Raw genomic sequence first — 45,844 nt, 5'->3', positions numbered from 1 at the left:
TGGCGATTGCCGAGTTGATCAGCGGTGCCGCGTCGAGCGTCCCGTTGTCGGGGAACGTCTGTCCCGGGGCGAGGAAGCTCCGAAGGTCGTACTGCGCCACCACACCCGAGAAACGCGGGTCATCGAGCGGGGCATAAGTAGTCGCAGCTGCCGTTGTGGTCAGAAACAGATCCGGGTCGGGAGCGGGCGGTCCCTCGTACATGGTGCGCAGTTCACGCATCCGCCAGGTTCCGGTGTCGGGCAGGACGATCTTGAAGGAATCGCCGGCCTGGGCGAGGCCGTTCGCCGACAGACGCGGGGAGACGTCGTACTCACCGCCGGGGACCTCGGTGAGCTCGTACGCCGAGTCCTCGACTTTGATGATGTGTTCGATGCGCACCAGCGTCTTGCCGTCGCCGGCATCACGTTCGGAGGTGGCGACCAGCGAGATCACACCCTCGATCAACGCGGTCGGATCAGTGATCCGGTAGTCATCCCACAGTGTTGCGGTCATCAGGGCTCCTCGGGTGTCAGGGTCGAGTGATTCACAGCGGGCCGGGGCCCAGGGTGCCGCCAGTGCTCAGCAGGCCAAGCTCGGGATTCTCGGGGTCGGTTCCGCGTAGCGCGGCGTCCCAGCAGCTGAGGCGGAGCCATCCCTGGGGGAGGTCACCGCCGTCGTCGGGGTCGCGGGTGATGACGATGTCGATGCCTGGCAGCTCGTCGAGGTGGATTGTCTTCTGTTCCATGTGATTTCCTTACGATCCGGGCGGGCTCATCAGCGCGCCTTTGAAGAACGTCATGTCGCCGCCGGGGCTGCCCTGGATGTTGAGCGTGAAGCCGGCGAGCAGCGCGCAGCGGATTGTCTGCCCCGCCTGGGCGTACACGATGAAGCTGTCCGACAGCGTGTGATCATCGGCCGCCACTGCGGTACTGCCGCTAGTCCATCTATGTTTCAGGCCGCGTTCATACAGGGCGCCGCCGACGTAGCAACCCAGAGTGAAAGTGCGGGTGGCGTTGGCGGGTACCGCGTACGACGACACAGTGATGCCGACCTTGATCTGGTACCAACCTGATTTGGGTACGACGATCTCCCCGGTGCCCAGGGTGCCCAACGTGACACCCACACCCAGCTCCGCGGTATCGAACAAGGTTGGGAACACTGAACCTTCCGCGACCGCCACGGTCGAAGTCGCGGCCCGGTACAGCCGCCAGCCCACACCGGTCAGGCCGGCGCCCGCGGGTAGATCGGCCATCGCGAAGTTCGCGATGGCGGGCATCGGCGCCTGGCCGAATACCCCGCCTCCGATGCCGACGCGCAGTCCAGACCATCGGTAGCCGGCGCCCAGCATGGTCACGGGCCCGGTGTCGGTCCAGGAGATGATGATCGTGCCGTTAAGCAGGACCTGGAATTGCCGGACGCTCGTGAGGGTGCCTGCCCGTAGTTCGAGGGTGTCCCCGGCCTGCATTAGATACCCGTAGGTTCCGCGCGAGACCTGCACTCCGGCAACGACGGTTATTAGTCTGATCGCACTGTCGCTGCCGTACTCCACGCCCACGGCGTTGAGGGGGGAGGCTTGACCGTTGACGATTCCGGTAGTCGTGTCGGCGCGCGCGAACAGGGTTGTGTTCGCCGACCCGATTGGCCAGGTGCCCGAGATGGTGTCCGAAACCGATTGGTAGTCGGTCAGATACTCGGTGCCGAGGAACCGGTCATACTCGGTGGCGCCAGAGGTGCCGGACGATTTCCATGCCGCTTTGTTCGATGTAATCCCCAGGGTGCCAGCGCCGTTGCGGTACGGGCTCCACTCGCTGCCGAGGTCGGCGCTGTTGGCGCGGGTGAAGTTGTCTGAGTCGTACCGGCCGCCCGATGCCGCGGCCTGCTGGGCTGCCAGCAATGCGGCCAGCGCAGCCTTGGCTTCGACGGCCTGTGTCGTCGAGTTGATGATGTCGAGGATCATGCCGCTGATGTCGGTGAACACCTGGGACACCGGAAGTGCGCCACCGGATCCGCCGACGCCGAGGTTGATGTTCTCGACGATGTCCCGAATTTGGTCGCCCGCTTGTTTCGCCGCGTCGAAGAGGTCCGTCAGCGGATTGCCGCCGGGCAGCGGGTCGCCATCGAATGCCGCTTTGAGCGCCCCGATAACGTTGTCGAGGTCGCCGATGATCGGGATGCTGTCCCACCAGTCGTTGAGTGCGGCCTCGATCTCAGCGATGGTGTCGTAGTCCTCGATCGGCACACCGAGCAGCTTGTGCAGTAGCCACGCGATCGGTTTCGCCAGAACAAAATCGCCCAACTCCTCGACATCGAGTTCCATGTCCCACGACCCGATGGTCTGGGGCTGGGACCCCGCAGGGATCGGCGCGCCGTCAGGTGAGGTCACGTCATCACGTCCCGCACCTCGGCGATGTCAGCCCGGATCTTCTGTACGACATCGGGGCGCGAATCGACGAGCAGCGGCAATGCATCCTCGACGGTGCCGAGCAGACCGCCGACCGCCTTCTTGATGCCGCGCAACTCCACGCGTACCTCCGCCCGGAACTCCTGGTATTCGTCGGTGATGTTCGCTGCGAGCTGTGTGTACTTCTCATCGCGTTCAGCCACGCGCACAGCAGCATTCGCGCGTTCAGACTTCCGGCCGAACCAGCCCGCAAGGAACGCCGTACTCACCGACGCCAACACCGTCAGGCCAGTGGTGAGGAGCACGATCAGCGCTGCGCCCATGAATTCTCCTCATCTCCGTCGCCGTCCTTCTCTTTTTCTGCCTGGATCACCTTCCGGATGTCGCGCACTGCGAGCAGCGAGCAGCCGATCGCCACAGCGAACACGACTCCGGCCGCGAACAGGCCTTTGGACCATGACTCCTGAACCACAGCAACGACATACGCGAGCAGCAGGCCGGCGACTCCGATGTCGCCAGCGAACTGCATCCAGTAGCCGGTGTAGGTGTTGGCGGCATCGATCTTGATGACCCGCCCGAGGCGCGACCAGTGCACCCCGAGCAGGGTGAGCGCCGGGCAGATCATCGTCATTGACACCCAGATGGGAGTTCCAATGTCCCCGAACGCCGAGTGGGTGGATGTCGGGGCGGTGTAGGCGCTCATGTACAAACCCATCACGAAGATGGCTGTGTACTTGAGGGCCTGGTAGAGCCGCATCGACTCGCTGTCGAGGAGTGTCCAGAAGCGGCCGCTGATCGGCAGCAGCAGCTGCCGGAGCATGCTCACGCCGTTGCGTCGAACTCGTCGGGTCCGATCTGGACAGCGTCGATCGTGACCTTGGGTGTGAGGTTGGGGCGACCAGCGACGAGCCCGAGGATCACCGATGCGGCGGTGAATACGAGGGCTTGCTGCTCCGGGGTCCACTCGAGCCCGTAGTACACAGCGAGCGGCACGACTGCCTGCAGGGCGGCGAGGATCGCCGGTACAACATTCTCTCGGACCTGCGTGGCGACGATCAGCGCGAGGATCGCGCCGACCACGGCCTGAATGAGCGCCTGGGCGTCGGCCGCGATCGGGGTCAGGAAACCGCCGATCAGCGCGACAGCAATCATGATGGCCGCCGAGATCGCGGCAGGCTCGCGACCGAAGATAAGACGGGCTGGGAGGTTGGTGGTGTGCGTGGTCATGATGTGTTCTCCATTCATGTCAGTTGATGATGTCGGGGCCGTCTTGGGTGAACAGTCCGACGACGTTGTCGGGGGAGAAGGCCATGCGGCCCTTCTCGAATTGCTGCCAGATCGCACCGGATTTGGTTTTGGTCTCCATCGACACCGGGTAGCCGTAGGGGCCGTTCTCGAAGCCGGACTTGTTCCACTTCTCGCGGATCTTTCCGCCGATCAGCACGCCGGCCTGTTCGTTCTGCCCGGGGTGACCGCGGCGGTAGATCGCGCCCCCCTCGAAGCCCTGGACCTCGCCGCCGGCGAGCACCGAGTGAGACCCGGTCGGATATCCGGCGACGCCCTTCTCGGCGCCGAGCTGGTACCAGGTGTGAAAGATGTAGTTGGGGATGGCATGTGCGCCGGTGGTGTCGGTGAAGTACACGTAGCCGTTTTCGTACTTCACCCATTTCCCGCGGCCGTCGGGGGTTATGGTTTCGCCGGCAATACCTTCGGGGGCGAGTCGTTTGCCGATCCATGCTCCGGCCTTGGCGGCTTCCTTGTTGATGAGGTTCTCTGGTGGCACTGCGGGTACTCCTGTCAGGTATTCGCGGACGTATGCCTCGGCGACGTCCCATGGGAAGTTGGGTCCGAGGTCGGAATGGTCGCCGATGCCCAGGACACGGGTGACGAAGTAGTGGTCGGCGATGCACGGTCGGTTGCCGAGCGGATAGTTGCGGCCGGGGTTGACGACCTTTCCGATCGGGTATTTCTTGCTGTCCTGCACTGCGATCCACGCGAAGATCGCGATGTCGTTGCGGCGTTGTAGCCACTGTTCGCGGGTGAAGCTGGCTCGGGAACCGGCGAACACGAAGTTGATCGATCGAGGGTTGGCGTCGAGTACCGACCATGAGGCAAAGTCGGTGTCGACCATGTCGACGAGGATCCCGTCGCGGCACACGTAGTGATAGCTGAAGTTTCCTGACGAGTTGCCAGAGGCCGCCAGGCCTTGAGCAGTGGCGTTCCCTTCCTCGGTGTGCCCGAGGAAGAAGACCACTGCGGCGCCGAACCGGTTGCTGCGGTTGTTGCCCATCATGTCGATTTCGCGGAATGCTGGTGCGCCCATGGGCGTACTCCCTACTGGTGGTGTTGGTTTCGGTGTCGATGCGCCGGGATGTCCGGCACCTGTGAGCCATGCGGCGGGGTCGATCTTCTGGCCGTCGCCGTAACCGCGGGGCCATACACTGATGTGCAGATGCGGTCCGGTGGATCCGCCGTTGGACCCGACGTAGCCGATCAGTTGTCCGGCAGCGACTTTCGATCCCACTCGCAGGCCCGTCTTGAATGCGTCCCACATGTGCCCGTACTCGAGGCACCCTGCGCCCTGGTTGTCGTCGGAGTCGATCACGATCCACTGGCCGTATCCGTCGGCCGCACCGATGTACTGCACGGTGCCGGCCTGGCACGCGTAGAAGGGCGTGCCGTCGGGGGCCGCGAAGTCCAGCCCCGCATGGAACCCACCCGGACGGGACCCGAAGCCCGACGAGATCGAGTACTTGCCCGCAGCGATCGGGTACAGGCGCGTCATCGGAGCTCGTCCAGATGCTCGTTGGTTTCGTCGACCAACTGCCGGAGCTCGGCGGGGGTGAGACCGGCCAGAGCCTGTTTGGCTTCGGCGACCGGGTTGACGTCGGGGAGTGGACGCTTGATGTCCTGCCAGGTGCCGAACGAGGTGAGATCACTACCGCCCCGGGTGGGACCGACGCGGACGATCCTGGCCTTGCTCGGGTCGATCGATCCGCCGATCAGCTCGAGGTGCTCGGCGAGTCTGTTGTGGGTCTGGGGGAGCTGGATCGGACCCCGCGATGACGGCACCCACACCCGTGTCCTCCCGCGGCCGACCCACTGCCCCTCGAGGGGAATGTCCTTGAAGTACTCCGCCCACTTGTGAGCTTTGCCCGGGCTGTACGGTTCATAGCCGGGTTCGCCGGGGTATGTCATGACGACATCACTCCCTGCTGCTGGATCAGCGTCATGATGTTCTCCTTGTAACGCATCAGCTTCGCGGCAGGCTCTTCCTCGGCCTGACCGTTGCCGATGGTGATGGTGTTGGTGGGCAACGTGTTCCGGTCCCACTTGAGGTTGATGCGGGTGACGTTGTCGACGTAGAGTTCTCCGCCGATCTCGAACGCGACGCGGTCCATCAGGTCGAAGTGCTTGCCGACGACGTACGGGCTGCGGTCGCCGATCTCGGCAGTGAAGCTGGTGTAGCCGCGGGTGTCCCAGAACCCGGTGCGCATCGCCTGCAACGTGGAGAGGGTGAAGCCGACACCCGGACCCTGGACCCAGTGCTCCCAGTACGCGTCCGGTCCCATCTTCGCCTTGCGCGGAAGGTTCGGCATCCGGTGGAACGCGAGGATGGTGTCCTCGAGGAGAAAGTCGAACACACCGAGCGCGAGACCCGAATTACCAATGGCCGCACCGAGATACCCCAACGCAGCGTTCGCGGCCAATTTAGCGACGCTGTTCACCCACTGGGGGCTCTTGCCGCCTGAAACCATCGCGTAGGCCAGAGCCTTGTGGATGGTCATCGTCGACGACGACACCGTGGAGTACTTCCCCTCAGGGAACGCGATCCACGGAGCCTCGTTCTTGACGCCGAACCAGTTCAGCATCTTGTACTCGGGGACCTCAGGCCGCGAAAGCAGCGCCAGGATCTCGTTGATGTAGTCCGACGCACCGGTGGCGACGAGGTTGAGCATCCCGTCGATGAATGTTCCAGTGGGCCCGGAGTATCCCGACTTGTCGATCGCCTTGAACACGCGGACCGAATGATCCTGCAGCGTGTAGAAGTCCGGAGCAGGTTGCGGGTCGCCCGGATTCCAGCGCATCGGCTTGAGCAGGATCCGCGCGTCGTCGAGCGTTGGCTTGATCAGGTCATGGAACATCGGGAACCGCGCCGAAAGCACGGTGTGCGCCGAGGGATCGAGGAGTGGGTTGTTGGGAACCATCGTGGTCCACCAGTTGTCGGGGTTCCAACCCTCGAACCAGCTGCCCGGATCGAAGATGTCTGCCGGCGGCTCATACAAGGGTGCTTGGACGCGCCACATGTTCGTCAGCCCGTAGAGATTGATCCCCGAGATCGACGGGCCCGCGTACGGCATCGCCTTGATCGGCTGCAGCTCGGCGGGCAGCGGTGGGTTTGCGAAACACACCAGCTTCTTGGTGACGTTGTAGTCGTGCAGGAAGTGGACGCGGATCGCAACGAGCTTGCCCGCCTGCATGACTCGCTGGATCGAGTCGCACTTGCCGTTCCATTCGCGCCACCGCGTTTTGACAGTGACGTGGACGTCTTCCTCACGCAGCGATGGCCGCAGCAGCCACTCGGTGAGCATGTGCTCGGCGAGGATCGTGAACTCACCCTCGCCGGCCTCGTTGGCGAGGTCGTCGAAGTCGCCGGCCAACTCACCTCGCAGGTTGCATACCACCTGCCACTCTTTGTCCTTGACGATGATCTGCGGGCGTTCGAGGCGCTGGCGTTCCTCGATCGCGCGGCGCTGCAGGATGTGGTGGCGGACGTCGTCGAGATCGATTGTGGAGACGGCCATCAGAACGGCCTCCGATACAGCGGCCGCATGTACGCCTTGACCTCGGCGGCAGTGGTCCCGCCTTCGACCGAGACCGGGACTTCCACGGGGACCTTGGTTTTCGCAGGGATCGCGTGCTGGAACTTCATCGCCGCCATCCGCGCGATTGCCTGACTGTTGCCCATGTCCTCGAGCTGGATCTGGAACTGGTCGGTGTCGACCAGCCAGTCACCTTCCTCAGGTGAGAAGTCCGGCAGCGGTAGCGAATCCCCAGCGATGCCGTCAGGGACGGTGTAGATCTCGCCGAGTTCGAGGTTGCGGCCAGCGAACTGCGGCCAGATTTCGACGTCGCCGGGATTGGCCATCCGCAGCACACCCTCGCCGGTGCCGTCGGTGTTGGTCCACTTTGACGTCATGATCGGGCCGCGGAACCACGCGCCGTAGGCGATCGTCGGCATCGTCCAGTCGAAGACCTCCTCGGGCTCGAAGTCGAACGGCTCAGACGGGTACTTCTGCAGGCGCAGGTCGATATCGCGCATCTGCCCGCGGTGGTTGTAGACCTCGAGGGTGCCGTCCTGCTCGTCCGACCACGAGTCCCACCAGCGCTCTTCGACTTCTTCCCAGCCCTCCTCTGTTTCGGCGGAGGTGAAGATCTTCATGTCGATGACCCGGGGGTCGGTCTTCGGGATGCCGGGCCGGGCGCCGGCCATGTAGGCCGGGCGCTCGTCGAGCGGCACCCGCACGGGGTGATAGAGCCCGGCGAAGGAGGTCAGGAACACGCCCTCCTCGCCCATGCGGGGCCCGTGCAGGTGCCACACCGAGCCGTCGACACCGCGCCAGATGACCAGCCGCCCGGCGCTCATCGCTGCCTCGATCCGTAGCCGGCGGACCCGGCCCACTGCTCACGCCGGAACTCGGTCACGATGTCGCCGGCAGTGTTGCCGTGAACGGTGATGTACTGGTCCCCGCCGCGACCGCCCGCGGACTTCACGAGCTCACGCACAGCCTTGGTCTGATCTGCCACCACACCCCACTGGTTCTTCTTCAGGACGAGCTCCGGTTCATTGAGACCGTTGAAACCGAACGTGCCGGGCTGCCAGATGCCGCCGGTGTCGAACAGTGCTGCCTTGTCGACGAGGCCTTCGGCGATCGGCATCATCGGGGCGTACTTATCGGGGAACCCGCTGCGCTGCACCGACTGAGCGGCTACGCCCATGTCCATCGACTCCCAGTTCGGCAGCTTCACCAGGCCATTGAGGAACATGCCCGCAGACCGGAACGGGTCCATGCGGTCAGCGACCGTGCCCCACGCACCGTTGTCGCGCTGCTGGAACAGGCCCACGCTGTCGTGGTCGGAGCCGACCGCGTCATGCGGGAACTTCAGCGACTCGGGCACCGCGTTGTTCGCCCACATCTTCAGCGGGTTGCCGGCCTCGACGAGAGCTGTGCCGTTGGCGATGATCGCAGCCCTCTTGATCAGCCCCATTTCCTTGGCGGCCCGGGTGATCTCGTACGAGTAGAAGTCCGGTCCCTGCTTCGGGATGTCAGGCATTGCCGTTTCGAGGGGCACCTCCGTCGTGCCTATCGTCGATCCGTTGCCATAGGTGGGCGGGGTGTATCGGCCGGTGGTGCTGTCGATCGCCGAGTTGCCGGCCTGCGCTCCGGAGGTCGTCGTCGAGTCGGTTCCGGTGCCAGCGGACACCCGGACGTTCGATCCGTCGTCGCTGGAGAACGCGCCCGCCGGATCGGTCATCCAGCTCGGGACGCCGAAGAAGTCGACAACACCGTCGCGGAACAGACCCGCGGCGTCGACGAGCAGCTCCTGGCCCGTCTTCAATCGCGAACTGTCCTGCGTGGTCGTCGATGGTGCCGACGGCTTCGTGATCGCCGCGGCCTCGAGCACGCGACGTAGCAGCTCCATCTGATCCCAATTGACGACACCCTCGGGCTTGCCCGTCTCGTTCGTCACAACCGACTGGCCCATTGGGATGAGTCCGCCCTTGTCGCGCCACAATCCAGGGACGGCACCACCCTCAGCGAAACCCAACAGGTTCGCAGCAGCGCCGATCGGATTGCTGACAACACTGGCGATGGTCGACGAGATGTCCTTGGCCTTGTCGTACACCTCAGCGACCTTTTCGCCGAGACCACCGACAACGTCGAACAGTTTCTCGACCGCAGCGTCTTTCGTTCGCGTCAGGGCCTTCCCGGGAACAGCGAGCCACTCCGGCGGAGCGGTACCGATAACGCCAGCGATGCCGTCCTTGATGGGATCAAGTGCCTTATCGAGGATCTCCTTGACCTTCTTCTGCAGAATGCCCATCTTGTCGGTCGACGACAGTCCATCTGCCCCAACGAGGCCCTCGGGTGCGACGTTCGGGTCCATCGCTTTGTCCTGGTACCAGGCGTGGACGTGGTCCATGTGGTTCTGAGTGGGTGATCCGCGGTCCTCCATCGGCGACTTCCCGCCGTCCGGGGTCCACACCGTCTGGCGCCACAGGTTGTGAATCAGCGGCAGCACCTTGTTGTTTGCCAGCGCCCACCCGTTGATCGCGTCGCCGGTCTTCATGTCGTTGCCGACCATCACATCGAGTGCACGGCCCGACGGGTGCTCGGGGTAAGGGTCTTGGCGGTAGCCGCCAATGTCCTTGACCTGCGGCCAGATGTGGTGAATCAGGCGCTTCGCCAGGACTGCGATCGACTGCAGACCGCCCTCTCCGGAACTCGGTGACAACCTGGTTCCCGCGGCAACGCCGCCGCCGTCCTTGAACCTGGGCATCGTTGGATCGATGCCGTGTCCGGCCGGGGCGACACCGCTGGGCGTCCAGGTGAATGGCATGCCGGACTCGACCATGCCGCGCATCCGGTACATCGCGCCGTGACCACCGGCCTTCGCAACGTCGGCGACATCCCAGACGTGCTCATCGGGCATCATCAGCGCGTGCACAGAGTCCTTGCCGCGCTTTGCTCCCTTACCCATCGGAACCGGACCACCCTCGGCGAACGTCACCTTGTCGAGCGGAGCCATCTCCTTGAGCCCGGGTAGGAACCCGGCGACCTTGTTCCACGCCTTGAGGAGGCCCTCGTTCCAGATCGTCTCGATGACGAAGTTGATCGGCGTCGCGACATAGCCTTTGAGCTTGTCCCAGGTGGTCTTGATGCCTTCGACGATCGTGCCGAAAAAGTCGCCCACGGTCTGCAGAGCGGTCTTGACGCCTTCGAACGCCGGTTTGATGATCGTGTCTACGATGACCCGGATTCCGTCGCCGAGCAGGTTCCACCCCGACTTGATGGCGTCGAAGATGATCGACAGGCCGCTCCACATGAGGTCGGCAGCAGTCTTGATCCCATCGAACACTGGTTCAATGACGTTGTGCCACAAGAACATGGCAGCAGTCTCGATGCCCTTCCAGGCGAGTTTGAGCAGATCCCAGTAGACCTGCACGGCAGCCCACCACAGTCCGATCGCCGCCTTGATGCCATTGAACACTGGTTCAATGACGTTGTGCCACAAGAACATGGCGGCAGTCTCGATGGCCTTCCAGGCGAGTTTGAGCAGATCCCAGTAGATCTGCACGCCAGCCCACCACAGCGAGATCGCTGACTTGATGCCGTTGAACACTGGCTCGATGACGTTGTGCCAGAGCCACAGGGCGGCGATCTCGATGGCCTTCCAGATGAGCATCAGCAGGTCGAAGTAGATCTTCACTCCCGCCCACCAGAGACCGATCGCCGCCTTGATGCCGTTGAAGGCCGGTAGGATCGCCGAGTTCCACAGCCACAGCGCGGCGTCGCCGATCCATTTCAGCGCGGCCATAAAGGCGTCGAACCCCGGCTTGAGTGCGTTGTCCCAGACTGCGGTCCACGCGGCCTTGATGCCCTCCCATGCCTTCTGCACGATGTTGCGAAAGGTCTCGGAGTTCTTGTACGCGAGGATGATCGCCGCGACCAGCGCGACGACCGCAACCGCGATCAGCACGAACGGGTTCGCCATCATCACGGCGTTGAACGCGATCTGGATGCCGGTCCAGATCTTCGTCGCATTGCTCACCACGAGCATCACCGCGTTGTAGAGGGTGATCGCGATTGTCATGGCCTTGACCGCTAGGGCGAGAGCCAACAGCTGCGGCGCGAACGGGGCGAGCATCGTGACGATCGTCGCGATGTGCGGGGCGAGCACCGCCAAGATCTGTGACCAGGGCGTGAAGGCATGCACCAGGGTCGGGAGGATCGGCGCGAGGTTGGTCATCACCTTGCCGAGCGCCGGCATCAGCGTCTCGGCCATTTGAACAAGTCCGGGGGTGGCCTCCTTGATTGCTTGGCCGACTGAAACGAATCCGGGTGCGAGGCCGGCTGCTGAGGTGGCGCCGAGATCGCGGAACAGCGCGATTAGCGGGCCCACCACGTTTGAGACGTTGGTGAAGACCTGCCCGATCGTGGCCATCGACGATTCGAAGAACTCTTTGATCTTGCCCGTCTCCTGGGCCTGAACAAGCCAGTCCGACAGTCGCTTCGCCGAGTCGCCGAGACCGCGGGTGAGCGGCTCGAAGGCCTGTCCCGCGCCGGCGCCGATGGCGGCGAAGCCCGGCAGCAGGTTCGCGAGCGTCTGACCGAACCGGGCCGCTATCGCCGAGGACGTACCCAGCCACGTCGACACCAGATTGACGCCCTGCGCCGAGTTCAGCCAACCGGCGGCGCTCTTGGCGCCATCGTTGAATCCGCCGGCGACATTGCGCATCGCATCACCGAGCAACGGCATCCACGTGTTGGCCAGCGGCTGAACCTGATCCGAGAGCCCCGCGAACAGCGAGTCCTGCACCGACTTACGCATGTCGTCCCACGCTGGTTTGACCGTCTGCACCGCGCCGACGAGCGCCTGGGCATTGCCCGATAGCTTCGCCATGGCTTCGGCATACGGGTCGGACCCCGCGCTGGCGCTGGACTTCGGGTTGCGGGCCTCGTTGAGGGACTCCTGGGCCTGTTGCACCTGGTGCGTGGCGTCCTTTACCCGCTCCTGGGCGGCCACCACCTCGTCCGAGCCTTCGACACCCTTGGACCGGGCATCGGCGGCTTCCTTCGCGAGATCACCGTTGTCGCGCTGGATCTCTGCGACTCGGTGTTCGGCCTCCTGCACCCGCAACGCGGCGCGTTCGCGTTCGCGGCCAGTGTCGAAGTCGCCGGCCGCGAGCTCGTCGCGAGCGTCGGCGAGATCGAGGGCCGCTTCCTTCTCGGACAGCGCCGCACCCTGCAGCTGCAGGTCGAGGTCGCGGAGCTTCTTGCGCGCGTCGTCACGGGCCCGCCCGACGTCCTTCTGTGCGTCAGCCTCATCCTCGACCGCCTGCGCGAGCTGATACTCAGCGCTCCGAATCTGCTTGGCAGTGTCGACGGTCTCGCCGCCACCGCCGGTCGAGGCCTTACCCATCGACTTGAACGCGTCACCGACACCGAACAGGCCAACCTTCAGCGTCCCGACGGCGGCACCGACCGCCGACATTCCGGCAACCGCGGCTCCAGCGGCGACACCGCCGAGGGTCACCAGCGCAGCGCCAGCGGCGGCGATGACCGGGCCGAGGGCACTGACCGCACCGAGCAGGGCTGCGGCACCGATCGTCACCATGCTCATGGCCCGTGCCATCCGCGTCATCATCCCGATGACTCCGGCGACTGCCTGCAACACGAGGATCGCCGAGGTGATACGGGCGATCTGGGTCGCCACTCTGCCCGCGATCATCGCGATAAATCGCAGCGCCCCAGCGAGTTTCATCAACCCGACTCCGGCGACCATCTTCAAACCGGTCGCGGCCGCGAGCAGGCTCAGGCTGAACATCTTGGCCGCGCGCGCCGCCAACCCGATTACTGTCGCCGCGGTCCCGACATTGCGGATCACCGATCCTGCCGACGAGCTGATGAACCCGAATGCGGCTCGAATTGTGTTGAGCCCAGACCTCATTCCCGACGCGAAGCCATTCGAGTATCGCTGTCCATGTTGGCGTCCGACCCGCTCCGCCTGATTGGTGCTGCGCAGACCCTCGGCGAAGCTCTCGCCCGCGACCGCACCGGCGCGGCGGCTCTCACCCGCGAGACGCGAGTTGAGTTGCTTGCCGATTCCGGAGATCCCGCGCAGCGACGCGAAGACCTGGAGTGTTGCGTAACCAACGTTGGACAACGAATCACTCCTCTCGATTGAAGTTCGCAGCGGCCCGGCGGCGCGCGGCCAGGCGGCGGCGAGCGGCGGTCAGGCTGCGCTGACGCTCGGGTGAAACCTGCTTGGATTTAGCAACTTTCGGGCGGCCCGGATGGTCCTTGCCCTTCTTGCCGCGAAGCTCGCGGTTCTTCAGCGCCCACAGATCCGCGATCAGGTGATCGGTCAGTGTCCACGGGTACTGCCCGTCGTTGCTGTCGATCGCCAGCGCCGAGGTGTGGGGAAGATGCCGGATCCGGACGAAGATCATCCGGAGCGTGAGCTTGCGGCGGCCCTCCTCGTCGAACCGCCACAAGTCCCGCAGATCGATCTGGTGAAACCGGGACAAATCGGCTTCGACCAGATCGGTCTTCGTGCGGAGGACGCCGAGGAGGGCTCTCAGTTTCCCGACGTGTAGAACCCGCCGACCTCGGCGAGTTTCTCGAACAATTCACCGAATTCCTCGTTGTTGTACCGCTTTGCTCGGATCTCGGCGAAACCTCTCGGGCCGACAAGCTCGCTCACCGCGGTCACCGCGTTGCCCTGCTCGAATGCGTACGTCGCCTCCATCGACCATTTCAAGACGTCAGATGGGATGGTCAGCACCAGGCCGTCGTGCTCGATCTCGATGAACTCGTCATCCTCGGCTTCGACCTGCACAGCGGCTCGCTTGGCTGGCGCGCGCTTGGCAGCGGCTCGCTTGGCCGGTGCGCGCTTGGCGGCAACCTTCTTCGCCGGTGCCTTCTTGGCAGCCTTGGTCTGGCGGTCCTGCGGGCGCGGCGCGTTCGCCGGAATCCGAGACTGTTTGGCGGCCGCGCGCTTGCGTGGAATGCGGTGTGTAGGTTCGGGTTCGGGTTCGTTGTCTTCGTCCTCGTACTCGGCGTCTACCTCAAGGTCGTCGTCGAGCTCGTCGTCGTCGGTGTAGTAGTCCGAGTTCACATCATCGAGATCGATTTCGTCGGGCTCGACTGCCTTGGTCTTACGTGCGGTCATGTCGCGGTTCCTTCTCTGGTGATTGGCGCCAGATCACAGGGGCCACCGCCGCGAGGATGCCGGCTGTGGTTGCTTCTGGCAGGTTGGACAATCCGTTGTGGATTGCGGTAATTCGGCCGCAGAACTCTTCAGTGCGGGTCGTGTCGACGGTTTGCTGTTCGTCGAGGACCACCGCGTTGATGAGGGTCTGCGCGACAAGGGATCGCTTGTTGCGCGGTACCTTGCCGTTCTCGTCGAGCAACCCCATCTGAGCGGCTGCCTGTGTGATCTCTTCGTCGGTCGGTGGGCGCTTCACTCGCTCGCGCCCGCCCGGTCAACCTCTTCAACCTGTGCGGTGAAGAGAGTCACTGTCACCGTGGGGATCTCGTCAGGTCCGGCCGGGTTGATGGTCGGACCTTCCTCGGTGATCAACCACGGGAACTCCTCGCCGTCGACGAAGAGCTTCTGTGCTTCGTGGTCGACGACGATCTTCTGTGGAACATCGGGCATCGCGAACCCTTTTCGTGCGCGGTTCAGGGGTGGAACCTCACCCGCCGGGCGAACCGCGATTGAACTCCCGGCGGGCGAGGCTTATGCCGCTTCGACGACCACGGCGGGCGTGGTGCCGCCCGTGAGCGCCGCTGCGGGGCTGGTGAGGACACCGGGCGTGTCGAGATCGAACTCGGCGATCCAGTTGCCCGGGACTCCGGACACCTCGACGTTGTCTGCGCCGACAGTGTCGAGAGATTCGAGCAACGTCTCGACCGCCGACGGGGTGCCGGCGACGGGCACGCCGGCCACGGTGTCGGTGTCGCCATCGAAGGCGTAGGCCAGCGAGAACGTGCCGCCGGTCGGTCCGCCGGTGAGGCGGATCCGGTAGCGGTTGATCTCGTCGGTGTCCGCCGCGACACCGTCAGTGTCGGCGTTCTGCTTGAGGAACAGCTCCTTGTTCGAGTTCGGGAAGATTCGCGCGGAGAACTCGAGCGAGGCGAGGTCGGCCTCGTTCTGGGTCTTCGACGGCGCCGTGATGCGAGCCGGACGAGTGGTGACCAGACGGCGGGTCTTGCCGTCATCGCCACGGGTCTCGAACGCGATGTACTCCTCGGCGGGCTGGGCGACCCGGACGTGGGTGCTCGTATCACCGGGGGAGTACAGGTAGCTGTTGGTGTCGTTCTCCGGCTCCAGAGCGGTGAACGAACGGGTCATCGCGAAGTTGCGCGAACCCACCTTGATCACGCCGTAGCCCCACGCGGAGTGGTCGGTCTCGTCCCACTCGCGCTCTTCGCCGAACCCGTCGTCGCCGTTGAGCAGACCGACAAGGTCCCACTCCTCGGAGAACGGATCAGTCGATGACTCCGGCATGAAGTCGGCGACGGTCTGACCGGCTCCGAGCTTGTTCCGACGCAGGATATATACGTCGGCTTCGCTGAAAAGAATTGCATTGTCCGGGTTTCCGGCCATGGCAAAGCACCCCTCTCGGGCTTGTTGGTGTTGGAATTCGCGGTTCTCCCACCCGGAGGGGTGGTGGTCGTGGGCCGTCTAGGTGACGGCGATCGTGCGCACTCGAGTGCGCACGGTGAACGAGGCGACGATCGCCTTGTTGTTGGGGTCCTTGCTCTCTTGAATCGAGACACCTGGGCGCACAGTGGCAATCCCGGGGATCCTCTTGCCGAGCAGCAGGCCAAAGCAGCGGCGCACCACCGCGATGGCGATGTCGCGATCGGTGGCCCAGATAGTGCACCTGATGGTCGGCTGCGTGGTGATGGGCCAGTCAGACGGGCCGCTGTCGTCGAACAACACCACCGCTGCGGGGGACTCGCCGAGAGTCCAGTCCGCCGGCAGCTCCAGGCCTACGGTCACACCGGCGAACGCCGGAGACGATGCCAGGGCGGCGATCTCGGTGGCGAGCCAGTCCTTGATGATTCGGACCGCGTCAGCGGGCTCACGCAACGGACTATCCACGAACGTCGAGGCCCAACGCCGCTGCGGCGCGGGTCAGTGACCCGCGGGTGGCCTGGTAGTGCATGCCGCGGGGGCTGGCGATGGTGACCGTCCCGACAGCACGGTCACTGACATAGCCACCGACCTCGACCTCGACATGGTCCTCGCTCGCCAGATCCGCGCGAACCTCGGCAGCGATCTGGGCGGTGAGCGCGGCGACCACCGGCGCGACCTGCGTGCGCAGGATCTCGCCGACACCTTCCTTGTCGAGACGAAAAGTGAACGAGTCAGCCATCATCCAACCTTTCGCGTCGCCGTGATGTCGTACCCGGACAGCTCCGGATCTTCCGGATCGATCTCCGGGAGCGGGTTACCGTCGACCTTGTACTTCTCGTTGCCACGGTCGACGAGCTTGAGGACCGTCCTGCTCGAGATGCCCGACGTGATCGGCAGGAACACCCGGATCGCGTCATCGGTGCCGGCGCGACCCCGCTCGGCCAGTTCGGCCGACGACAGCTGCTCCACCCGGCAGTTCGGAATTCTCCCGAGATCGGGCACTTTGCTGGTGTTGCCGTTGCCGTCCCGCACGAGATCACCGGCTACCTGCACGGTCTCAGTACCGAGCATCAGGGCAGTCCTCGAAGATCCCGATTCCCAACGTGCTGGTAGGGATGCCGAGCTGCTCCTTGTGCCAGTCCGAGAAGGACAGAGCACCACCGGGATTGACCAGGGTGCCAGCCTTCTGTCGGGAGCCCTCGACGCGGTTGTAGCTGATGTGGCCCTGATAGGCCGCGGTCATCATCGCTGTCTTCACGACGTCGATCGATACCGTGAGGGCCGCCGGGTTGTTATCGGCGATCGCGACACCCTTGGCCTCGAGGTACTGATCGCGGATCCACTTACCGGCCGCTGTCAGCAACTGGGCGGCGTAGGTCAGTTCGGGATTGGAGAGGGACCGCCAGCCGGACTGCAACTGCTCGGCAGTCGTGAACGCCTCCGGTCCCTCTCCGCTCACGCCAGCGCCTTGATCAGTGCCGCGCGATCCATGCCCTTGGCCTCGTCTTCATTGAGACCTTGATCGACCGCGTACGCGACCCACAGCTCCAGATCAGCGGTGTTCGGCGGCTTGGGCAGGGTGCCCTTCGGTGGCGCATCGGCCGGGGCGTCGCCGGCGGCACCCTCATCGTCGCCGGAGCCGCCGCCGTCGTCGTCCCCTTCGTCGCCCTCGAGGCCGTCGAGATCGTCACCACCCTCGTCGCCATCGGTGTCGTCGTCAGCGTTCGACTGATCCGACTCCTTGCCAGCGGTGGCCGTCGACTTGCGCGAACGGCGTGCGCGCTTGGGCTTTGCGGGCGGCGCGGACTGGACCTCGGCAACAACGACCGCACCGCAACCCAACAGCCGCGTAGCCTCGGCCTCGTCGAGGTCGGAGATGACCGCGCCCTGAGCATGTTTGACGATCTTGGTCGGCAGACCCTTCTCGTCTCGCTCGACGGCCTGATCGAAATACGTTGCCTTCAAAACGTAGTCGGTCATGGCGTCACCACTCCTGTCAGCCACACTGCGGCCTTCGGCTGATCGAGCCCGAGCGCGCGCTTGTGCGAGGCATCCGAACGCCACGTCTCACGCGGACCACCGTTGGGGCCGTTGCCCTCCGGGTACAGGCCGGTGAACTGCAGCGGCCGAGTGTCGGAGTAGAAACCGGCGACGCCGCGCTGCATGATCAAGATCCGGTCCTTCGGGAAGGTCCGCGACTTGATGATGTTCAGGCCATAGAGCTGCCCCGGGAACACGCCGGTGTAGGCGATGCTCTGGTCAGCGATGTTGCCGTTGTAGATCTTCAGGATCTGCTCGTTGTCCATCAGCGTGGCGAGCAGACCCGGGTGAGCGACCATCACGTCGGGCTCGAAGCCGTAGTACTCGTCGTCACTGGTCGCGGCAGGCGCGACCGGTGCAGCCGAGGTGACGGTGTCGATCGCCTTGGTGATGTCGGTCCGCGGCTTGCCGCCGGCCTGATCCCACGCGGTGGTGACCGCGATGGTCGGGACCGCATTCGACTGCAGCAGCGCCTTGGCCGAGCGGTCGTTGGCGCGGATGAAGGTGTTCTTCAGGGCAGTCATCTGCCGCTGCACCTCACCGATGTTGTTCTCGTCGATCATCTCCTTCGAGACGCTGATGCCGAGGGCTTTCTTGACCGCGAACGCAGTCCGCGGCACGCCGCGAGATCCAGCGCTGATCGGGATCTCGCCGAACTCGGCGACGTCCTGGACGTCATCGTCGAGGAACAGTGGATCGCCCTCTCGGAACCCGACAATGCCGTTCGGGTTGGGACCTGCGTTGCGGAACAACGCCTCGCTGATGAACTGATTGGCCATCAGTTCCTTGAGCTTGGTGGGAATCCACAGGGGACTCGCGACCAAATCGGAGACGGTCAATCGTCCGCCGTCCGACACGCTCACCACTTTCTGAACCATGGTTGTGCTCCTTCGTTTCTCGTGTTGTGAGCGGTCAGATGATCCGCATGAGGCCGGCAGTGTTGATCAACACGCCGGCGGGTTCGGTGCAGATCCCCACGATGGTGCGGGCATCCGGCGTGGCACCGGCCGGAGCGACCTTGCCGGTAGCGGTCGCGACGAGCTTGTCGCCGAACGCGGCCGCAGTCGAGTACGTCACCTTCACCTCGGTGCCCGCGTACGCCACGGCAACCTTGGTGGGGATCGCGACTGCGGTCAGCACCGGTCGACCCAGACTGTCGGTGGTGGGGTCGGTGACCACCTGCTCTGGGGCGATGGCATCGGTGAGCGCCACACCCAGCACCTTGAGACTGGCTGCACCGGCGACACCGATGCGGCCACCGGCGCGGCCCTCGACGAGCTGCCCGCCGAGGATGGTCTCGCCGGAGGCAGGGGTGAAGGTTTTCGGGCCACCCTTGGTGACCTGCACGATTCCGGACATGATCAGAACTCCCAGCTCTTGAACTTCGGGTTGGTGGTGATGTCGTCGGACTCGTCGATCGGATCGCCGGAGTGGCCGAGTTCGGTCATCGGAACGGAGGCCTGCGCGGGAAGGTCGTTGAGGAACGTTTCGGTGCCCTCGGGGTCCTTCTCCATCAAGCCCAAGTAGTGCTCCTTGCGGGCCGGCGGGATCTTGCCCGCGTTGATCGACGCACCGACCACACGCTCTCGGTGCTCCCGGACCTGCTGTGCGCGAGCCTCACGGCCGGCGGCAGCGTCGGCGCGCAGCTGCTGGTCGGCAGCGGCATCGGACACCGTCAGGCCGTGCTTGCGGGCGGCGGCGGCGAGCTGGTCGACGGTCAGATCCTCGACGTCGACCGCAGCGGGGGCGTCGGGGTTGGTGTCGGAGTTCGACACCAGTTCGTCGATCGCCTTGAGAATCTCGTCGTCGTCGGCGTCGGCGGTGATACCGAGGCGCTGGACGAGGCTTTCGTTCAGAGTGGGCACGGTGCCCTCCTTCTTTTCTGTTACCTCTACCTCGGTGGTGGAGGAGCTGGTGACCGAGGCCGCGGGGCGGGCCTCAGCGCGCGATGCGCATGCCAGAGCGGGCTTTTCGGCCTTCGCCCGGGCGTTGACGTATTCGACTTTCACGGCCTGCGGGTCGCCGAAGGTGACCTCGCCTTCGCCGGCGACCTCGTACGGGATGCGCTCGATCGTGTCGTCGGCATCGTTCTGCACGATCAACTCCGGTGGGTCGACGTACATCTCGCGGATCCAGAGGTGCCAGTCGGTACCGGGTCCGTTGTAGTAGGCCTTGCGGACCTGGTCGATTGTGGTCGAAGCCATTGCAGTAGATGCCATGGCGGGTTCCTCCTTCAAGGGTGGATTCGTGTAGAGGTCGTAGAGCGATTCGAGGGTCCCGATTCCTGGTGTCACGACACCGAGAAGCGCCACGGCCGCGACGACGAACGGGTGATCGTGCCCGAGTTGGCAGGTGAAACCCGCACCGGAGCTATAGAACTCGCCGGATCGGTCGGGGTACGCAGCGGCGATCACCGAGCGTCCTTCCTCGTCCGGCTCGGCGAACCACGCTGGCACACCGACAAAGTCACCGATCAACGTCTGCCCGTCATCGGAGAGACGCATGTTGTCGACCAGTCCGATCGACGGGTCACCCTCACCGGGGGTACCGGTGTGCCCGAGCTTCAGACACGGCCGGCGGACCGCGGGGCACTGCTGCGCGGCCACGGCCGCCGCGAGGTTCTCGGCGCTGGGGTGCCAATCGGTGGCGTTGCTAATGTCCCAGAACCCGACCGTCGCGAGCTCCACGCCCTTGATGGTGGCCATCGCCGGGGTGGCGAGTTGCTCTACCACAGCGTGTCCTGTTGTTCGGCGCGCTTGCGCCCACGGCCTCGCGAGGCTGCCACCGGCGACACGACCTCGGTAGGTTCGGGCTCGTCGTCGACCCCGTCGTCGTCCTCGACCGGTTCGATCTGAGTCGGCAGGCCCATCTGCTGGCGCACGCGGCGTTCGACGAGGACGTCGGGGGACAGGAGCTTGGCGTCGACGAGCATCTTCAGGCCGGCGGCCGTGGCGTCCTGGCGGGTGCCGATCTCGTCGCACACGATGCGCGGGGCGGGTTCGTCTTCGCCCCAGTTCAGGTCGACGATGTCCTCGACGATGTGGGCCGTGCCGATGAGGCACTGGTAGTCGGCTTCGGTCTGCTCGGACTGCACGAAGGTGTCGGACTGGACGCTGGCCAGGGCGTAGCTACCGCCCTTGCCGTCCAGATTCAGGAAGTGCGCGAGACCGGCGATCGAGATCGCCTTGTCGTGACCCTCGATCATCGGACGCAGGTTCGGCAGCGCGCCGTTCACGCCAATGAGGTTGACGTCCCAGTCCGGGCCGGTACCAATACCGCCGCGCTCGGCCGCACGGAAGTTCGACGCGATCTCGACCGCACGTTTGATCGCAGCGTCATCGTTGGCACCGGCTTTGACGTGCGGGATGCCCACGCCGTTGCGTCGTGCGAGCACTGCCTCGATGCGCAGCAGCTCGTCCTTGAGCAACACGTGCTTGTAGGCCGGCCGAAGCAGAGAGCGGCCCATCCACTTACCGGGGACCTTCTTGTGCACGTACACAACTAGCCGCGACACCGGGATAGGGACGCCGCCCTGGACGACGTCGTTGACCGTGTAGGTTCCGGCCGGTACGTGCTGGATGACTTTGACCAGTCCACCGTCGCGAGCGGTGATGAACTGTGCGATTGTGTCCTGTGGCCGCGGGGCGAGCTTGCGAAGGTGCACGCGCCCGTTGGCATCTGGCGGGAAGTACACCTGTTCGAACACCGCGTGTCCGTACTCGAGGCGCGACAGTGACTGCTCGACGTGTTCGGCCCACGAGAACCGGCCCTTGGTGCGCGCCTTCGGCAGCGCTTCGTCTGCGCCGTCGATCGGCAGGCCGAGATCCTTCGCTACGTGCTCAGTGACCTCGTCGCGTGCACCGTTCGGTTCGATGCGGTACTTGGTGCGCTGCAACGGGAGCTTGATCGCCGCCAACAGGCTCGCCACGCGGCCGTCCTCGACCGACATCCGCCCGTACGTCTGGATCGACTGCGGCCACTGCAAGGCCGCGACGCGTTCGTCGGTGTCCCAGTGGTCCCACGCGAGGTCGTTCTGCTTGACGTAACCGATCTCAGAGACCGGGGCCGGGGATTTGGCCATCGTCAACACCTCGCTTTCATTATCAGAACGCGGATTCCATCGCGTCGAAGTCGTCGGTGAGGTCCCACAGGTCGTCATCGATCTCAGTGGGACGTCCGATCTCGGCCAGCCCGACATCGCCTGCGGCTGGCTCGATTCCGAACTGCTGTAAGCCCAGGCGGGCGAGAGTGACGGTCACCAGGGGGGCGATGTTGGTTCCCTCAGGCCTCGCCCACGCGAAATCACCCTGCGGAAGAACTCGTTTCGTGGCGCCGGTGATTGCCTCGATCAGCCCGCCCCAGTCGGTGAACGACATCTGTTCGTCGGTGATGTCGTCTTCGATGCCTTGGCAGGCCACCGCCATATCGGAGGTATTGGTCTCCTCGGGCACGATGCCTTCGGCGATGAGCAGTGGCACCAGGACTTTGGCCGGCGAGCGACGGTCGATCATGATGACCACCGGGTCCCAGGCGTGCACAATCTGCACGAGCTTGGCCACCATGGTCCCGTTCGTCGCGACACCGTTGAACCCAATCTCGCCGTGGATCAGGCCTTCTTTGGTCCACTGCGCCGCGCCGATCACCCAGTGCCGATCGCCGTACGACCGATCCACCGAGATGGCGACCGATCCGGTGAGGTCGGGGGCGGGGTCGATGATCAGCTCGTCTTTGTCGAACACCGTCACGGCGTCGTTGTCGTCGGCCGGCCAGTCGCCCCACCCGAGCCCCTCGACGCCGTAGGACTTCTGTTTCTCCGGGACTCCGCGCGCCTTGCGGAGCAGGGCCAGAATCTTCTCGTCGGTCTGGATGATGCCGTAGCTCGGGTTGGCCAGGCGGGCGGTCTCGAGCGCATCCCACGGCAGATCTTCGGGCGCCATGAACTCCGCGAAGTAGAAACCCTCACCCTTAGCCAGGCCCCGACGGCGCATACGCGCCAGCGTCTGCCCGTTCGGGTGGAGTTGCGCATTGACTGCCGAGCTGGTGTAGATCGTCTGCGGATTGTTCGCGGCCATCTGCGCCCAGTCCAGGGCATCTTCCATACCGCCAGTGACGTGATAGGCCTCGTCGTAGATCAGGAGGTCGATGACCGTGAAGCCGCGGCCGGCATCGTTCGAACGGGTGGCGAACTGGATCTTCGGGCCCTCGACGCCGGGACTCGCACCGACCAACTGGGTTTCAGCGAGACCGTTCGAGACCGTTGGCTTCTTAGCGAGCTTCGCCTTGAGCGATGGGCGGGCGTTGATCATCGCGTTGAACCGTTTAGCGAGCGATTTCGCTGTCGTCCACCGCTGAGTGGTGAACACGATGTTCTCGCCGCGCACAAACAGCCCATACAGGCAGCGCAGCAACAGGATCTCGGACTTGCCGTTCTGTCGGGGGACAATCAGGCAGCACTCAGGGTGCGTCCAACGATTGGAGTCGTCGATCCGCAGAATCGCGCACAAACTGTCGTACTGCCACGGGAACAGCCGGATTCCCACCCGATTCGCAAGGATCGCGGCCTTGTGGCCACGTATGTCTGATCCGTCGAACTCGGACAGGTTGTGGGGGAGCTGGCGGCCGGTGAGCTTCGGAAAGTCCTCCAGCGACGGCGCGATCGCGGATTCTCTCACTCGTCGTCGCCCAAACCGGCGGTGTCATCGCCGTCTGCCGGCCCGCGAGTCACATCCCCGTCGCGCCAGCGGCGGATCTCGGCGAGCAAATGCCGCAACACGGTGGCCTGGCGAGCCGATTCACCCATCGCCGAGCTCACATTGAGGAAAACGTCGCCGCTTTCGCGCTTGACGATGTGAAACCAGGTCTCTGCGTCGCCCGAGAGCACCGAATCAAGTCCATTGAGTCGGCGAAACGCTCGAACGGCTTCCAACGCGAGCGCCTGGATCGACTCCGGGTCGGATTCGGAGCAAATCGCGTCGCGAAGCGCCTGTTCATCGGGGGTAAGTTCACCAAAATGCACGAATTACCCACCCCCGAGCCGATTTTCGCCGGATTGAAATTTCGTCCGGGTCGAAAAAAAAATTCCTGACTACCTGGAGGGGCAGGGCGACCCCCACCCCTCGATATTTCAGGGGGTGGGGGTCGCCGGTGCCGTTCGACGCCGAATTGTCCAGCCGCACTTGCGACTACACGTTTTCTGGTTGGGATGCGGCTGAAACTCGACGCCACACACTTCGCACCGCTGCGGTTGGCGTAGGTGCTTGCCTTGTCGTCTCAACGACCGTGTTGCGCCATCGCGGCGGTTGCAGTGCTGGTGGGCCAGGCGGTCACCGGGGGCGCCCTCGGCCCTCGCTGCGGGATTGGAGTGGTCGCAGTCGAGCAGTTGGTCGGGATACATCGGGTCGCCGCACAGAGGGCACTGCGTGCCTGGCACGAGGTCTCTGAGCAACTGTCCACGAGCGAGCTGGTGAGCATAGCCGTAGCCCTGCTCGGTGGTTGTGCGGTTGTCTCGGTTCGGTCTGCGATCACGCTTCGGTCCTCGACGACCTGCCAGCACTGCGGATCTGCGCTTGTGTTCGGTCTCGCTCATGCGATGGGCAGCGAGGTCGGCGTCCAGATTCGTCTGCTGTCTATCGAGTACTCGACGCCTGCGCTCGGTGTCCTTGCGTTCCGCCTCACGTCTAACAGCACGACACGGATGGCACATGGGTTGCTCGGTGTATGTGCGTATCGCCTTGCCGCATTCAGTGCACTCGCGTGCCTTGATGTCGGTCACCAGATGGGCCATGGCATACGCCTTCTGTCCAGCGCTTCGATACGGACCTCGGTGCCCGTGATCGTTGGTCTCGTATCGTCGCGGCTTCCGTCACCTCGAGCACTGTTGCAATAGCCATGCAGAAGGCGGTCTGTCCTGCGCCCACCTGCGGCGCGGGGCACGCTGTGGTCACCGGCGAGGCTCTGGCTATCCCAGTTGCGGGCCGCGTCGAGGAACATGGCACGACCACACCACCAACAAGGTGAGCCGTCAACGTGCTTGTCTCGCAAGGCTTTCACTTGTTGCTGGTGTGGCCAGCCCAATCCCTTGGCCGTTGTGGACTTCGCTGGCCTTGGCATCGGGACTCCTTACGTACGATCTCGCGCAGTAGCAACCTCACCCTGAGACAGAACGGGGAGGGATCAAGGGCACGCCGTGGACGTGGGCCGAAGCCTTGCACTTACACCAACCAATCGAGAGCAGCAGCCGCCGACGATCGATGAGTTGACACGAGATACGACAAGCGGCGGATCAGTCCTGTCCAGACCGGTCACGCCGATGGCGCTAGCCTACCATCGTTACTGTTGCTAAGGAGTCAAGTACCTACAGCTCAGTCGGCGTGTCACCATCTGCTGAGTGAACCAACCGCACGTGCTGCTCATCGGTACGGCAACACGCCATGCTGCCTTCCTGGATGGATCTGAACGCGATCACGCACTCCGTGACCTCGAGCAAGGCTCTCGCTGGGCCAGGGATGAAGCCTCCGCTTTCGTACTCAGTCATCGGTAGCTGCGTGCAGACTTCGCAGTAGACGACTCGGTGGCGGTCGTACCACCATCGTGTGATGCGGTTCCGCGGCGGCCGGTATAGGGTGCAGTGCGGATTGGTGCAAGGGTGTTGGATCGTAATCCTCATGGCTATGTTCCTTTCACGTTGAGGATCTGTCGCAGCACGTACTCGATCTCGACCAGGTCCTTGGCGTCTTCCATCACCTGATCGATGTCCTTGTACGCCTGGGGGATCTCGTCGATCCACTGCTCCCCGTGCCGGTACTCGATGCCCTTCATCGCAACAGCGAGGTCGTCGAGGTTGTACAGCTCCTTGGCCTTGGTGCGCGAGTACCTGCGGCCGGCGCCGTGCGGTGCTGAGCACAGGCCGCCCGGGTTGCCCTTGCCCCGCACCACATATGAGCGGGTGCCCATAGATCCGGGGATCACACCGCGTACACCCTCGTGTGCATCGATGGCGCCCTTGCGAGTCAGCCACACATCCTTGCCGCCGTGCTGCTCTCGCACGGTGTAGTTGTGGTGGCAGTTGATGCGGTCGAGCTCCACCTTGGACGACTTCGCCCAGGGCTCCAGTGCCGGGTCGACCCAGTGGGTGAATGCCTGGGTGAACCGGTCCATCATCTCGGCGCGGTTCTCGAAGGCGAACATCTGGGCCCAGTCCAGCTCGTTCAGATAGCTCCGCAGTTCAGGGGTCCCTGACGGCAGGTACGCAAGGTCAGGGTTCGGGAGTTGGATGTGCCATTGCTTGCACAACTTCTGCGCGATGCGGATGTGTTTCTGGGCGATCTTGTTCCCGACACCACGAGAACCTGAGTGCAGGAACAGCCACACCTTGTCCGACTGGTCGAGGCACAGTTCGATGAAGTGGTTACCGCCCCCGAGCGAACCGAGCTGCTCGCGCCACTTCGGCGAGTGCTTCAGGTCGACCCCACGCCGTTCGGCCGCTGACTCGAGGAATGCGACTCGGCGTGGGGTGAACTCAAACCGATCGAGGCTCTTGTTGTAGTTGCCGGGAGACAGAGGGATCGAAGACTGGATCGACTCGCGCAAGGCAACCAGGTCAAGGGCAGCGATGTCGGTGAAGTCGAAAGCCGTTCTCACCGCGATCATCCCGCAACCGATGTCCACACCCACCGCTGCTGGGATCACCGCGTCCACAGTGGGGATCACGGTGCCGACGGCACTGCCCTTACCCGAGTGGGCATCAGGCATCAGAGCCACGTGCGGATGCACGAACGACATCAGCGACGTCTCCTTCGCCTGCTCGATCGTATTGTCGTCAATCTGGCTGGCGAAGTTGATCAGCTTGAAATCGTCGATCCTGTACGGCATGGCTGCAGTCCTCTCAGTTGTTCCGCCGGCGGCGGCGTTCACGGGTGGGGTTGTTCGCCCACATCGGTGGCGTGTGGGCGGGGCGGGGTGGCCGGGGTCGGCCGCGGTCGTCGAACCGGGACTCGGACGGCGGTGGGGTCGGTGGCTGACTGGTCGTGCCGATCCATGGTGACGAGGGCTGTTGGAACAGGCCTCGCCTCGGCATGGATGGCCCCGGTTGAATCGGCGGCTCGATGTCGTCTATCGACACTGAGTACGCGCCGTTCCCGTGGTCGTCTACTGTGGCCCTGCCGACGTAGATCTGGCCATCGATCTCGACGCCTACGCGCTGGCCCGTCTGGGGGTGCGGGACCGCCAGATATGGTGGACCGTCGGGCAAGGAGTGACGGGGCGGGTTCGCGTCGGGTTCCTGGTTGTAGGTGACTGCGCCCTGGCCGGCATGAGTTCCGATCCACCTATCGATCACGCTGTAGTCGAAGCCGAGGAGCATCTGCTCGAGCAGATGTCGCTGCCATTCGGCGAGAGCCACGGGTCCGGGCCAGGCAGAGTTGGGCCAGGCCAAGTTGCTGTCGGAGGTGCTGGCGAGGGCGTGCTCGGCCATGGACCCGGGGCAGAGGACCTCCGAGTCGTCCTCGTCATAGCGGTAGTCCGGATCGAACTCTGACTCCGCATAGTGCAGATCCCCGACCTCGTCGCCTTGCAGGATACGCACCTGGTGTTCGTACAGCCGTTGCATGTGCTCCTGGCGCATCTCCTCCATGCGCTGGGTTATCGCGAGGCCGTGAAAGTCCCTGCCGCAGTGCGGACACCGGGTCGGGCGGCTCCGAGTGAAGCTGCTCGGGTTGGTCAACTGCTCGTCGACGAGGCGATCGATGTCGTCGACGATGTCGCGATCAGGCATTGAACATCACCACGTCGTACCACCGCTTAACCCAGCGGGCGTCGCCCTTTGCTGTGTGCCGCTCGCCGGTGGCGGGCGGCTCGACACCGCAGGCAGCCGCGAGCTCGTCGGAGCGCCACGGCAACGTCAGGGGCGGGAAGTCGTACCCTGCGCGGCGGGCCGCGGTAATCCAACCGACCGCGAGGGTCTCCACGTCGAGGAGGTGGTAGTTCCAGGGCGGCGCCCATCCGAACTCCCCGAGCAGATAGGCGAGGCGCTCGGTGTCGAAGTTGGGGACCGCGCCGACGATGAGGGGCTTGTCCTGGAGGAACTCGGCGATGGTGGCCGCGGCGTCGCCTCGCGGTACTGCGGTTCGGTAGTCGTAGCGGGCAGCGTGGTCGTCGCGAAACGACTCGGGTTGCTTTCGCATCTTGTTCACGTTGTGCTCGATGAACAGGTGCAGCTCGGTCTCCGTGCCGTCAGGGTGCCGGCGGATGGCGGCGAACTCCCAGATGTCGTCACCGGTGATGGACAGGCCCGTCGTTTCGGTGTCCAGGAACACTAGATCGCAGATCGTTGGCATCAGCTGTCTCACTTCGCTTTCGACGGTTTGCGTTTGCGTTTGGTTTTCGTCTTTGGTGGCTGGCGTCGGGTGTAGGTGGCGTGAGCCACGAGCAGGTCGCCGAACACGAAGAAGTGGGTTCCGTCTTTCGTGTCGACGGGCTCCACAGCGTGGTTCTTGGCGAGGGTGTGGACGCGGTTCTTGTTCAGTCCGATCGCGGTCCCACCGAGGTGCCGGGCCAGTGTTGCGGCCTGGGATGCCGAGACCACCTCTTTGTGTGCGTCGGTGACGCGGGCCGGGTTGACCGAGATCTCGTCCTCTTCGGGGAGATCGACAGCGCGCCAAGCCCACTTGATCGCGCCGTGGATCCGGGCGGGCGCTGGTTCCGAACCCGGTGTCAGTGCGAGGTACGTGACATTGCGGGCGAGCCACCGTCCGAGGGCGGGAATCGAGTTGTTCGCCGGCGGATTGAGGACCGTACCGCACCGCATCGTGAACTCGACCCACTTCTGCAGTTCGTCGTTCAACGCCTTCGCAGCCTTGGCCGCCTGGTGATCGTACGGTTCGCGGCCGGAGTCGTTGGACTGCCGGCGGATGCGATCGTTGCGCGTCGTCCGATCGAGCCGAACCTCAGTAATCGCGAGATCCTCAGCCAGACCCGGTAGCTCCTTGATCAGCTTGTCCGCCAGACGTTTGCGCTCAGCCTTGGAGATGGTGAACACCGTGCGCCCCATCAGTTGGCCGCCCTATCGGGGTCGTCGTAGCGGGCGACGACGGCGCCCATGATCTCGTCGCTGAGAGCTCCCTCGACCATCTCCTGAGCCGATCCGTCGGCCGCGAGGTACAGCTCGGCGAGCACGTCGACATCGACCTTCACTGTCACGGTGTGGCCGGTGCGCAGTCTGTAGGCAGTTTGGTATCGCCGCCACATGGTCTCGCACTGGTCGCATGGGTCTTCGAGCCGAGCCCGATGCCGCCGGTACGCCGCGGGTGTGCCGCACGGTGCCAGAGGTGCTGCACCCTTCGGTCGGCTATCTCGACTACGCAAGCCGAGCATTTCGCGCTCAACAGTTGCCAGGATCGGCCGACGGGGTTTCGGCGCGAGGTTGATCGTGAACTGGTTGCCGGATCGTTTGACGATCCACACCTCGAGGCCGGCGCGGTAGATGCCGGTGGGTGTTTCGAGTTGATATGCCAGGTGATAGCTCACGACCGTCAACTTTCGTTCGGTGCTGCGTGGTTGCATTTCCAGCAGGGTTGAGGGAGTCCATGTGCGGGGCAGTCGGTCTCGGTCACTGTTGACGGTGGTCCGCGCCATCCGTGCCAGGGAGATCCGAATCCGCCGGCGGGGGCCTGGACACCGGGGGGTGGTGCACCCGCATCGAGAGGTTCGGAGGATTGCTGATGTTGTTGCTCTGCTTGCGTCTTCTGGGCCAGACGAGCGCGGCGCCGACGGCGGCGGGCTTGTGCAGGCGACTCGAGGGGGGCAGCGGGCGGCGGCGACCCGGAGCGGTCACCCTTCCCCGGACCCCTACCCACACCCTGCCCCTGACCCTGTCCAGGCCCGCGTCCGCCCGGGACAGCAGAATCAGCCTGATATCGGGGTGATACCGGCGTGATATCAGTTCGATCCGGTGGGTGATCGGTTGTCTGATCAACCCTTCGGATCGGTGAATGCTGCTCCGAGCTGACGGGGGACGCAGGCGCCTCAGATACAGGTTCGGCGGGCAAGGTCGGTCGGGAGCTACCTGACTCAGACTGCCGCGCAACGTGACCTGTACCGGGCACCGGTCCAGCAACGTGCTGCTCATCAACATTCGAGGGCTCCGGACGCGGCTGTGGCAGTAACGTCATGCCCGCCTCCTGCGGCGTCCGGTTGCCCTTTTTCTGATTGCACTTCCCACAAGCCAGGACCACGTTGCGGATGCCAATCGCTTTGCGTGGGTCGACGTGATCGAGGTGTGGGCGCTTGTCGATCTCAGACCGGTTGTCTTTGCGTTTCACAACAACTCGGCAGTACCTGCAGGCCCCGGTGTTCGGATTCGCTGGGTCGACGCAATCACGCGCCCACACCTGTGCGATCAACTCGGGGTCTTTCAGTTCCTGCCGCTTGCTGCGGTTCACGCGAACCTGGGCGGCCTTCGTGTACTTCATGTCGAACCAGTCGTGGAACAGGAACGTGCCCTCGACCACGGGCGGGCATCGTTCACAGTCGTGCCCGGGCCGATGCCAGAGACCGGCATCTACCAACAGAGCAGCGAGGTGATCAACGACCGACAGGTTCAACATCAGCCGCACCAAATCAGTGCGAGCCACGACGCCGTCCGAGCCAGCGTTCTGACTATCGGTGCCGGCCAGAAACCACATCCCGATCGCCGCCGGGCCATCGAGGTACCCGTCCAACACCGGAGCAACCAGCTGACGCGTCTTACGGTTCTGCGCGAACTGGTCATCACCCTGGAAGAACGGCAACGGAACTCCCTTTCGGAGCAGACAACATCAAACGCAAACGGGGGTGAGGTCGTGTGAACGGTGGGCGGTGCGCGCGCCGGCGGATGCAGCCTCACGGCGTGGGACTCCAAATCAGCAAGCAGCAACCGAAGGGGGGGCGTTCGTTCGGTTTGACGTCGAGATGTCCGGCCCTGATGAAGCGCATGCGGCCGGGGAGGAACTCGACGCGCAGACCGGACCCGGGTCGATCGCGGTGAGGTTCGACGTGTTTTTGCCACCACTTCTGCTCGGTCCGATTGGCAGGCAGCAGCATTACGATTCCGCGTGCGCGTTCGTACTCCGCCCACGCCTTGAGAACCCATGGCTCGATTGCGCTGAACGGCGGGTTGCACCACACCAGCTCGTCAGCCCACGACTGCCGGAGTCCGTCTGTTTCCCGGTCGTAGTACTTTTCGCACTTTGTGTTATGCGCAGCGGCCGCGACGTCGACGGTGAACTGGCCAAACCTCTCGACGAACATCGCGAAGTGCAACGGGGTGGTAGCACGATCGTCAACATCGTCCACGGGCCCGGACGGCAGGGTCTGCTGTGGATGATTCTGTGCCCGAAACCCAATGAGGCTCACGGGGTGTCCACCAATGCCATTGCGACACCGAGAGATACCGAAACCGCTCCCAGGAGTACGGCCACCGCGCCGATTCGAATGAACCACGGGAAGTACCGGGTGCTCACGACTGCACCTCGTAGGTGCGCTCGAACTCTTCGGCGGTCACGACGGTGATTTCGTCGTCAGTCATGACGAACCAGGTGCCCCGGTCGACTCGGATTGGCGATGTGTCAGTGCCGCTGCGGTAGACCGCGAGAAAAGGATCAGCGTGCTCGAGTAAGTGCCCGTTGCTGCGATCGAGTTCGCTCTTGCGGCGCAGGTGATGTTCGTAACCCCTTGGAACCGGGAAAACGACGAGGCGACCGTTGATCCACTTGATCAGTTTCTCGGCGTCGTGAAAATTTCCGGAGAACTGCATCGCTTCTGCGGGTGCGGCTTTGGGCTGGACAACGATGGCGTTCATTCGGCAGCGCCACCCTCGTCGGTGTCACCTGTCTCGGGGAGTTCCGGCGAATCGTCGCCGTCCTCGCTGTGCTCGACGACTGCGGTGGGCCACAGCGCGCCGATCTTGCTAAGCCACTCGTCGTCAAGATGACTCATCCCCTCAGACAGGATCGGTTTGCCGCGGTCATCGAAATGCGCTGTCTCGGTCGGGCCGTCCGGGTCGCTGTGATCCGGATTGGCCATCGGCGCGACAGCTCCGATCCACGTGTCGCCGATCTGGACGCGATGCAGCTGGAGTGGATGGTGGCCGAACAAGTTGATCGCGGCGCCGCGGCGTCTGGCGATCTTGATCAGCGGTAGCAGTGCCTGATACGTGAACGACGTGCGGGCGATGTCGGGACGGGGTTCGCCGGAAGCGTCGACCGGGTGGGGGAGGGGATCGTCTGAGAGGATGCGGCGCCAGCGGTCAAGCGTTGGGTCGTCGTCCTCGAACTCCTTGTAGTCGAAACGCAATTCCGTTCCGCCATCGAACAGTTCAGGGGTTTCGCGGATGAGGATCGCGTCACCTTCGACTGAGATGTCGACCGTGTGGTCCTTGAGCTTGGCGTAAACCTTGTACACCGAGATGGCCGCCTGCACATCGCTGGCGGGCCAAAGGGTGGCCTGCAGTTCGCCGCTGATCGCGGGTGTCCAGGTGTGGCCCAAGGTGGCGCCGTCGGTCGACGTGCCGACGAGCAGCGAGATCTCGCCGGGCTCGGCGCCGAACTCACCGCGAACCGAGCCGAGGTACACACCGCGCCAGCCGCAGGTGTCCAGTAGGTCGGTGAGAAGATCGACGAGTCGTCGAGTGTTGATGGAGATCATCGGATTTTCCACGCAATCTCGTGGAGTTCATGGGCAATCAGGCGGGTTGCCGGTGTCCCGGTGCCCGCGATCGGTGCCGACGCGTACTTGGTGTGGATGGCGGTCTTCTGGTAGACCGCCGCGGCGAGTGCGGCTTCGTTGATGCGCGCGAGCAGTCGCACAATGTTGAAGGTCCGCAGTTCGGGGAACGTTCTCCAGATGTACGAGATGGTGAGCTTGCGGCGTAGATCGTCAACCCATTCGACGGGCTCGCGTGCCGACATCGCGGGGGTGAGGTGTTCAACGATCCGGATCAGTGAATCTTCTGGACATGCACAGATCAGATCGCCGGCCACCGCGAATTGCTGCCAGGGGATCTGGAGTTCCCGGATGCCTGGCAGTGGGTGTTTGTCGAGGATGGTCTGCAGTGGTGTGAGAGGGCCGGCGATACCTGATCCGCCGGGGTCGTTGCCGACCTGGTCGCCGGCGGTGCGGTACGGGGACGCAACTGTGGCGAGGTACCGGACGCGTCGCAGAAGGGCGAGTTCGTGAAGTTCGCGCGATCGAGCGAGGTGCCGGATCAATTCCTCGACGATGGCGGCGCCCTGCGAATAGCCGACCAGTGCGATCGGATCGTCTGAGGGCAGGTGCATCAGTTGATCGATCGTGTTCTGCCGGCCGATCGATTTGGACACTGTGTAGGACATTGGGTTGCCGTAGGAGGCGGGGTAGTCGACCCAGTGCGGCTGCCATGTGTCTTTGGTGCGGGCGACGACGTCACCGAGCAGTCCGTATGCCTGGTGTTCCCATGTGCCGCCAATGATCACGAGGTGCGGCTTGGTGGCGGGCGCGGTCATCGGTGTGACCGTGCTGCCATCATGGCTGCGGAGGCATTTTCCGTCACCTGATCGATGTCCTTGGACGCCTGAAGGGACGTTGCGAGGGCCGCGCTTTCGGCATCGACCTCCTTGGCGCGGTCGCGCTCTTGGACGTGGTAGGCAGTAGTTGGCCGGCGTACGTCCAGCAGGGCGGTCCGCGCGACGTGAAGGATCCGGTCAGGGGTGACACTGCCGTCAGCTTCGATCGTGACGGCCCATTCGTGTTCGTCTTCCTCGAGGCGCAGTTCGACCCTCATCAGATGCTCCCGGTGGGTGCGAAGTTGGGGAGTTCGGCGGCGCCATCAGCGCGGCCGAACAGGTGGAGTGCGTAGGGGTGGATGTTGACGTGGCTGTCGGTGGGGACGAACACCTGGTAGGCGTGACCCGGGAACACCGCTCGGTGCAGCAGCACCAGTTCGTCGTACGTTGGGGTGGTGTCGGGATGGCTGATCGAGGCGTGAATCCACTCGACTCCAGCGGTGTCGGGGAGATCGGAGATCGTGGCGAGGACGCGGGCGTCGTGCAGGATCGAATCGAACCGCCATCCGGCGGGCCCGAACGCGATGGGGACGTGCCATTCTTTGCGGCCCAGCAGGTTCCGAATCTTCAGCGGATCGAGTTGGGTGGGCCGGGTTACGCGGGAGTTCATGGTGTTGCTACCTCCAAGCTGAGGTTCGGGGCATCGAATGAAGGGGTGTGGAGGCGTTCGAATCGGACGACGACACCGGCGGGGATGGGTCCGAGTTCGACCTGATCGCCGGGATGCCATGCGCGGGCGGGGACTTCCCACACATCGACGGTCGTGGTCTGGTCGAGGACCTGGTGGCCGCGGTGCCGTAGTCGCAGCGGGATGGAGAACCCCCAGGGCGCGATTCGGCGCGCGGTGCACGGCTGATACCGGAGTTGGTCATCGAACGGGGTCGACGCACCGTCGGGGATTGGCTCAGCGACGCCGCCCGGTTTGCGGGTGAACTCGACGTCGGTTCGCGTAGGGGCGGGTTGGTGCTGGGTTGGGACTGAGAGCGTCATTGGTCTGCCTCTGATGGGGGATCGTCGAAAAGGAACCGCTGGCCTGGGGTGGGTGAGTGGTGGTTATCGCTGTCGGGTCCGAACCAGCGGTGCAGCTGTCCCCGACGCTTTTCCGGGAGCGAATGCCACCAGTCGTCGGCGGAACCCACCGGTCACTCGCTGTGATCAGCGGTGTCGTCGTCGGTCGGCGGGAACAGTTGTGCGCGTTCGATGTCGGACCACACGTATCCGAGGGCCGGCAGAAGTGTGGCGAGGTCGAATGGCGCGGCCGGCAGCTCGTCGGCAGTCAGCTCGTCCTGCAGTCCTTCGGTGAAGGTGGTCTCCGATTCGTCGACGAACATCAGCACTGCCACCGCCCAGGCGAGACGTTCGACGGACGTCTGTTCTGTCACCCATTCGAGGAGGATCTGGTCGCGGCCGGCGCTGAGGCCAGGACCGGCTGGGAAGGGCAGCCCGAGCAGGCTGAATTGGCTTGCGTCCATGAACCGGGTGTCGATCAGGTTCGCCGCGGCGGCCTTGAGGACGAGCACCGCATCGTCTTTCGTGGCCGCCGCGACGCGCTCTGTCAGAAAGGCGTGGCGGACCTTCTCCGCCGCAGCGAGGTCAGCGCGCCGCTCGAGGCGGGCATCGAGTGCCGCTTTCTGCTCTTCGGTGAGTTCACCGCGAGCGGAGACGGGTGCGGCGGTCGGGGCGGGGCCGCTGTCCTCCGATGTGGATGCAGGGGCGCCCGTCTCGGCGTCATCGTCATCGTCGTAGTCGGTGTTGTCCGACACCGGGGCAGGGACCGGTTTGAAACGGTGCACCTCGAAGTAGGTGTTGCGTTCGATGATCGCGTGATCACCGGGCGGGTCGAACGCGGCGACGACCTTGGCGGACGGGGGCTCTTGACTGGCGGAGACCTCGACCGACTTGATCAGCTCCGGGTCACCGAACACGCCCTTGGTCACGTCCTCCTGCATCGCCGACCACGAGGAGTACACCCGGATGCCCGCGGCCTCGGCCGCCTTGCGCATCGCGGCGTCGGCCTTGCGGAGTCTGATCCGCGCGGTCACACGCTCTTTGGCCCACGTCCAGTTGTTCGTGCCGAGGGCCTGCTCGAGCTGGTCGCGGTCGGCCGGCACCTCACAATGCGATGCGATGAACACCGCATCGTCCAACGAGATGGTGTGCTGCCCGATTGCCTTCTTCACCGATTCCGGAGCACTCGCGATCTTCGCGCGGTCACGGATCCGTTTCTGCGACAGTCCGGTCCGGGTCGACGCCGCCTTCACCGAATCGCCCAGGTCCAGGAGGCCCTGTACGACGGCCGCCTCGTCGAGGACCGGCAGCGGTTCACGGGGGCCGTTCTCGGCGAGCATCGCGGCGAGCTGGTCGGACTCGTTGTCGAGGTCGGTCCGGACGATGCACGGGACACGTTTGAGCCCGGCGGCTTTCGCAGCGGCGTGGCGACGGTGACCGGTGATGATCCGGTACTTGCCTTTCGCCTTGGCCGGGACGACCACAAGTGGTTGCAGCACACCGCAGGCCTTGATCGACTCGGTCAAGTCGTCGAGGTCGCCGAGGCCGGACGGGCGGTTGCGGGGGTGGGGTTGCAACGAGCTGGGGGTCAGTTCCTGCCAGGGCACTTCGGTCTCCTCGGCTGCGGTGTCAGTGTCGAGTGCTGCGGTCACGGGTGTCTCCTCTTGGTGGGTCGATGGATTTGCAGGCCAGCAGGTTTCGGGTTGCGCGGTTTGTTCGCCAGGCACGTCGTCTTGTGTCGGGTGAACAACATTTCGTGGGAGGCGATCGCGTCCGCGAGTTCCTTGCCGGACAGGACTGCCGCGTACATGACGGGGCGGTGGGTACCGGCCTCTTTCGACGGGATCTTGCGGACCGTGCCATGGTCAGGGTCCGGCGACGGATCGACACCGATCATCGTGTCCTCACGAGATGAGCTGTGCCACCACAACACCGGCGCCTTGCATCGCGGGCACGGCACCGGTGGCCGCGGCTTCGGTGGAGTCACTGTCCCTCCTCGGCGAGTTCGGGCGCGGCGGGTGGCTGCCAGATCGCGATCAGCCGGTTGCAGGCCTGGATCCGGCGTTCCGGTTTGTCGAGGTAGATCTTTTCGGTGGCCTTGAACTCGTCGGAGTCCCCGTGAACGACGTGGCCATCGGGAAACACCGCCATCACCCGGTACCGGAGCATCCGGACCGGCTGCGGAGCCGGACCGGGATGCCAGAACTTCCCGTCCCAATCGGCGCCGCTCTCATCGACGACCGTGTCCTCGAGGGACTGTGCACCGGCGGCGAACGCAACCCGCACCGCCCGGTCGTACGCATCCCGGAGCGCGAGCAGTTCACCGACTTCGCCGGCGCGGACGACGTGCAGCTGCGCGGTCACCGGCGTGCCCCCTGGCGTTCGGTGACCATGTACACGAAATGGGAGTCGTCGTCGGCGGTGTAGCTCAGGGCCATGGCGTGCAGGCCGTCCTTCACGTGGCGAGCGTGTTCACTGGCGTCCGCACGGCGCCAGTAGAAGCCCTCAGGGCACGGCATGGCCGCGGTTGCCGCCTCGGCGAACTCGTCGTCAGTCAGTTCGTAAGCCATCACCGACCACCGATCACGTCGTCAGCGATGAGCTTGTCGCGGCCAGGTTGCCGGTTGTATGACCGGATGATGACGCGCGTGACCGAACACCAGAATCGGCCTTGCGGGTTGTTCGCCCGGTGCTCCACCGCCCGGGCGTGCACCTGGGCCGGCGTCAACTCCGACAATCCGTCAGCCAGACGGCCGGACTCAAGATCAGGCGCACCGATGAACAGCCGAGACAGGCCCTCGATGATCCCGCCGCGCAACGCATTCCGGTCCTTCGGCCACACCGCCACGATCATCTCGAGTGCAAGAGCCAGTGCCTCCGGATCAGCCTTGTACATCGATTCGAGGGTCGACACACATTGCAGGTGATAACCAGGCTGGTTGTTGACCTTCAGATCGAACCCGCCGGCCAGTTCGACCACCGCGCCGACCACCGGGTCGCCGGCCGCCAGGCGGGAATGCCAGCGGTCCCACGTCGTCAGCTTCTTCGTGCCGCGATCGATGTCATAGAACAGCTTGGCTTCCTGGTCAGGTGTCAGACCTGAGTGAACGTTGCACACCAGATGAAGCGACGGATCGCGGAAACCCGCAGCCGCCCAACGATGCTGCCCGTTGATGATCGCGAACCGCGCGGCCATACTGCCCGCAGGCGGTGCACCACGATCGGAGACGTCAAGAACACCCACCAAGCGCCGGTTCCAGTTCTGAGCCATCGCGCGGGCCCGGTTCGTATCGAGCTGACGCTGATAGCTCGGGTCCACGAACATGTCGTCGACAGCGATCGCCTCGACATACGTCTCGTGGTCCGGCGTCGCCCCGGTCACGGCTTGATCCCCTTGCGTAGCAATGCATCATCCATCGCCCGCAGCGCCTTCTGCTGCGCGTAGATGTATGCGGCGAACTTGTCGCGGGGCAGCGAACGGCGCTCGTCCTCCTCGAACGCGACAAACACGGGCAGGCCATCGGTCATGAAAACGTTCAGGCCGTGCACGCAGTCGTGGTGGATGATCTCGGGGCTCAGGATGTGACCCTCAGGACATTCCCGCACCTGTGGTTCGGCTACTGCTCCGTCCATCGCATCTCACCCCCATCAACCTCGAAGTGGGCGAAGTCAGCCGGGGTGAACATCACGTACCCCAAGCCGATCGAGAATGCCGCGGCCGCGAGCAGGAACCCGTCGATGATCTGGTCAGGAGTCATCGCGACCGCCTGCGGTATCGTTGGTGTCGGTCATCGGAGTGCCTTCCGGTGGTTCATGGAGTCCGTCGCGAATGTCAGTCGCGGCGGACTTTCCCTTTTGGGTTGAATCCGCGCCGCCATCCCCAGACGGCGCGGGAGTCTTCTTGCGGCGCAACGCCGCTCGCAAACGCAGGCTCTCCTCGTCGTCGATCTGCTTGCGTGACTTCGGAGGGGGAGGCGGTGTGATGCCCAGCTGTTCCTCGATCGCCGCGACACGAGACCCGAGATAGTTCAACGCGTCCATTACGTCGCGCAGAGTCCGGTCAATCCAACGAAACTGACGGCTGACCTGCTCGGCGAAAGCGCGGATACCCTGCGGCCGGCGGCGGCTCGTCGTCATCGCTTCTCCGGACGCGAATGCTCAACAGTCGCGGCGACGGCCCGGAGCTGGCCGGCCTGGGCCATCGCGCCGAGCGCCATCAGCAGCACCAACTGCTTCGTCGTCGGGATCGGTACGTGTGGAACGTTCGGGTTCCGGCTCATCACGCAGTCACCCCGCCGCCACTGGACTCGGTGCCGTCCGACGGAGCGGGTCGCTCAGCTCCTACGCTGTCAGCGCCAGGATCACCCACCGAAGGAGACGACATATGCCCGATGAGCAGCCAGAAGATTTCGACGAGATTCCCGACACCCAACCGTTCAGCAAGATCCGTGCGCGTGACCTCGACCCCGAACTCCGGGTCACCAGAGAGTTGTGGGACGCGATGGCGCGCTTCGAGGAGGGCGGGGGGAAACGCCTGCCCGTGGAAAAGCGGCTCGGATTTGTCGTCAGTCTCTTGCTCGCGAAGATGAAGGACTTCGAGCAGGAAGTCGTTGACCTCCGCAAGCGGGTAACCGAACTCGGCGGCTAAGTCAGTGGCCCGCTCCGCTGTACCCGACGGAGCGGGCCGATCTCCTTCTACGCTGTGAGCGCCAGCATCACCAGCAGAAGGAGAAGAATAATCATGGGACTCAGCGATACCGGGCTCGGCTTCAACGGGCCTCTGCCCAGTGACATGGACATCACCCGCAAACTCGCCGATCGGATCGACGAGATCGGCACCGCCGGCGGCAGCATGACCGAGGTGATCTCCGAGATTTGCTCGGCGATCCAATCCCTGGAAGCTCTCGTTCGGGGTTACGACATTGATGGAGTCACCCCATTGGCGGAGTGAGGCGCCGTAAGCGGAGGCTGCTGCCGCCGAACTCATCGACGCCCGGCTGAGGCGCGAGAATTCTTCACCGAAGATTTCCCGAACCCGGGCCTCGTCAAGCGGTGGGCTGGGTTCGGCGGTCGCCGGGGTCTGCTCCTCGAGACCGCGCAGGGCCCAATCGGCCAGATACTCGAGTACCGCCGGTGGCAGCTGCGATGGGTCTGCGCCCTGCTGCGAAATCTTCCCTGGCACCGTTCGGATCACCATCTCGCAGGTGGAGATCCCGACTCCATCGGCCGAGGTGATCGCGGCAACAACCTTCGTCTCCGTCATCGCTGCGCTCCCCGCGCATCTGCGGCGTAGTGCTCTACGTCGGACCGGCGAAAGACGTAGGGGCCGTTGGGGCCAGCCAGCTTTCCGAGGACGGGAATCTCGCCTGCCTCGACGAGCCGGACGACGGTGCGGGACGACTTGTGAATGATCTGCCCCACCTCGGTGCTGGTGAGAAGTTCAGCTGCGGGTATCTGATCAAGCGGTGGCATGTGCAGAAGTATTGTGCAATGCACAACGTCCGTCAAGTGACAGACACGAACGAACTACATCAGTGTTACGAGTTGACGCATGACCGACATTGATCAGATAATGGTTCACATGACCGAGCAGACGGATTTCGCCGCAGTGCCCAAGGTGACACTCGGCTGGCGCATTCAGATGGCTTTGGACCACGCAGGCCTGAAGCAGACGGACTTGATGGAGAAGTTTGAGATCAGCCGAGGGACAGCCTCGCGGTGGTGCCGCGGCGCGCATCCGGCACCCAAGAAATTCATCCTCAACGAGATCGCCGTGATGTGCGGGGTGTCAGCGCGGTGGCTCATTGACGGTGAGGACACCGAGCCTGACCCCGACGGAGGGAACTCCAGCTCACGCCCGGACCTTGTAAGCGAGCGGTCGTCAGTTCAATCCTGACAGGGGGCTCAAGTTTCTCAATTGCCTGCTGGGCGGGCGCCTGAGCCGTGCGTACTCCCCGACACGATCCCAGCGTAGGGGGCGGGGAGTCCATGGCTACCGACGCGCCCATTGGAATTGAGCTGGGCATCAGCCGTGTCACTGGCGCCGAGATTGTGCTGTCGAACGACGAACGGAGATCCGTCACACGCTCGGCAGCGGAGACCGCAAATCTGCAGAACTGCAGCTCGCCCCGATGGGATCGGACACCTGCGCTGTTGCTCGAGGTTTTCGGCGCGGTACCCGGTCCGCTGCACGGCGATCAGACGTTGGGTGTCCGGCGGCCGCTCCTGCGCGATCATTGCATCCTGTATTACGCGTGTAATACAATCGATTCGTGGGCGGATCGGTGGACTGGAGTCATGGCTGGGAGCACATGCTGGAGCGGCACGAGATTACCGTTCGAATGGCGACTGAAGCTCTCACCGATCCAGGGGCAGTAATTCTGTCGCCCGATCCTGCCAGCACCTCAGGTGCGAGTGATCGGACGATCGGATACTCCAACATCGCTCGGTCGATCCTCGTTGTCATCACCGTCACAGAGGAGGGCGCTACTCATGGAATCAACGGCTGGCGGGCAAACTCAACCTCGCAACGCATCTACCGGGAAGGGAGACTGTGATGGGGAAGAAACTAGATGATGCTCTCGCGGAAGCGCGAGAACTCGAAGAGAATCCGGATGCCATCGTGCGTTCCGACACCCGAGTCACCAGGGCCAACGGCAAGACACTGCAAGTCAGGCTGACCGCGGATGAGTACGCCGCGATTCAGGAACTCGCGAATCGCCGTGCCCTGCCGGTGTCGACGCTGGCCCGGGAGGTGCTGCTGGCATACCTGCCGAGTGGCAACACCAAGTCGCCCGACACAGTTTCGTTGAGCGACGCGCTGACGCAGATCAGTTTGTGGACAGATGCGATCCGCAGCCTTCCAGAAGCCAAAGTTATTCATGTACAGGCGTTCGACGGGTCATTCGAGATAGTAGATCCGGCGGTCCATACGGTGCACGGAGTGACTGTAAATCTTGATACGTCAAAGAGATCGAAGCAATAGAGTCCAGGGCAGCAATGTGCCCGGAGTTTCTCCAGAAGGCTGCGCTGGTGGACTATCACCTGCCGTCTCCATACGTCACCTGTTTCCGCGCATCGACCATGGCAGCGGGCGCAGGTCATTTGCCCCGATGGGGAGCGTATGTGCGGGGGGCGGGGGGTAGCGCGCCGCGAGCGGACCGGATTGCGTAGCCTACGACTGCACCCGCCGCGTGCTGCGCGAGTGCATTGAACTCCCACAACACCACATGGGGCCCGATGCTTCCGGGCGTGACGCCGGTATTGCAGCTCACGGGCGTCGGTAAGACGTACCGCCGGGGCGACGAGCAGGTGCATGTTCTCGTGGACTTCGACTTCACTGTGGGCGCAGGCGAATTCGTCGTCGTGACGGGACCCTCGGGAGCCGGGAAATCAACCCTCCTGCATGTTGCCGGTGGGCTGGACGCACCCGATGGCGGCACTGTTGCGATGGCCGGCAGGGATGTGTGGTCGATGAGTGCCGGCGCACGTGCGGCGTTCCGGCGGCGCAATCTCGGTTTCATATTCCAGTTCTTCAATCTGGTTCCCATGCTGACCGCGGTCGAGAACGTGTCGTTGCCGTTGGTGCTCGACGGGATCCCGGCCCGTTCCGCAGACGCACGCGCGGAGGAACTGTTGCATCGAATCGGGCTCGGCGACCGCGCGGAGCACCGGCCGGCAGAACTGTCGGGTGGGCAGATGCAACGTGTGGCGGTGGCCCGCGCCGTGGTGGCACGCCCGTCGATCGTCCTCGCCGACGAACCGACCGGAAACCTGGACTGGTCGGCGGTGTGGCGCCGTGGAAGCGAGACGGGTCGAAGCGCTCCGGGTCGGAAAAGGATGCCGGCTCCTCGTGAAGATCAGCAATTCTCACCAGCACCGTGCGATTCTGCGGAATCCGCCATTGACCGAGGTCGAAGCTCGGCGCCCGGACCCGCCGGCCGAGCACGTCGACGATGGTTCGCGCGCGCAGCATTTCGAGAATTGTGGCCCTACGGAACTCGTCGAGTTTGCCCCACGGGCTGTGCCGTCCGGTCCGGAAACGCGGTGTCGGCACAAACGCCATGAGCGATCCCAGCTTCATCCGTGGCGGGATGATCTCGCTCAGTTCTCGAGTTCCGGCATGTCAGCGCCGAGGGTGATCCGCAAGATCACCCTCAACGTGATCCTGTTCATCGGCTCGAGAATCCTGAACTCCTCACCCTCGGGCCAACTCTCGCTTTCGCGCAGTGTCTCGTCCTCGGTGATCTTCTCGCAGCTTCTGATGTTCTGACCGTGGAGCGCCGGCGCGACCAGGCGCCGCCGCTCTCGATGTCGACTGCCGTCCAGTGCGAACACCGATCCGGGCCGAACAGACTGCTGAGATTCGGTTGTACATTCACGAGCTGTTCGGCGCTCGCGGTGCACACGGTCTTGACCAGGGCGGGGTCGGAGACGATGACGGATCGACCGAAGATCGGGACATTGATCTCGAAGATGTGCCCGTGCCGCTTGATCCACTGGCGCATGGCCCTGCGGCGAAACGCAGCGAACTCGACGCCCTGCGCCAACTTGGATGAACGCACCTGTGGCGGGCACAACCCGTGCGGCAACGACGCTTCACAGTGATCGGCCTCGGCAGGATCTGCCATGCGACCCTCCGACTAGGAGGTGGTGGGGTACACCCGCTGCGACATCACCGGCGCGAACCAGATGCGGGACAGGTCCAGGTCGTCGGTGCGGGTGGTCTCCGACGGCACCAGGTTGTGGTCGACGCCGCCCGGCGACCAGTGCTCGTGCAGGTCTTCGACGGCGAAGATGAACGGCAACCAGTCCGTCATCTCGGCGGCCCGGGTGAAACCGCCGGCGATGGCCCAGAGCCGTCCTTCTTCGTTGTAGGCGAAGAAATGATCACCGTACGCCGGGCTCACGCCATCGCCGACCAGCGCGGTGAGCACAAACCAGTCTGTGGATTCCAGAACTTGTTCGGACGCGATGTCGCGGGCAAGGGTGTAGTGGTGATCGACGGAGGCCACGGCGGCGTCTTCTTCGAAGAACACCTCGGCCTGGCTGATGTCGAGTCCGGTGCCGACCAGCGCGTGGTCAGGCATACCGAGAACAAAATAGGCGCTTTGCGGTGTGACACCAGGTCCCATGACGGCATTGTGCCAGTGCTGCCGGGCGCCCGCCGGAAACCGCGCGGGTTGCCCCGGAACGAATTGTGCGCCACCTGGTGCCCCGAGTTGCGGCACTAGGATTGCGGCATGTCTCCAGTGCAGATCAACGGACCGGAAAACGGCCACACCCGAAGCGCGACGGTTGCACCCGGAAGCCTCGTCTTCACTGCCGGCGCGGCGCCGATAGACGCCGACGGGGCGACCGTGGCACCCGGCGATGTCAGCGCGCAGACCCGCCAATGCATGGCGAACCTCAAAGTCGCGCTGGCCGAGACCGGGGCATCGCTCGCCGACGTCGCGAAGGTCACCGTGTTCGTCGCCGAGCACCTCCAGGCCGATCTCGTTGTCGCCTGGGATGTGGTCACCGCGGAGTTCGGTGATCACAAGCCGGCAGGCAGCCTGCTCGGGGTATCGGTGCTGGCCTACGACGATCAGTTGGTGGAGATCGAAGCCGTGGCGGCAATCCCCTCCTGATGAGTCGCCCGGCGATCATTGACGAACAACGGCGGGCGCGGCTGCTGCGGCGACACCGCTTGGTGGCAGAGGACTACGCGGACACCCCCGAACAGGTCGCGGAATCCGTCGTTGCGCTGCACGCGACCACACCCTCGACGGTGTTCCTGGCCGCGTGGGCGCGGATGCAGACTTTCGAGGTCGCCGACCTCGAGCGCGCGCTGTACACCGACCGCACCCTGGTCAAACAACTCGCGATGAGGCGCACGCTGTTCGCATTTCCCCGCCCCGCGCTCGCCGATGCGATCAGCGCGGTGGGTCAGCGCGTCGCTGCCGGTGAACGCACCAACATGTTGCGGGACCTGCGCCGCAGCGACGAGTTCCCGGATCCGGAAAGTTGGATCGAGCGGGCGTGCGCAGCTGTGGCCGGCGCGCTTGTCGACGGACGAACCGCAACGTCGACCGAGTTACGTAAAGAACTGCCAGAATTGGCCGGGATCATCACGCACGGCCAGGGGACTTCGTGGGCGGGTACGTCGGCGATGGGGCCGCGGGTCTTGAGCCACATGAGCGCGCTCGGTGAGATCGTCCGCGGACCCAACGACGGCACCTGGATGCGGTCGCGGCCGAGATGGACTGCGATGTCGGATTGGCTCGGGGAACCACTGCCCGTCGAAGCCCCGGACACCGGTCACCGTGAACTGATCAGGCGCTGGCTGCGGCGGTTCGGCCCGGGGACCGAAACCGACATCGTCTGGTGGTTGGGGTCGACCAAAACTACTGTCCGCAAAGCACTTTCAGAACTAGCGGTTCTCGAGGTCGATCTTGACGACGGGTCGGTGGGGTATGTCATGGCCGACGATCTCGAGCCGATCGAGCCCCCGCGGCCGGCCGCCTTGCTCCTGCCTGAACTCGATCCCACTCTGATGGGGTGGAAACAGCGTGACTGGTATCTCGGGCCGCACGCCTCACACCTGTTCGACCGCAACGGTAACGGTGGGCAGACGGTCTGGTGGGACGGCCGGGCAGTGGGCGGCTGGCATCAGCGGGCAGACGGTTCGGTGGGTGTGCACATGTTGGAGAAGGTCAGCCGCCCCGCCGCCCGGGCGATCGGCGAGCGGGCAGATCAGCTGTCGTCGTGGCTGGGTGAAGCCAGGCCGAAGCCCGGCTACCCAGCCCCGTTTCACAAGGTTCTGCCCGGCGGTTGATCTGCGTGATCAGCTCGATCCGGCGGGGAGGGGTTCGAAGTCCCACCTCGCGCAGCCGTATCTGACGTCATCGGCCTTGCCGTACAACGGTTCTCCGGCTGTGCCGAGGAGCATGCCGTACGACGTGACCTGGGCGTCGGGGTTCGCATCCGAGATTTCCTCGAGCGTTGCGAAGTCCGCGGCGTCTTCGAGCAGCCCGTCGATGCCGTACGTCGACCACCACTGACCACTGGCCAGGTCAGGACTGTCGGCCCAGTCGTCCAACCCCACGTTGCCGTTGTAGGGCGGCACCCCCACGAGCGAGGTGTATCCGCACCGATCGCCATCGGTCCGATTCGCGCCACGGATGCGCAGCTGGAACGTGACCGACCCCTCGTGTTCGAATCCGAGACTGTTCCGTCCGAGCAGATCGGACAGGGGAGTGCTGATTCCGAGATGGAAGAGATTCGTTTGTACCCCCGGCGGCGTGTCGAAATTCAGATATCCGTTTCCTCTCCCGCCGGAACCCGTGACATATGCCGGCGATGTCCCATCGACCTGTTGCCAACCCCACTCCAGGACGGGAAGCGGATAGACATTTATGTGGACAC

At 64.3% G+C, this 45,844-nt stretch carries 60 protein-coding genes and 2 pseudogenes; 10 read left to right on the top strand and 52 right to left on the bottom strand.

The window, feature by feature from the left end; genetic code table 11:
- The 39 genes from VIQ49_RS20540 to VIQ49_RS20355 all read right to left on the bottom strand — a co-directional run.
- Positions 1-493: hypothetical protein (locus tag VIQ49_RS20540; protein WP_331888088.1), on the bottom strand; the 493-nt coding region annotated here is incomplete at its 3' end.
- Between the two features lie 31 nt (positions 494-524).
- Complete coding sequence (locus VIQ49_RS20535) at positions 525-725, bottom strand: hypothetical protein (protein WP_331888086.1); 201 nt, start codon at positions 723-725, stop codon at positions 525-527.
- A gap of 9 nt (positions 726-734) precedes the next feature.
- Positions 735-2,363, bottom strand: coding sequence for a DUF7257 domain-containing protein (locus VIQ49_RS20530; RefSeq protein ID WP_331888084.1), 1,629 nt, complete (start codon positions 2,361-2,363; stop codon positions 735-737).
- Positions 2,360-2,704, bottom strand: a complete 345-nt coding sequence (locus VIQ49_RS20525; protein ID WP_331888082.1) for a hypothetical protein — start codon at positions 2,702-2,704, stop codon at positions 2,360-2,362. Before VIQ49_RS20525 ends, VIQ49_RS20530 begins: the two co-directional genes overlap by 4 nt.
- Positions 2,689-3,201 (bottom strand): hypothetical protein, encoded by a 513-nt coding sequence (locus VIQ49_RS20520; RefSeq protein WP_331888080.1) that lies wholly within the window; start codon positions 3,199-3,201, stop codon positions 2,689-2,691. Before VIQ49_RS20520 ends, VIQ49_RS20525 begins: the two co-directional genes overlap by 16 nt.
- A 2-nt stretch (positions 3,202-3,203) precedes the next feature.
- Entirely contained in the window at positions 3,204-3,608 is a 405-nt protein-coding gene (locus VIQ49_RS20515) for a hypothetical protein (protein WP_331888078.1), read from the bottom strand.
- A 19-nt stretch (positions 3,609-3,627) separates the two neighbouring features.
- Positions 3,628-5,166 (bottom strand): peptidoglycan DD-metalloendopeptidase family protein, encoded by a 1,539-nt coding sequence (locus VIQ49_RS20510; protein ID WP_331888076.1) that lies wholly within the window; start codon positions 5,164-5,166, stop codon positions 3,628-3,630.
- Positions 5,163-5,579 (bottom strand): phage gene 29 protein family protein, encoded by a 417-nt coding sequence (locus VIQ49_RS20505; protein WP_331888074.1) that lies wholly within the window; start codon positions 5,577-5,579, stop codon positions 5,163-5,165. Before VIQ49_RS20505 ends, VIQ49_RS20510 begins: the two co-directional genes overlap by 4 nt.
- Entirely contained in the window at positions 5,576-7,186 is a 1,611-nt protein-coding gene (locus VIQ49_RS20500) for a hypothetical protein (protein WP_331888072.1), read from the bottom strand. The genes VIQ49_RS20505 and VIQ49_RS20500 overlap by 4 nt, the downstream gene beginning before the upstream one ends.
- On the bottom strand, positions 7,186-8,028 hold the full coding sequence (locus VIQ49_RS20495) for a hypothetical protein (protein WP_331888070.1): 843 nt from the start codon (positions 8,026-8,028) through the stop codon (positions 7,186-7,188). Before VIQ49_RS20495 ends, VIQ49_RS20500 begins: the two co-directional genes overlap by 1 nt.
- A complete protein-coding gene (locus VIQ49_RS20490) occupies positions 8,025-13,331 on the bottom strand; it encodes a hypothetical protein (protein WP_331888068.1) in 5,307 nt (1,768 codons plus the stop codon). Before VIQ49_RS20490 ends, VIQ49_RS20495 begins: the two co-directional genes overlap by 4 nt.
- Positions 13,332-13,335: 4 nt before the next feature.
- Entirely contained in the window at positions 13,336-13,662 is a 327-nt protein-coding gene (locus VIQ49_RS20485; RefSeq protein WP_331888066.1) for a hypothetical protein, read from the bottom strand.
- Positions 13,663-13,745: 83 nt separating this feature from the next.
- On the bottom strand, positions 13,746-14,339 hold the full coding sequence (locus VIQ49_RS20480) for a hypothetical protein (protein WP_331888064.1): 594 nt from the start codon (positions 14,337-14,339) through the stop codon (positions 13,746-13,748).
- Positions 14,326-14,634, bottom strand: coding sequence for a hypothetical protein (locus VIQ49_RS20475; protein WP_331888062.1), 309 nt, complete (start codon positions 14,632-14,634; stop codon positions 14,326-14,328). Before VIQ49_RS20475 ends, VIQ49_RS20480 begins: the two co-directional genes overlap by 14 nt.
- Positions 14,631-14,828 carry a hypothetical protein gene (locus tag VIQ49_RS20470; protein ID WP_331888060.1) on the bottom strand — a complete coding sequence of 66 codons (198 nt, stop codon included), beginning with the start codon at positions 14,826-14,828 and terminating at the stop codon, positions 14,631-14,633. The genes VIQ49_RS20475 and VIQ49_RS20470 overlap by 4 nt, the downstream gene beginning before the upstream one ends.
- Before the next feature lie 81 nt (positions 14,829-14,909).
- On the bottom strand, positions 14,910-15,779 hold the full coding sequence (locus VIQ49_RS20465; RefSeq protein ID WP_331888058.1) for a hypothetical protein: 870 nt from the start codon (positions 15,777-15,779) through the stop codon (positions 14,910-14,912).
- 78 nt (positions 15,780-15,857) lie between these two features.
- Complete coding sequence (locus VIQ49_RS20460) at positions 15,858-16,268, bottom strand: hypothetical protein (RefSeq protein ID WP_331888056.1); 411 nt, start codon at positions 16,266-16,268, stop codon at positions 15,858-15,860.
- A 4-nt stretch (positions 16,269-16,272) separates the two neighbouring features.
- Positions 16,273-16,554 carry a hypothetical protein gene (locus VIQ49_RS20455; RefSeq protein ID WP_331888054.1) on the bottom strand — a complete coding sequence of 94 codons (282 nt, stop codon included), beginning with the start codon at positions 16,552-16,554 and terminating at the stop codon, positions 16,273-16,275.
- Positions 16,554-16,886: a hypothetical protein gene (locus VIQ49_RS20450; protein ID WP_331888052.1), complete on the bottom strand. Its 333-nt coding sequence runs from the start codon at positions 16,884-16,886 to the stop codon at positions 16,554-16,556. The genes VIQ49_RS20455 and VIQ49_RS20450 overlap by 1 nt, the downstream gene beginning before the upstream one ends.
- A complete protein-coding gene (locus tag VIQ49_RS20445; RefSeq protein ID WP_331888050.1) occupies positions 16,873-17,274 on the bottom strand; it encodes a hypothetical protein in 402 nt (133 codons plus the stop codon). The genes VIQ49_RS20450 and VIQ49_RS20445 overlap by 14 nt, the downstream gene beginning before the upstream one ends.
- Entirely contained in the window at positions 17,271-17,795 is a 525-nt protein-coding gene (locus tag VIQ49_RS20440) for a hypothetical protein (protein WP_331888048.1), read from the bottom strand. The genes VIQ49_RS20445 and VIQ49_RS20440 overlap by 4 nt, the downstream gene beginning before the upstream one ends.
- On the bottom strand, positions 17,792-18,733 hold the full coding sequence (locus VIQ49_RS20435; RefSeq protein WP_331888046.1) for a hypothetical protein: 942 nt from the start codon (positions 18,731-18,733) through the stop codon (positions 17,792-17,794). The genes VIQ49_RS20440 and VIQ49_RS20435 overlap by 4 nt, the downstream gene beginning before the upstream one ends.
- Positions 18,734-18,767: 34 nt before the next feature.
- On the bottom strand, positions 18,768-19,214 hold the full coding sequence (locus tag VIQ49_RS20430; protein ID WP_331888044.1) for a hypothetical protein: 447 nt from the start codon (positions 19,212-19,214) through the stop codon (positions 18,768-18,770).
- A gap of 2 nt (positions 19,215-19,216) precedes the next feature.
- The gene (locus tag VIQ49_RS20425; protein WP_331888042.1) at positions 19,217-20,587 is read right to left on the bottom strand and encodes a phage protease; all 1,371 of its coding nucleotides are present in this window, start codon (positions 20,585-20,587) and stop codon (positions 19,217-19,219) included.
- Positions 20,581-21,936 carry a phage portal protein family protein gene (locus tag VIQ49_RS20420; protein ID WP_331888040.1) on the bottom strand — a complete coding sequence of 452 codons (1,356 nt, stop codon included), beginning with the start codon at positions 21,934-21,936 and terminating at the stop codon, positions 20,581-20,583. Before VIQ49_RS20420 ends, VIQ49_RS20425 begins: the two co-directional genes overlap by 7 nt.
- Positions 21,937-21,958: 22 nt before the next feature.
- Entirely contained in the window at positions 21,959-23,527 is a 1,569-nt protein-coding gene (locus VIQ49_RS20415; protein WP_331888038.1) for a hypothetical protein, read from the bottom strand.
- Positions 23,524-23,871: a hypothetical protein gene (locus tag VIQ49_RS20410; protein ID WP_331888036.1), complete on the bottom strand. Its 348-nt coding sequence runs from the start codon at positions 23,869-23,871 to the stop codon at positions 23,524-23,526. The genes VIQ49_RS20415 and VIQ49_RS20410 overlap by 4 nt, the downstream gene beginning before the upstream one ends.
- A 1,652-nt stretch (positions 23,872-25,523) precedes the next feature.
- Positions 25,524-26,726, bottom strand: a complete 1,203-nt coding sequence (locus VIQ49_RS20405) for an RtcB family protein (RefSeq protein ID WP_331888034.1) — start codon at positions 26,724-26,726, stop codon at positions 25,524-25,526.
- Between the two features lie 13 nt (positions 26,727-26,739).
- The gene (locus tag VIQ49_RS20400; protein WP_331888032.1) at positions 26,740-27,627 is read right to left on the bottom strand and encodes a hypothetical protein; all 888 of its coding nucleotides are present in this window, start codon (positions 27,625-27,627) and stop codon (positions 26,740-26,742) included.
- Positions 27,620-28,189 (bottom strand): exonuclease domain-containing protein, encoded by a 570-nt coding sequence (locus VIQ49_RS20395; protein WP_331888030.1) that lies wholly within the window; start codon positions 28,187-28,189, stop codon positions 27,620-27,622. Before VIQ49_RS20395 ends, VIQ49_RS20400 begins: the two co-directional genes overlap by 8 nt.
- Before the next feature lie 8 nt (positions 28,190-28,197).
- Positions 28,198-28,902: a hypothetical protein gene (locus VIQ49_RS20390; protein WP_331888028.1), complete on the bottom strand. Its 705-nt coding sequence runs from the start codon at positions 28,900-28,902 to the stop codon at positions 28,198-28,200.
- A complete protein-coding gene (locus VIQ49_RS20385; RefSeq protein ID WP_331888026.1) occupies positions 28,902-29,414 on the bottom strand; it encodes a hypothetical protein in 513 nt (170 codons plus the stop codon). Before VIQ49_RS20385 ends, VIQ49_RS20390 begins: the two co-directional genes overlap by 1 nt.
- Positions 29,384-30,322, bottom strand: coding sequence for an HNH endonuclease (locus VIQ49_RS28860; RefSeq protein WP_349257398.1), 939 nt, complete (start codon positions 30,320-30,322; stop codon positions 29,384-29,386). The genes VIQ49_RS20385 and VIQ49_RS28860 overlap by 31 nt, the downstream gene beginning before the upstream one ends.
- A gap of 409 nt (positions 30,323-30,731) precedes the next feature.
- Positions 30,732-31,184, bottom strand: a complete 453-nt coding sequence (locus VIQ49_RS20380; protein WP_331888024.1) for a DNA N-6-adenine-methyltransferase — start codon at positions 31,182-31,184, stop codon at positions 30,732-30,734.
- A 163-nt stretch (positions 31,185-31,347) separates the two neighbouring features.
- Complete coding sequence (locus VIQ49_RS20375) at positions 31,348-31,689, bottom strand: hypothetical protein (RefSeq protein WP_331888022.1); 342 nt, start codon at positions 31,687-31,689, stop codon at positions 31,348-31,350.
- Complete coding sequence (locus VIQ49_RS20370; protein WP_331888020.1) at positions 31,686-32,534, bottom strand: cell division protein FtsK; 849 nt, start codon at positions 32,532-32,534, stop codon at positions 31,686-31,688. The genes VIQ49_RS20375 and VIQ49_RS20370 overlap by 4 nt, the downstream gene beginning before the upstream one ends.
- Positions 32,531-33,370: a PE-PPE domain-containing protein gene (locus tag VIQ49_RS20365; RefSeq protein WP_331888018.1), complete on the bottom strand. Its 840-nt coding sequence runs from the start codon at positions 33,368-33,370 to the stop codon at positions 32,531-32,533. The genes VIQ49_RS20370 and VIQ49_RS20365 overlap by 4 nt, the downstream gene beginning before the upstream one ends.
- Complete coding sequence (locus VIQ49_RS20360) at positions 33,367-33,648, bottom strand: hypothetical protein (RefSeq protein WP_331888016.1); 282 nt, start codon at positions 33,646-33,648, stop codon at positions 33,367-33,369. The genes VIQ49_RS20365 and VIQ49_RS20360 overlap by 4 nt, the downstream gene beginning before the upstream one ends.
- Positions 33,648-34,040: a DUF7694 domain-containing protein gene (locus VIQ49_RS20355; protein WP_331888014.1), complete on the bottom strand. Its 393-nt coding sequence runs from the start codon at positions 34,038-34,040 to the stop codon at positions 33,648-33,650. Before VIQ49_RS20355 ends, VIQ49_RS20360 begins: the two co-directional genes overlap by 1 nt.
- Before the next feature lie 47 nt (positions 34,041-34,087).
- On the opposite strand from VIQ49_RS20355, the gene VIQ49_RS20350 reads away from it, so the two are divergent.
- Positions 34,088-34,231, top strand: a complete 144-nt coding sequence (locus tag VIQ49_RS20350; RefSeq protein ID WP_331888012.1) for a hypothetical protein — start codon at positions 34,088-34,090, stop codon at positions 34,229-34,231.
- Between the two features lie 341 nt (positions 34,232-34,572).
- On the opposite strand, the gene VIQ49_RS20345 is transcribed toward VIQ49_RS20350, so the two are convergent.
- From VIQ49_RS20345 to VIQ49_RS20305, 9 genes are read right to left on the bottom strand one after another with little or no spacing between them, the layout of a single operon-like run.
- The gene (locus tag VIQ49_RS20345; RefSeq protein ID WP_331888010.1) at positions 34,573-36,090 is read right to left on the bottom strand and encodes a ParB/RepB/Spo0J family partition protein; all 1,518 of its coding nucleotides are present in this window, start codon (positions 36,088-36,090) and stop codon (positions 34,573-34,575) included.
- Entirely contained in the window at positions 36,087-36,425 is a 339-nt protein-coding gene (locus VIQ49_RS20340; RefSeq protein ID WP_331888008.1) for a hypothetical protein, read from the bottom strand. Before VIQ49_RS20340 ends, VIQ49_RS20345 begins: the two co-directional genes overlap by 4 nt.
- Positions 36,422-36,802, bottom strand: a complete 381-nt coding sequence (locus VIQ49_RS20335; protein WP_331888006.1) for a hypothetical protein — start codon at positions 36,800-36,802, stop codon at positions 36,422-36,424. Before VIQ49_RS20335 ends, VIQ49_RS20340 begins: the two co-directional genes overlap by 4 nt.
- Entirely contained in the window at positions 36,799-37,008 is a 210-nt protein-coding gene (locus VIQ49_RS20330) for a hypothetical protein (protein WP_331888004.1), read from the bottom strand. The genes VIQ49_RS20335 and VIQ49_RS20330 overlap by 4 nt, the downstream gene beginning before the upstream one ends.
- Positions 37,008-37,820 carry a DUF6551 family protein gene (locus VIQ49_RS20325; protein ID WP_331888002.1) on the bottom strand — a complete coding sequence of 271 codons (813 nt, stop codon included), beginning with the start codon at positions 37,818-37,820 and terminating at the stop codon, positions 37,008-37,010. Before VIQ49_RS20325 ends, VIQ49_RS20330 begins: the two co-directional genes overlap by 1 nt.
- Positions 37,817-38,071 (bottom strand): hypothetical protein, encoded by a 255-nt coding sequence (locus tag VIQ49_RS20320; RefSeq protein WP_331888000.1) that lies wholly within the window; start codon positions 38,069-38,071, stop codon positions 37,817-37,819. The genes VIQ49_RS20325 and VIQ49_RS20320 overlap by 4 nt, the downstream gene beginning before the upstream one ends.
- A complete protein-coding gene (locus VIQ49_RS20315) occupies positions 38,056-38,196 on the bottom strand; it encodes a hypothetical protein (protein WP_331887998.1) in 141 nt (46 codons plus the stop codon). The genes VIQ49_RS20320 and VIQ49_RS20315 overlap by 16 nt, the downstream gene beginning before the upstream one ends.
- The gene (locus VIQ49_RS20310) at positions 38,186-38,575 is read right to left on the bottom strand and encodes a hypothetical protein (RefSeq protein ID WP_331887996.1); all 390 of its coding nucleotides are present in this window, start codon (positions 38,573-38,575) and stop codon (positions 38,186-38,188) included. The genes VIQ49_RS20315 and VIQ49_RS20310 overlap by 11 nt, the downstream gene beginning before the upstream one ends.
- Positions 38,572-38,718, bottom strand: a complete 147-nt coding sequence (locus VIQ49_RS20305) for a hypothetical protein (protein WP_331887994.1) — start codon at positions 38,716-38,718, stop codon at positions 38,572-38,574. The genes VIQ49_RS20310 and VIQ49_RS20305 overlap by 4 nt, the downstream gene beginning before the upstream one ends.
- Positions 38,719-38,822: 104 nt before the next feature.
- Between VIQ49_RS20305 and VIQ49_RS20300 the strand changes: the two genes are divergently transcribed.
- Together VIQ49_RS20300 and VIQ49_RS20295 are read left to right on the top strand one after the other, a co-directional pair.
- Positions 38,823-39,086: a hypothetical protein gene (locus tag VIQ49_RS20300; protein ID WP_331887992.1), complete on the top strand. Its 264-nt coding sequence runs from the start codon at positions 38,823-38,825 to the stop codon at positions 39,084-39,086.
- Positions 39,087-39,179: 93 nt separating this feature from the next.
- Positions 39,180-39,389 carry a hypothetical protein gene (locus VIQ49_RS20295; protein WP_331887990.1) on the top strand — a complete coding sequence of 70 codons (210 nt, stop codon included), beginning with the start codon at positions 39,180-39,182 and terminating at the stop codon, positions 39,387-39,389.
- A gap of 308 nt (positions 39,390-39,697) precedes the next feature.
- On the opposite strand, the gene VIQ49_RS20290 is transcribed toward VIQ49_RS20295, so the two are convergent.
- Entirely contained in the window at positions 39,698-39,910 is a 213-nt protein-coding gene (locus VIQ49_RS20290; protein ID WP_331887988.1) for a helix-turn-helix domain-containing protein, read from the bottom strand.
- Positions 39,911-39,989: 79 nt separating this feature from the next.
- On the opposite strand from VIQ49_RS20290, the gene VIQ49_RS20285 reads away from it, so the two are divergent.
- From VIQ49_RS20285 to VIQ49_RS20270, 4 genes and pseudogenes are all read left to right on the top strand, one after another.
- Positions 39,990-40,334 carry a helix-turn-helix domain-containing protein gene (locus VIQ49_RS20285; protein ID WP_331887986.1) on the top strand — a complete coding sequence of 115 codons (345 nt, stop codon included), beginning with the start codon at positions 39,990-39,992 and terminating at the stop codon, positions 40,332-40,334.
- A 376-nt stretch (positions 40,335-40,710) separates the two neighbouring features.
- Positions 40,711-40,995: a transposase gene (locus tag VIQ49_RS20280; RefSeq protein WP_331887984.1), complete on the top strand. Its 285-nt coding sequence runs from the start codon at positions 40,711-40,713 to the stop codon at positions 40,993-40,995.
- Entirely contained in the window at positions 40,995-41,423 is a 429-nt protein-coding gene (locus VIQ49_RS20275) for a hypothetical protein (protein WP_331887982.1), read from the top strand. Before VIQ49_RS20280 ends, VIQ49_RS20275 begins: the two co-directional genes overlap by 1 nt.
- A gap of 254 nt (positions 41,424-41,677) precedes the next feature.
- A pseudogene (locus tag VIQ49_RS20270) lies at positions 41,678-42,193 on the top strand (ABC transporter ATP-binding protein); the annotation flags it as partial.
- 97 nt (positions 42,194-42,290) lie between these two features.
- Here VIQ49_RS20270 and VIQ49_RS20265 read toward each other — a convergent pair.
- Positions 42,291-42,413, bottom strand: a pseudogene (locus VIQ49_RS20265) (hypothetical protein); the annotation flags it as partial.
- Positions 42,414-42,560: 147 nt separating this feature from the next.
- Here VIQ49_RS20265 and VIQ49_RS20260 point away from each other — a divergent pair.
- A complete protein-coding gene (locus tag VIQ49_RS20260; protein WP_331887980.1) occupies positions 42,561-42,710 on the top strand; it encodes a hypothetical protein in 150 nt (49 codons plus the stop codon).
- 370 nt (positions 42,711-43,080) lie between these two features.
- Here the strand turns inward: VIQ49_RS20260 and VIQ49_RS20255 are convergent, their stop codons facing one another.
- Positions 43,081-43,572, bottom strand: coding sequence for a hypothetical protein (locus VIQ49_RS20255; RefSeq protein WP_331887978.1), 492 nt, complete (start codon positions 43,570-43,572; stop codon positions 43,081-43,083).
- A 108-nt stretch (positions 43,573-43,680) separates the two neighbouring features.
- Between VIQ49_RS20255 and VIQ49_RS20250 the strand changes: the two genes are divergently transcribed.
- Together VIQ49_RS20250 and VIQ49_RS20245 are read left to right on the top strand one after the other, a co-directional pair.
- The gene (locus VIQ49_RS20250; protein WP_331887976.1) at positions 43,681-44,067 is read left to right on the top strand and encodes a RidA family protein; all 387 of its coding nucleotides are present in this window, start codon (positions 43,681-43,683) and stop codon (positions 44,065-44,067) included.
- Positions 44,067-45,254, top strand: coding sequence for a winged helix DNA-binding domain-containing protein (locus tag VIQ49_RS20245; protein WP_331887974.1), 1,188 nt, complete (start codon positions 44,067-44,069; stop codon positions 45,252-45,254). Before VIQ49_RS20250 ends, VIQ49_RS20245 begins: the two co-directional genes overlap by 1 nt.
- 9 nt (positions 45,255-45,263) lie before the next feature.
- On the opposite strand, the gene VIQ49_RS20240 is transcribed toward VIQ49_RS20245, so the two are convergent.
- A partial coding sequence (locus tag VIQ49_RS20240; protein WP_331887972.1) for a hypothetical protein occupies positions 45,264-45,844 on the bottom strand: 581 nt, incomplete at its 5' end.

Origin of the sequence: Williamsia sp. (genome assembly GCF_036566845.1) — a bacterium.
Classification (GTDB): domain Bacteria; phylum Actinomycetota; class Actinomycetes; order Mycobacteriales; family Mycobacteriaceae; genus Williamsia.
The sequence above is the reverse complement of the archived record's forward strand: the minus strand, read 5'-3'. Positions and strand labels throughout refer to the sequence as shown.

Bases quoted from the DNA above. Each gene is read 5' to 3' on its own strand.
- VIQ49_RS20420 (WP_331888040.1), bottom strand. From the start codon at position 21,936: ATGGCCAAATCCCCGGCCCCGGTCTCTGAGATCGGTTACGTCAAGCAG.
- VIQ49_RS20260 (WP_331887980.1), top strand. From the start codon at position 42,561: ATGTCAGCGCCGAGGGTGATCCGCAAGATCACCCTCAACGTGATCCTG.
- VIQ49_RS20330 (WP_331888004.1), bottom strand. From the start codon at position 37,008: ATGGCTTACGAACTGACTGACGACGAGTTCGCCGAGGCGGCAACCGCG.
- VIQ49_RS20430 (WP_331888044.1), bottom strand. From the start codon at position 19,214: ATGTCCGGAATCGTGCAGGTCACCAAGGGTGGCCCGAAAACCTTCACC.
- VIQ49_RS20440 (WP_331888048.1), bottom strand. From the start codon at position 17,795: ATGACCGACTACGTTTTGAAGGCAACGTATTTCGATCAGGCCGTCGAG.
- VIQ49_RS20285 (WP_331887986.1), top strand. From the start codon at position 39,990: ATGACCGACATTGATCAGATAATGGTTCACATGACCGAGCAGACGGAT.
- VIQ49_RS20320 (WP_331888000.1), bottom strand. From the start codon at position 38,071: ATGGACGGAGCAGTAGCCGAACCACAGGTGCGGGAATGTCCTGAGGGT.
- VIQ49_RS20370 (WP_331888020.1), bottom strand. From the start codon at position 32,534: ATGATCTCCATCAACACTCGACGACTCGTCGATCTTCTCACCGACCTA.
- VIQ49_RS20295 (WP_331887990.1), top strand. From the start codon at position 39,180: ATGGGACTCAGCGATACCGGGCTCGGCTTCAACGGGCCTCTGCCCAGT.
- VIQ49_RS28860 (WP_349257398.1), bottom strand. From the start codon at position 30,322: ATGAAGTACACGAAGGCCGCCCAGGTTCGCGTGAACCGCAGCAAGCGG.
- VIQ49_RS20375 (WP_331888022.1), bottom strand. From the start codon at position 31,689: ATGAACGCCATCGTTGTCCAGCCCAAAGCCGCACCCGCAGAAGCGATG.
- VIQ49_RS20315 (WP_331887998.1), bottom strand. From the start codon at position 38,196: ATGACTCCTGACCAGATCATCGACGGGTTCCTGCTCGCGGCCGCGGCA.
- VIQ49_RS20290 (WP_331887988.1), bottom strand. From the start codon at position 39,910: ATGCCACCGCTTGATCAGATACCCGCAGCTGAACTTCTCACCAGCACC.
- VIQ49_RS20515 (WP_331888078.1), bottom strand. From the start codon at position 3,608: ATGACCACGCACACCACCAACCTCCCAGCCCGTCTTATCTTCGGTCGC.
- VIQ49_RS20395 (WP_331888030.1), bottom strand. From the start codon at position 28,189: ATGCCAACGATCTGCGATCTAGTGTTCCTGGACACCGAAACGACGGGC.
- VIQ49_RS20505 (WP_331888074.1), bottom strand. From the start codon at position 5,579: ATGACATACCCCGGCGAACCCGGCTATGAACCGTACAGCCCGGGCAAA.
- VIQ49_RS20305 (WP_331887994.1), bottom strand. From the start codon at position 38,718: ATGAGCCGGAACCCGAACGTTCCACACGTACCGATCCCGACGACGAAG.
- VIQ49_RS20400 (WP_331888032.1), bottom strand. From the start codon at position 27,627: ATGCCTGATCGCGACATCGTCGACGACATCGATCGCCTCGTCGACGAG.
- VIQ49_RS20250 (WP_331887976.1), top strand. From the start codon at position 43,681: ATGTCTCCAGTGCAGATCAACGGACCGGAAAACGGCCACACCCGAAGC.
- VIQ49_RS20465 (WP_331888058.1), bottom strand. From the start codon at position 15,779: ATGGCCGGAAACCCGGACAATGCAATTCTTTTCAGCGAAGCCGACGTA.
- VIQ49_RS20520 (WP_331888080.1), bottom strand. From the start codon at position 3,201: ATGCTCCGGCAGCTGCTGCTGCCGATCAGCGGCCGCTTCTGGACACTC.
- VIQ49_RS20405 (WP_331888034.1), bottom strand. From the start codon at position 26,726: ATGCCGTACAGGATCGACGATTTCAAGCTGATCAACTTCGCCAGCCAG.
- VIQ49_RS20495 (WP_331888070.1), bottom strand. From the start codon at position 8,028: ATGAGCGCCGGGCGGCTGGTCATCTGGCGCGGTGTCGACGGCTCGGTG.
- VIQ49_RS20355 (WP_331888014.1), bottom strand. From the start codon at position 34,040: ATGAACTCCCGCGTAACCCGGCCCACCCAACTCGATCCGCTGAAGATT.
- VIQ49_RS20450 (WP_331888052.1), bottom strand. From the start codon at position 16,886: ATGCTCGGTACTGAGACCGTGCAGGTAGCCGGTGATCTCGTGCGGGAC.
- VIQ49_RS20525 (WP_331888082.1), bottom strand. From the start codon at position 2,704: ATGGGCGCAGCGCTGATCGTGCTCCTCACCACTGGCCTGACGGTGTTG.
- VIQ49_RS20365 (WP_331888018.1), bottom strand. From the start codon at position 33,370: ATGACCGCGCCCGCCACCAAGCCGCACCTCGTGATCATTGGCGGCACA.
- VIQ49_RS20275 (WP_331887982.1), top strand. From the start codon at position 40,995: ATGGGGAAGAAACTAGATGATGCTCTCGCGGAAGCGCGAGAACTCGAA.
- VIQ49_RS20480 (WP_331888064.1), bottom strand. From the start codon at position 14,339: ATGACCGCACGTAAGACCAAGGCAGTCGAGCCCGACGAAATCGATCTC.
- VIQ49_RS20455 (WP_331888054.1), bottom strand. From the start codon at position 16,554: ATGGCTGACTCGTTCACTTTTCGTCTCGACAAGGAAGGTGTCGGCGAG.
- VIQ49_RS20500 (WP_331888072.1), bottom strand. From the start codon at position 7,186: ATGGCCGTCTCCACAATCGATCTCGACGACGTCCGCCACCACATCCTG.
- VIQ49_RS20510 (WP_331888076.1), bottom strand. From the start codon at position 5,166: ATGACGCGCCTGTACCCGATCGCTGCGGGCAAGTACTCGATCTCGTCG.
- VIQ49_RS20360 (WP_331888016.1), bottom strand. From the start codon at position 33,648: ATGAGGGTCGAACTGCGCCTCGAGGAAGACGAACACGAATGGGCCGTC.
- VIQ49_RS20385 (WP_331888026.1), bottom strand. From the start codon at position 29,414: ATGCAACCACGCAGCACCGAACGAAAGTTGACGGTCGTGAGCTATCAC.
- VIQ49_RS20470 (WP_331888060.1), bottom strand. From the start codon at position 14,828: ATGCCCGATGTTCCACAGAAGATCGTCGTCGACCACGAAGCACAGAAG.
- VIQ49_RS20535 (WP_331888086.1), bottom strand. From the start codon at position 725: ATGGAACAGAAGACAATCCACCTCGACGAGCTGCCAGGCATCGACATC.
- VIQ49_RS20310 (WP_331887996.1), bottom strand. From the start codon at position 38,575: ATGACGACGAGCCGCCGCCGGCCGCAGGGTATCCGCGCTTTCGCCGAG.
- VIQ49_RS20390 (WP_331888028.1), bottom strand. From the start codon at position 28,902: ATGGGGCGCACGGTGTTCACCATCTCCAAGGCTGAGCGCAAACGTCTG.
- VIQ49_RS20435 (WP_331888046.1), bottom strand. From the start codon at position 18,733: ATGGTTCAGAAAGTGGTGAGCGTGTCGGACGGCGGACGATTGACCGTC.
- VIQ49_RS20245 (WP_331887974.1), top strand. From the start codon at position 44,067: ATGAGTCGCCCGGCGATCATTGACGAACAACGGCGGGCGCGGCTGCTG.
- VIQ49_RS20255 (WP_331887978.1), bottom strand. From the start codon at position 43,572: ATGGGACCTGGTGTCACACCGCAAAGCGCCTATTTTGTTCTCGGTATG.
- VIQ49_RS20300 (WP_331887992.1), top strand. From the start codon at position 38,823: ATGCCCGATGAGCAGCCAGAAGATTTCGACGAGATTCCCGACACCCAA.